At 67.6% G+C, this 57,671-nt stretch carries 43 protein-coding genes (2 of these 43 only partly in view); 4 read left to right on the top strand and 39 right to left on the bottom strand.

Going from position 1 to position 57,671, the window contains the following annotated elements; all coding sequences use genetic code 11:
• The 26 genes from MRBLWH12_RS16615 to MRBLWH12_RS16490 form a co-directional block, all read right to left on the bottom strand.
• Positions 1-855, bottom strand: the 5' portion of a protein-coding gene (locus MRBLWH12_RS16615; RefSeq protein ID WP_363550817.1) for a hypothetical protein. The gene continues 708 nt to the left of window position 1, outside the view; 855 of the gene's 1,563 nt are visible here — the first part of the coding sequence; the start codon lies at positions 853-855; its stop codon lies beyond the left edge, outside the window.
• Between the two features lie 3 nt (positions 856-858).
• Complete coding sequence (locus MRBLWH12_RS16610; protein ID WP_341976140.1) at positions 859-1,140, bottom strand: hypothetical protein; 282 nt, start codon at positions 1,138-1,140, stop codon at positions 859-861.
• Positions 1,137-1,325: a hypothetical protein gene (locus MRBLWH12_RS16605; RefSeq protein ID WP_341976141.1), complete on the bottom strand. Its 189-nt coding sequence runs from the start codon at positions 1,323-1,325 to the stop codon at positions 1,137-1,139. Before MRBLWH12_RS16605 ends, MRBLWH12_RS16610 begins: the two co-directional genes overlap by 4 nt.
• A gap of 147 nt (positions 1,326-1,472) precedes the next feature.
• Complete coding sequence (locus MRBLWH12_RS16600; RefSeq protein WP_363550816.1) at positions 1,473-1,892, bottom strand: hypothetical protein; 420 nt, start codon at positions 1,890-1,892, stop codon at positions 1,473-1,475.
• Positions 1,893-1,975: 83 nt separating this feature from the next.
• A complete protein-coding gene (locus MRBLWH12_RS16595) occupies positions 1,976-2,566 on the bottom strand; it encodes a hypothetical protein (RefSeq protein WP_363550815.1) in 591 nt (196 codons plus the stop codon).
• A gap of 214 nt (positions 2,567-2,780) precedes the next feature.
• Positions 2,781-3,068, bottom strand: a complete 288-nt coding sequence (locus MRBLWH12_RS16590; RefSeq protein WP_341976144.1) for a WXG100 family type VII secretion target — start codon at positions 3,066-3,068, stop codon at positions 2,781-2,783.
• Between the two features lie 183 nt (positions 3,069-3,251).
• Complete coding sequence (locus MRBLWH12_RS16585; protein ID WP_341976144.1) at positions 3,252-3,539, bottom strand: WXG100 family type VII secretion target; 288 nt, start codon at positions 3,537-3,539, stop codon at positions 3,252-3,254.
• Between the two features lie 117 nt (positions 3,540-3,656).
• The gene (locus tag MRBLWH12_RS16580; RefSeq protein ID WP_363550814.1) at positions 3,657-4,718 is read right to left on the bottom strand and encodes a hypothetical protein; all 1,062 of its coding nucleotides are present in this window, start codon (positions 4,716-4,718) and stop codon (positions 3,657-3,659) included.
• Positions 4,706-5,323, bottom strand: a complete 618-nt coding sequence (locus tag MRBLWH12_RS16575) for a hypothetical protein (protein WP_363550812.1) — start codon at positions 5,321-5,323, stop codon at positions 4,706-4,708. Before MRBLWH12_RS16575 ends, MRBLWH12_RS16580 begins: the two co-directional genes overlap by 13 nt.
• Complete coding sequence (locus MRBLWH12_RS16570; protein ID WP_341976147.1) at positions 5,323-5,940, bottom strand: hypothetical protein; 618 nt, start codon at positions 5,938-5,940, stop codon at positions 5,323-5,325. Before MRBLWH12_RS16570 ends, MRBLWH12_RS16575 begins: the two co-directional genes overlap by 1 nt.
• Positions 5,941-6,004: 64 nt before the next feature.
• Positions 6,005-7,171: a hypothetical protein gene (locus MRBLWH12_RS16565; protein ID WP_341976149.1), complete on the bottom strand. Its 1,167-nt coding sequence runs from the start codon at positions 7,169-7,171 to the stop codon at positions 6,005-6,007.
• Between the two features lie 11 nt (positions 7,172-7,182).
• Positions 7,183-7,491, bottom strand: coding sequence for a hypothetical protein (locus MRBLWH12_RS16560; protein WP_341976150.1), 309 nt, complete (start codon positions 7,489-7,491; stop codon positions 7,183-7,185).
• 77 nt (positions 7,492-7,568) lie between these two features.
• Positions 7,569-7,856: a WXG100 family type VII secretion target gene (locus MRBLWH12_RS16555; protein WP_341976144.1), complete on the bottom strand. Its 288-nt coding sequence runs from the start codon at positions 7,854-7,856 to the stop codon at positions 7,569-7,571.
• 106 nt (positions 7,857-7,962) lie between these two features.
• On the bottom strand, positions 7,963-12,474 hold the full coding sequence (locus MRBLWH12_RS16550; protein WP_363550810.1) for an FtsK/SpoIIIE domain-containing protein: 4,512 nt from the start codon (positions 12,472-12,474) through the stop codon (positions 7,963-7,965).
• A gap of 43 nt (positions 12,475-12,517) precedes the next feature.
• A complete protein-coding gene (locus MRBLWH12_RS16545; RefSeq protein ID WP_363550809.1) occupies positions 12,518-13,912 on the bottom strand; it encodes an RDD family protein in 1,395 nt (464 codons plus the stop codon).
• Positions 13,909-14,640, bottom strand: a complete 732-nt coding sequence (locus MRBLWH12_RS16540; protein ID WP_341976153.1) for a hypothetical protein — start codon at positions 14,638-14,640, stop codon at positions 13,909-13,911. The genes MRBLWH12_RS16545 and MRBLWH12_RS16540 overlap by 4 nt, the downstream gene beginning before the upstream one ends.
• Entirely contained in the window at positions 14,637-16,283 is a 1,647-nt protein-coding gene (locus tag MRBLWH12_RS16535; RefSeq protein WP_363550807.1) for a serine/threonine-protein kinase, read from the bottom strand. The genes MRBLWH12_RS16540 and MRBLWH12_RS16535 overlap by 4 nt, the downstream gene beginning before the upstream one ends.
• A complete protein-coding gene (locus MRBLWH12_RS16530; RefSeq protein WP_363550805.1) occupies positions 16,280-17,782 on the bottom strand; it encodes an FHA domain-containing protein in 1,503 nt (500 codons plus the stop codon). The genes MRBLWH12_RS16535 and MRBLWH12_RS16530 overlap by 4 nt, the downstream gene beginning before the upstream one ends.
• Positions 17,782-18,591: a PP2C family protein-serine/threonine phosphatase gene (locus MRBLWH12_RS16525; protein WP_341976156.1), complete on the bottom strand. Its 810-nt coding sequence runs from the start codon at positions 18,589-18,591 to the stop codon at positions 17,782-17,784. Before MRBLWH12_RS16525 ends, MRBLWH12_RS16530 begins: the two co-directional genes overlap by 1 nt.
• Positions 18,588-19,874 carry an RDD family protein gene (locus MRBLWH12_RS16520; RefSeq protein ID WP_363550804.1) on the bottom strand — a complete coding sequence of 429 codons (1,287 nt, stop codon included), beginning with the start codon at positions 19,872-19,874 and terminating at the stop codon, positions 18,588-18,590. Before MRBLWH12_RS16520 ends, MRBLWH12_RS16525 begins: the two co-directional genes overlap by 4 nt.
• Positions 19,871-22,258: a transglutaminaseTgpA domain-containing protein gene (locus MRBLWH12_RS16515; protein ID WP_363550803.1), complete on the bottom strand. Its 2,388-nt coding sequence runs from the start codon at positions 22,256-22,258 to the stop codon at positions 19,871-19,873. The genes MRBLWH12_RS16520 and MRBLWH12_RS16515 overlap by 4 nt, the downstream gene beginning before the upstream one ends.
• A complete protein-coding gene (locus tag MRBLWH12_RS16510) occupies positions 22,255-23,517 on the bottom strand; it encodes a DUF58 domain-containing protein (protein ID WP_363550802.1) in 1,263 nt (420 codons plus the stop codon). Before MRBLWH12_RS16510 ends, MRBLWH12_RS16515 begins: the two co-directional genes overlap by 4 nt.
• The gene (locus tag MRBLWH12_RS16505) at positions 23,517-24,488 is read right to left on the bottom strand and encodes an AAA family ATPase (RefSeq protein WP_341976160.1); all 972 of its coding nucleotides are present in this window, start codon (positions 24,486-24,488) and stop codon (positions 23,517-23,519) included. Before MRBLWH12_RS16505 ends, MRBLWH12_RS16510 begins: the two co-directional genes overlap by 1 nt.
• 49 nt (positions 24,489-24,537) lie before the next feature.
• Positions 24,538-30,588 (bottom strand): Ig-like domain-containing protein, encoded by a 6,051-nt coding sequence (locus MRBLWH12_RS16500; RefSeq protein WP_363550800.1) that lies wholly within the window; start codon positions 30,586-30,588, stop codon positions 24,538-24,540.
• A gap of 200 nt (positions 30,589-30,788) precedes the next feature.
• Entirely contained in the window at positions 30,789-36,866 is a 6,078-nt protein-coding gene (locus tag MRBLWH12_RS16495; protein WP_363550798.1) for an Ig-like domain-containing protein, read from the bottom strand.
• Between the two features lie 130 nt (positions 36,867-36,996).
• A complete protein-coding gene (locus MRBLWH12_RS16490; RefSeq protein WP_363550797.1) occupies positions 36,997-37,563 on the bottom strand; it encodes a DNA-3-methyladenine glycosylase I in 567 nt (188 codons plus the stop codon).
• Between the two features lie 88 nt (positions 37,564-37,651).
• Between MRBLWH12_RS16490 and MRBLWH12_RS16485 the strand changes: the two genes are divergently transcribed.
• Positions 37,652-38,620 carry a hypothetical protein gene (locus tag MRBLWH12_RS16485; protein ID WP_363550795.1) on the top strand — a complete coding sequence of 323 codons (969 nt, stop codon included), beginning with the start codon at positions 37,652-37,654 and terminating at the stop codon, positions 38,618-38,620.
• Positions 38,621-38,654: 34 nt separating this feature from the next.
• Here the strand turns inward: MRBLWH12_RS16485 and MRBLWH12_RS16480 are convergent, their stop codons facing one another.
• The 5 genes from MRBLWH12_RS16480 to recQ all read right to left on the bottom strand — a co-directional run bounded on the left by MRBLWH12_RS16480 (position 38,655) and on the right by recQ (position 45,745).
• Complete coding sequence (locus MRBLWH12_RS16480; RefSeq protein ID WP_363550794.1) at positions 38,655-39,701, bottom strand: NAD(P)-dependent alcohol dehydrogenase; 1,047 nt, start codon at positions 39,699-39,701, stop codon at positions 38,655-38,657.
• A 119-nt stretch (positions 39,702-39,820) separates the two neighbouring features.
• A complete protein-coding gene (locus MRBLWH12_RS16475) occupies positions 39,821-40,360 on the bottom strand; it encodes an MOSC domain-containing protein (protein WP_363550792.1) in 540 nt (179 codons plus the stop codon).
• A 59-nt stretch (positions 40,361-40,419) separates the two neighbouring features.
• Entirely contained in the window at positions 40,420-42,486 is a 2,067-nt protein-coding gene (locus MRBLWH12_RS16470; RefSeq protein WP_363550790.1) for an acyl-CoA dehydrogenase, read from the bottom strand.
• Positions 42,487-42,653: 167 nt separating this feature from the next.
• A complete protein-coding gene (locus tag MRBLWH12_RS16465; protein ID WP_363550789.1) occupies positions 42,654-43,508 on the bottom strand; it encodes an SGNH/GDSL hydrolase family protein in 855 nt (284 codons plus the stop codon).
• Positions 43,509-43,741: 233 nt separating this feature from the next.
• Positions 43,742-45,745 carry a DNA helicase RecQ gene (gene recQ, locus MRBLWH12_RS16460; RefSeq protein WP_341976169.1) on the bottom strand — a complete coding sequence of 668 codons (2,004 nt, stop codon included), beginning with the start codon at positions 45,743-45,745 and terminating at the stop codon, positions 43,742-43,744.
• A 283-nt stretch (positions 45,746-46,028) separates the two neighbouring features.
• Between recQ and MRBLWH12_RS16455 the strand changes: the two genes are divergently transcribed.
• Positions 46,029-46,343, top strand: coding sequence for a GNAT family N-acetyltransferase (locus MRBLWH12_RS16455; RefSeq protein ID WP_341976170.1), 315 nt, complete (start codon positions 46,029-46,031; stop codon positions 46,341-46,343).
• Between the two features lie 11 nt (positions 46,344-46,354).
• On the opposite strand, the gene MRBLWH12_RS16450 is transcribed toward MRBLWH12_RS16455, so the two are convergent.
• On the bottom strand, positions 46,355-46,729 hold the full coding sequence (locus MRBLWH12_RS16450) for a hypothetical protein (protein WP_363550787.1): 375 nt from the start codon (positions 46,727-46,729) through the stop codon (positions 46,355-46,357).
• Between the two features lie 74 nt (positions 46,730-46,803).
• On the opposite strand from MRBLWH12_RS16450, the gene MRBLWH12_RS16445 reads away from it, so the two are divergent.
• Positions 46,804-47,781: a pirin family protein gene (locus MRBLWH12_RS16445; protein ID WP_363550785.1), complete on the top strand. Its 978-nt coding sequence runs from the start codon at positions 46,804-46,806 to the stop codon at positions 47,779-47,781.
• A 48-nt stretch (positions 47,782-47,829) separates the two neighbouring features.
• Here MRBLWH12_RS16445 and MRBLWH12_RS16440 read toward each other — a convergent pair whose 3' ends face one another.
• The 7 genes from MRBLWH12_RS16440 to MRBLWH12_RS16410 all read right to left on the bottom strand — a co-directional run bounded on the left by MRBLWH12_RS16440 (position 47,830) and on the right by MRBLWH12_RS16410 (position 57,367).
• Positions 47,830-49,287: a cation acetate symporter gene (locus MRBLWH12_RS16440; protein WP_363550783.1), complete on the bottom strand. Its 1,458-nt coding sequence runs from the start codon at positions 49,285-49,287 to the stop codon at positions 47,830-47,832.
• A complete protein-coding gene (locus tag MRBLWH12_RS16435; RefSeq protein ID WP_363550781.1) occupies positions 49,284-49,658 on the bottom strand; it encodes a heavy metal transporter in 375 nt (124 codons plus the stop codon). The genes MRBLWH12_RS16440 and MRBLWH12_RS16435 overlap by 4 nt, the downstream gene beginning before the upstream one ends.
• Positions 49,655-50,374, bottom strand: coding sequence for a LytR/AlgR family response regulator transcription factor (locus tag MRBLWH12_RS16430; RefSeq protein WP_363550779.1), 720 nt, complete (start codon positions 50,372-50,374; stop codon positions 49,655-49,657). Before MRBLWH12_RS16430 ends, MRBLWH12_RS16435 begins: the two co-directional genes overlap by 4 nt.
• Positions 50,375-50,381: 7 nt before the next feature.
• Entirely contained in the window at positions 50,382-51,563 is a 1,182-nt protein-coding gene (locus MRBLWH12_RS16425; protein ID WP_363550777.1) for a sensor histidine kinase, read from the bottom strand.
• A gap of 49 nt (positions 51,564-51,612) precedes the next feature.
• Positions 51,613-51,849, bottom strand: coding sequence for a YbdD/YjiX family protein (locus tag MRBLWH12_RS16420; RefSeq protein WP_363550776.1), 237 nt, complete (start codon positions 51,847-51,849; stop codon positions 51,613-51,615).
• 10 nt (positions 51,850-51,859) lie between these two features.
• Entirely contained in the window at positions 51,860-54,145 is a 2,286-nt protein-coding gene (locus tag MRBLWH12_RS16415; protein ID WP_363550774.1) for a carbon starvation CstA family protein, read from the bottom strand.
• A 171-nt stretch (positions 54,146-54,316) separates the two neighbouring features.
• Positions 54,317-57,367, bottom strand: coding sequence for a S8 family serine peptidase (locus tag MRBLWH12_RS16410; RefSeq protein ID WP_363550772.1), 3,051 nt, complete (start codon positions 57,365-57,367; stop codon positions 54,317-54,319).
• A 144-nt stretch (positions 57,368-57,511) separates the two neighbouring features.
• On the opposite strand from MRBLWH12_RS16410, the gene MRBLWH12_RS16405 reads away from it, so the two are divergent.
• On the top strand, positions 57,512-57,671 hold the 5' portion of the coding sequence (locus MRBLWH12_RS16405) for an ECF transporter S component (RefSeq protein WP_363550771.1). 383 nt of this gene lie beyond the right edge of the window; 160 of the gene's 543 nt are visible here — the first part of the coding sequence; its start codon is at positions 57,512-57,514; the stop codon falls past the right edge of the window.

The raw sequence follows: 57,671 nt of genomic DNA, 5'->3' as shown, positions 1-57,671 counted from the left end.
GTCCTCCGGCAGCGCATCGGCGTACGGGTCCGTCTCGCTCACCTTGGGCGTCTCCTTGAGCACGTCGGAGAGGATGCTGGCGATGAGGAACGCGGCGAGTACTCCTGCAATGATGGCCGCGATGATGAGCCCGATCGTGCCGAACAGCATCCCCACCGCGATGATGAGGAGCAGTATCACCAGCACGCCCAGGATCGCGACGATCGTGTTCGCGATCCTCTTCAGCAGATCGACGACGTCTTGCAGGAAGTCGCCGATCCACTCCCCGATGCCCTCGAGGAAGTCGCCGATGTCGGAGAAGAAGTCGCCGACCTTGTCCCAGAATCCTTCATTCGTCGAATCGATCGCCGCGTCGATCTTGCGGATCGCTGCCTCTGCGGCCTCATTCATGGCTTCACGCGCCGCGTCGATCCGCCCGCTGGCGGATCCGACGGCTGCCTGGGCGTCGTCAGCGGCCCGCTGCGCGCCAGGCACCTGCCCGGTCAGCGAGGGAGCTGCGTCGTCTGCGGCATCCACCCTGTCGTTGAGGTCTTCGAGCGCACTGTCGGCGCGGCTCTGCGCGAGAAGCGCATTGTCGAGGTCGTCCTGCGCTCGCTCGGCATCGGCGTGGGCCTCGGTGAGGGCGACGGCGTACTCGGTGATCGCGTCAGCGGTGCCTTTGTAGCGGGGCTGGATACGATCCAGATCCGAGGCGATCTGCTCGTTCTGCTCGTGAAGAGCCTGAACGGCCTTGCCCTCGTCGTCGTCGACGATGCCACGCAGTTCGCGGATCACATCGAGGATCACTTCTGCCGAGGAGGCGAGGTCTGCGGCGCGCGATGTCAGTTCAGCGGGCCGCCCGGGAAGAACGCTCATGGACTATTTCTCCCCATCCTGTGCCATCTTGTCGTCGAGGTCACGGAACGTGTCGACGATCGCCTGCATGAAATCGGCCTGCGACCGCAGGTTGTCGCGCAGCTTCTCGCGCGCGATGTCCCATTTGCCGCCGAAGTCGTCGATCTTGCCGCTGAGCCCGCCGTGGCCGGTGAGTCCGCCGAGATCGTCTGCGAGAGCTTCGGCCTCATCGAAGGTCGTGGCGAGCCCCTTGGCCGTGTGTGCGGTGGACTGCAGCCGCGCGAGGTCCATCTTGACGTCGCTCATCGCTCTCCCCCGTCGTCGTGCCGGTCGCGCTGCGCGAGGCGCTCGGTCGTCGCCGTGCGCAACCACGCGCCCAGAGCGGCGTCGGCTGCTCGCACTTCAGCGCGCAGGTCCGCGGCATCCGCGGCGGATACGGGCACGCGAACCCGCAACCCCTGCAGTGCCGCCGCCAGAGACTCATCCGACATCGTGCGCCCCCCTGTTGCGTGAATACGCCTACCGTGCGAACCCCTCCGGCCCGATATCCACACCCTACGGAACCGCGGACGACGCTGTCGATGGGCACAACTGCCCATCACACTCGAACACGGATCCGACGCGTCGTCGAATCCACGTCAGAAGGCGCCGCCCGGGTACACGCTCTCCGGCAAGGTGAAGCACGCCGAACCCGAATCAATTCGGATCGTGTTTGAAACGCCCTGACCGAAGATGTAGTTCTCCGCTGTTTCCGGCGACATAAGCTGCACTTCATACTTGTCAGAGATGTTCAGGCGTGTCCTGATTTCGAAGCGATCATCATCTAGAAAATGTGCTTCCATCGCCTTCACGATCGACTCAATCTCCGTCCCCGGCGCCAGAGTGACTGTCGTCGCTCCGTTCCAGCTGTGCTGCGTCTCATTGCACGCGAACAGCGACCCCGTCGGGTTCTGCTCGACGCTAACGATGACCTCCGGCGGGATCAGCTCAGCCACCTCAAGCTCCACCTCTTGCGAAGTCCGCTTGGCCTCCTCCCAGGTAAAACCGCTGTCATCCACTGGCTCCTCCTTCGAGGGCATACAGCCAGTCAGCGACGTCGCGAGCACCGCGACAAGCACTACCTTGGCCACGTGCGCCCGCCTCATTGATTGACCATTTCAAGCATGTCCCTCAAAGCCCGTTTGTTGTCGTCGCTGTTGCTTGCGATGAGGTTGTGGTTCTCCACAAGCACACTCCCGTAGTCCGGCGGCACGTAGATCGACGGATACTCACCGACCATCCCGACCGACACCTGGTCGAGCACGTCATCGTCAGGTCCTCGATAGTAGTCGCCGTGATCGAATGCGGGATGTTCGCGGGGATTGTTCCCGCCCCACACCAGGTCCATCGACTGCGCCTCCTGGAGAGCATCCCGGTACGACAGATCCACATACAGCGTGTCCGGGTCCGCTTCCCACTCCGGCAGCATCCCGGCACCCGACAGCGAGATCACCTTGTCATAGTCCACGCCCGCGACCTCAGCGCTTGTCACGTTGGCCAGGCCCCAACTGTGCCCGAACGCATCATGCTCCGCGCCAGCGAACTGCGGGTCCGTTCGCATCCCGAGCTCGAACCGCGCGAGCTGCTCCCCCGAACCTCGCGCGGTGTCCGGATCGTTCGCTTCGGTGATGCGAATGAAGTTGACGCCGCCCTTCTCGCTGTCCTCACCCGGAAAGGGGCCGTCCTTGTACACGAACGCGACGGTCCCCGGAACGTTGTCGAACATGAACTGTCCGATCTCCTGCGCCTCGGCCCTGTAGAAGTCGTTGAGGTTCGTGAACGTCCCCGGCACGCCGAGCTGTCAAGGGCGATGGGGACTACTCCCCATCGCCCTCCGACTCCCCGTGCCACGACACGACAGAGGGGGCCGACCGTCATGGTCGACCCCCTCCAGAAGATGCCGTGGTTCAGCCGCCGGCGAGCTGCGTGTCCAGGTCCTGGATCGCACGCATCATCCCGAGCAGCGACTCGGACATGTCGTTGATGCCATCCACCGCGGTCTTCAGACCCGTGGTCAGCTCGCCATAACCCTCACCGAACTTGCCGGAAGCGTGCTGCGTCTTGAAGTCCTCACCCAGCAGGGTGTCGACCTGACCCTTCAGGGTGTCCAGCTGCCCCTGAATGTCATCACGAGCCTGCGACAGCGACGACGCCACCTGCTCCATCTCCGAATAAGATGCACCGAAATCAGCCATCGTCAACTCCCTCAACTCGCAAGAACTCGAACCCCTCCGGCCCGATACCTACACCCTACGGAACATGAGACGAACACGTCGATGGGGACAACTCCCCATCCGACCCGTCTGCCTCTGGCGATGCGACGACACGACAGAGGGGGCCGACCGTCATGGTCGACCCCCTCCAGAAGATGCCGTGGTTCAGCCGCCGGCGAGCTGCGTGTCCAGGTCCTGGATCGCACGCATCATGCCGAGCAGCGACTCGGACATGTCGTTGATGCCGTCCACCGCGGTCTTCAGACCCGTGGTCAGCTCGCCATAGCCCTCACCGAACTTGCCGGAAGCGTGCTGCGTCTTGAAGTCCTCACCCAGCAGGGTGTCGACCTGACCCTTCAGGGTGTCCAGCTGCCCCTGAATGTCATCACGAGCCTGCGACAGCGACGACGCCACCTGCTCCATCTCCGAATAAGATGCACCGAAATCAGCCATCGTCAACTCCCTCAACTCGCAAGAACTCGAACCCCTCCGGCCCGATACCTACACCCTACGGAACATGAGACGAACACGTCGATGGGGACAACTCCCCATCCTCCGAACCCGACGAGGTCAGGCCAGCTGCGCTGTCAGCGCCGCGGCGACGATGCCGAACACCGCGGGGATCAGGCATCCGATCACGAAGGCCCTGCCGGACGGGGGTGCCGCGAACAGCGCCGTGCGCTCCTTGCTGCGTTCCACCCAGCCCGTCCGCGACGCATCGTCGACGGACGCCGAGCGCACCAGCACTGATCCGACGAGCACGGCGAGATCTTCGACCCAGCGCCAGAATGCAGTGTCAGTGAGCGCGAGCTCGCGGCGGGCGATGATGTACACGCGTCCACCGATCACCTCGATGTCGCAGCTCGACGCGAGCTGCAGCAGGGCGTCCCTGACGGGCGCCGTGAGCGCCTCGCGCACCGCGGACTCGTGCTGCGGTTCGCAGTACACCGTGACGTGCTTGTCGAACTCGACGTCGATCCCCTGCTCGCGCTGAGTCGGCGGCGGGACCGCAGGCTGACCCCACACGTCACCGAGACGGGTGATCAGCGTCATGGGCGGCAGGCCCGAAGGAGCATCGAACGCGACGAAGCAGGCGGTGTGCTGCATCCGCGTGCGCGCCGACATCCTCTCGTACCCGTAGTTCGCGACCTGGAACCCTCCGACGGCGCCGGATGCGAGGCCGTCGCGGATGGCCCGGGCCCCTCCCCGGCGGAACAGCGAAGCCGGCAGTTCGGGATTCTCGCGGAATGCCTCGTACGAAAGGGAGTTCGACGCGGCGAAGCGGGCGAGCCGGTACCAGCGCTCCTCCTCGTCTCGTCTGGTTCTGAGTTCCGTCCTGATCTGCGAGACGGCCAGCGGGATCACCATCACCGCGGCGATGAGCCAGGTGTAGACGTTGGCCCCTGAGCCGCCGAAGATCATCTGCACGACGAGGGCGAAGAGAGAAGCCAGGAGGCCGAACCCGACCACCAGGACGATGAAGCGGACGACGATCCGGGCGACAAGAGCGGACCTGCCGTTCTCGCCGGCGATCTCGCGTACGCGCTTCTCCGCCTCGGAGTGCGCCGCAGCCGCATCGAGCGGTTCTCGGAGCGCCGTCGTGTCGAACGCGAGGGGCATCACGCCTGCCACTCGTCACCCTTCTTCACGACAGCGGACACCAGCTCGGCGACGCGCTCCTCGCTGAGCAGCGGGGTGAAGCCATCCACCCTCATGCCGTTGAGGACACCCTCGGCCAGAGGCTCGACCACTGCCAGCAGATACGGCAGCACCGGACCGAGCACGGCCCCGATGGTCATGCCGCTGCCGAAGAACAGCCACCGCCTGGTGCCGAAGTCCTCGCCGTTCTCGCGCTGCGCGAGGGTCGCGGAGAACCCCACCCCGAGGTGCTCGGTCTCGACGCGCAACGGTGCAGGCGGAAGGATCGCAGTCGGCGACCACAGGAACTCCGCCTGCTCCTGGCGGGAGAACTCGCTCTGCGCGACGACGATCGTCAGTGTGGCGAGTGCGGCGGCATCCGGGCCCACGAGCAGGAAGAGTCGAGCGTCCGGAGTGGCCCGCGTCGCAAGCGTCTCGAGAGCACGCTCGAGCCGCGCGTGCAGCTCTTCCGGGACCTCGACTGCCGCGGTGTACTCGGACCGCGCGCCGGCCGCCCATTCGGCGGGGCTCTGCGGCCCGTTCTCGCCGATCGAGATCGGGATGGCGTCGGCGCGCTCGTAATCGAAGAAGATGTCCATCATTCCTGCCAGGTGAACGTCGACACGTGAGCGTCGAACAGGGATATCCACAGCGCGATCACCGGGTCGTCCTCCGGGAGATCCGCCTCATGAGGAACGGTGACCGTCCACTGGACGGCTTCCGTGAGCTTGGAGCCGGGGATCGGGATGAGGTAGTTGATCATGAAGGACACGGCGCTCACGTCGTCCATCGAGACCGGCCGCCGCTCTGTCCAGCGGACGATCCGGTGCCCCTCGCCGACGGCGACACCACCGTGATTGGTGATCATGCTCTCGACGACGCGACTCAGCGGCGCTTCCGGTGTGGCTGCCCGCTTGATGCCGATCATGCTCGCTGTGCCGAGCGCCCAGGTCGGCGAACTCTCGCCGGCGAACGCGTACGCGAAGCCGTTCTGCCCTCGCACAGAGGCGAGCGCGTCATGCACCTGCCGGGAGAGCTTGAGCGTGAGCGCCTCGCTCGCCTGCGCCGCCCTGAGCCGAGCGGTCGCGCGATCCGTCAGCTGCTTCTCGGTCTGCTCGCTCAGGTCGTACGCCTCCCACCCCGGAGGCAGCAGCATCCGATACGGGGGGACGACGGCGCCGCGGCGCCCGAGCAGCTCAGCACGAAGATCGCTCATGGAATCAGTCTGTCATCTCTCTCAACGCGCACACGGGCTCAGCCGACTCCCGAGGGCGCAGGGCTCAGCTGAACGGGTTCTGATCCGCGTCGAACGTGCCGGACCATGCGCCGCCCGCCGAGTCCTTGATCGCGCCGGCGATGGCGAACTGCGACGACCAGATGTTGCCGACCATCTCCAGGGTCTGCACCCCGGTCGCCGTGCCATCCGTCAACCGTCCGAAGTCATCGATGGAGTGGCCGCCGAACAGGCGCGCACTGAAGTCCGCGAATCCCGTCACCGGGTTGGTCTTCGTCGCCCACGCGCTCCACCCGGCGCTCGGCGTCATACGTCCGAAGAAGCCGAGCGCATTGTCTGCAGCGGCGAACGACTTGAGGCCGCGGGCGGCGGGGCCGATGAAGGGGATCACGCCGATCACGCCGAAGGCGACGTCGACCCAGCTGCCCTCACCCCGTATCGCTCTCGTGAGAGCGACCGCAAGGGTCAGAACCGCGACGATCCCGGCGAGGATCGCGATGAGGGGTCCGCCGACGATGATGGCGAGGACCGCGAGGATGATGCCCGCGACCGCGAGCACGTCGGACATGAACTGCAGGAAACCGCCGAAGTCATCGTTCCACGAGTCTTCGATCTTGCCCGCCATGTCGTCGCGGATGCCCTTGGCGGCGTTCGAGAACGCCGTGTGCCAGGAGTCCCACTCCGTGTCGTAGTCCTTGGCCCTGTCGTCCCAGGCGCCCTTGGCGTTGGTCGCGAGCGTGTTCGCGGATCCTGCCGCGGTGTCTCTGGCCTTCTCGGCCTCCTCGCGGAGGGTCTCGTCATCGGCGTCTTCACCGGTCGGGTAGTCGGGGCGCTCGTTGCGTGCCGCGTCTGCGGCTTCCAGCTTGCGGTTGTACTCGTCCCAGAGATCGAAGAGGTCCTCGATGATCGTCGTCATCGTCTTCTGGGAGTCCTCGAGCTCCTGCCCGTAGGTCTTGATGTAGGGCGCCACCGCGCTGTACAGGTCGCCGCCCTTTTTGAGGTCTCCGTGGACCTTCTCCGACAGCTCCTTGAGCTTGTCGATGGCGTCGCCGCGCATGTCGGCGCCGTTCTCCACGAGCCGCTGCAGCAGGAGGGCGGAGTTCTTCATGTCGGTCGCGAGATCACTGATCTGCGTGCCGCGTTCCTTGATCTCGGCCGGGTCGCCGGTGACCACCTGGATGTGGTGGCCGCCCGGTGACGTCTGAGGCATCATCACGTGCATGGTCAGTTGCCTCCGCTGTTGTCGGACTTCTTCGCGGCCTCGACATCGAAGTCCTTGAAGCCCTTGATGACGCCTTCGAGATGCTCTGCGACCTTCTTGCAGTTATCCATCAGCGTCTTGCGCTTGTCGTCCCAGCGACCTTCGAAGTCGTCGGCGGCGTCCTGCAGGTCGTCCTCGCCGTACGGCCGTCCCACGGCCCGGGACAGGTCCTTGCGGCGGCTTCCCGCCGCCTCGAACTCGTCGATGATGTTCTTCAGCTCGGTCTGCAGTTCATCCAGATCGTCGTACTTGAGCTTGACCCCGTCGCCCACGCTCTTCTCCTCCGGTAGAAGTCAAGTGAAGGGGGCCGGTCTCGCAACCGACCCCCGGATAATTCTTGTGCCGTGGCTCAGCCGCCGGCGAGCTGCGTGTCCAGGTCCTGGATCGCACGCATCATGCCCAGCAGCGACTCGGACATGTCGTTGATGCCATCCACCGCAGTCTTCAGACCCGTGGTCAGCTCGCCATAGCCCTCACCGAACTTGCCCGACGCGTGCTGCGTCTTGAAGTCCTCACCCAGCAGGGTGTCGACCTGACCCTTCAGGGTGTCCAACTGCCCCTGAATGTCATCACGAGCCTGCGACAGCGACGACGCCACCTGCTCCATCTCCGAATAAGATGCACCGAAATCAGCCATCGTCAACTCCCTCAACTCGCAAGAACTCGAACCCCTCCGGCCCGATACCTACACCCTACGAAACCTCGCACGACACTGTCGATGGGGACAACTCCCCATCCGGCGATCACCCGAGCCGATCCCCGTCCACCAGGGGCAACTGCACCGTGACCTGCCGGCCGGCCTGCACGAAGATGCCTCGGCCGTCCGGGAAGTCGGTGCGCTTGACCTTCGGGAACGGCACCTTGAACACGGCGTCGCCGTCGAACGCATCCGGCTTGATGATAATGCCCTTGCGACCGGCCTTGAAGTCGCCGATGAAGCCGAACCCGCTCGTGACCTGGGTCACATCCGCGTCGCCGATCAGCAGGTGGTCGCTGCGGTTGACCGCCTGGAACAGAGCCTTCATCTCGCGCTCCGCCGGTCCATCGGCGAACTGCGGCACATCCTCGACGACGATGAGCATCCGCACCGGCAGCGTCTCGTCGGCGGCAATCTCGGCGATCTCCTTGGCGAGCTCCTTCGCATCCTCCGGCGTGACCGCACTGCGGGTCCAGTCGGCGTAGCCTTTGAGCTGCGCGCGACGGCCACCGAAGTGGAAGAGCTTGATCTCGGGGTCGAAACGGCGCATCGATCCGATGATCGCCTTGAGCGCGTTCGTCTTGCCCGACAGCGGAGGCCCGGCGACCACGAAGGTGCCGACGGGGTCGAACTCCCGGGGCGCGAGCGTGTCCTCGGCGACACCGAGAACCGGGAACTCGCCGATCCGATCCGGCAGGTCCCGCGCGGACAGCCGCGTCGGCAGCGCGCCGATCTCGGCCACCTCGCGGGCGCCGGCCGCGCGCAGGTCGGCGGCCAGCTTGTCCAGCAGCTTCGTCTGCTCAGCGACGTTCGGTGTACCACCGAGCGTGGCGATCTGCGTCTCCAGACCGTCGACGATCGCGCGGCCAGGGGCGGAGCGCTCGTCGAGGACGTCCTTCGGTGCGTTCAGCATCGCGTAGCTGGATTCGTCGGCCAGACGCAGCACCACGCGTCGTGAGACGTTGGCGCTCACCGCGGTCGGCACCGAGCCGGAGCGGTCGGCGCTCGCGACGACGTGCACTCCGAGCGGGCGCCCCTCGCCGAGGATCCGCATGAACGTCTGATAGAACGGCATCCGCGCCGTCGTCGACTCCCACTCGCTGCGGAACTGCGGGAAGCCGTCGATGAGCAGCAGGATGCGCGACTCGGCCTTGCCGGTGATCTCGCGATACTCCGTGAGGCTGGCCGCGTTCGCCGCGCTGAACCGCTTCCCGCGGTCATCGAGCACACGGGCGAGGGAGCGCAGGATGCGCTGGACGCGCTCGGCGTCATCACCGGCGATGATCGATCCGACGTGCGGCAGCACCTCGAGGCTCCGCAGCGACCCGGATCCGAAGTCGATTCCGTACACCTCGGCATTGGACGTTCCGGCGTGGAAGCCGGAGGCGATCGCCAGCGTGCGCAGCACGGTCGATTTTCCCGACCCGCTGGTGCCGTAGACGAGCAGCGAGCCGTCCTTGTCGGGGTGGAAGTAGGCGGGCTCCTGCAACTGACGCTGCGGAACGTCCATCTTGCCGAGAAGGATCTGGCTGTCACCGAGCACCGGCAGGTCGCGGATGTCGACCGCGCGCTCGAGGTCGTCGAGCCACGGCCGGCGAGGCGCCGGGATGCCGGCTGCCGCTGCAGCCTTCACCAGGCTGGCGACGATGCGCTTCTGGTCGTTCGGCCCGAGGTCCTCGTCGTGCGAGTCGGACTCCGGCGCCTGGTCGGCCTCCCAGGTCTGGATCGACCCGAAGCGGAGTTCGGCCACCTTGACCTCTGCCGCCTGCACCTCGTCGGTCGTCCATCCACCGGCATAAGCCGACTGGAACGACACGAGACGGCCGGGGCCGGTCTTGGCGATACCTCGGCCGGGGATCGAGGGCGGGAAGCTGGCGGCCACCGGATCGTCGACGACGTCCTTCGAGTCGGACTCGTCGGCCATGCGCAGCGCGACGCGCAGGTTGGTGTTCGCTCGCAGGTTGTCCTTGATGACGCCGGCAGGGCGCTGAGTCGCCATGATCAGGTGGATGCCGAGCGATCGGCCTCGCTGCGCGACGTCGACGACGCCGTCGACGAATTCGGGGACTTCGCCGGCGAGCGCGGCGAACTCGTCGATGACGAGAACGAGGGCCGGAGGCGTCTCCGGGTCGCGGCGCTTCTCGAGCTCGAGGAGGTCCTTGGCCTTCTTGCGGTTGAACAGGTGCTCACGATGGTGCAGCTCGGCTCGCAGGCTGGTCAGCGCTCGACGCACCAGGTGCGGGCTGAGGTCGGTGACGAGACCGACCGTGTGCGGCAGGTCGACGCAGTCGGCGAACGCCGAGCCGCCCTTGTAGTCGACGAAGAGGAAGGTGACCCGATCGGGGCTGTGCGCAGCGGCCATGCCGAGCACCCAGGCCTGCAGGAACTCGCTCTTTCCGGCACCGGTGGTACCGCCGACGAGGGCGTGCGGGCCCTGCGTCCGCAGGTCGAGGGTCATCGCGTCGGTCTGGGACTGTCCGATGATCGCACGCAGGTTTCCGGCCTTCTTCAGACGGGACTGCGGGGCACCTGAGCGATCGAGGATCGTGTTGTTCTGCCGCCACCGGTCGATCACGGCATTCGGGTCCGCCGCGATGTCGGCGCCGACGAGGGAGAGGAACATGACCGAGTTGGGGATGTCCGAGGCATCCTCGATGACCGTGCTGGAATCCACCACGGGTGCGAGCCGCTTGGCGAACATGGTCATGTACGCGTGCGAGACGCCCTCGACCTGCGCGTCGCGATATGCGACGCCGCTGCGGACCGTTCCGACGGTGGCGTGGTTCAAGCCGCCGCTCACGTCGATGAAGGTGCGGCAGGCGGCGGGCAGCGCCTCGACGACGGGCGCCACGAAGAGCCCGTAGACGCCGACATCGGCACCCCGCTCGAGGATCTGCGTGAGCCGGGCACGGTCGACGGGCGCATCGTTCGTGACGATGACGATGATCGCCGCCTGGCCGGGGAACGTCGCGTCCTCTGCAGCGCGCTTGACGTCGGTGCCGTAGACCATCGGATCCCAGTCGTCGCCGTAGGGCGGGCGCTGCGACTTCGCCTCGCGGGCACGGCGCAGCACGATCTCCTCCAGCCCGCTGAGCAGGGCGGCGCCCGTGGATGCCGAATCGGCCAGCGCCACATCCTTGAACGGGTTCCGCTCGCTGGAGGTGTGCGGCAGCCACTTGAGCCAGTCGAGCTCGTTCGCCCAGCCCGGCTCGGTGAGGGCGACCGTGACGAGCTCATTGGGCGAGTGCATGCCGAAGAGCTGCACGGCGACGCCTCGCAGCGCGTCGCTCGCGAGAGACGTGGGTCCGGCGACACCGATCGATCCGACGCTCTGCAGCGACTCGAGGATCGGCACATCGGCGATCATCTTGTAGCGCTCTTCGAGGCGGTTCACGCGTTCGACGTACTCGGCGAGCGCCTCAGGGGTCTCCGTGCGCTTGATCTTGGTGCGCGATTCGCTCTCGCATACGCCCAGCCGCACGGCGAGGAAGTTCCAATGCTCCGGTCGGCGCGTCCACAGCAGCGGCCCCAGGCGCATGGCCTCGTCGAAGACGACCGCGACGGCAGGCACCTCGTTCTGGCGGACCTCGCGTTCGCGGGGATGCGCGTGGTAGAGCTTCTCCTCGAGCCGCTCGATCTGCTCCTCGAAGGTCTCGACCTCCTTGCCCAGACGCTGACCGACGTTGGTCTTCTGGGAGATGAAGTTTCCGAACATCATCATCGGCGACGCCGCCGCCATGAGCAGCGAGAGCATGCGGCCGGTGACCGCCCACATCGTCACGGCGAGCAGGATCGGCGCAACGAGCATCGGCCACGGGAACAGTCGCGACGGCGCCTCGCGCGGGTATCGCGGCTCGTCGAGGTCCTCGCCCTTGAATCGCTCCTCGACCCGCGGGCTGCGGTTGAACATGAGGGCGCCGCCGCGCTCCAGCACTGGGTCGCCGTCGGCCGAGCCGTCGAAATCGCTGACCATGTGCACGACGAACTCGCCGTCTCCGAGCACGAACTTCTGGCCGGGAATGACTCGCAGACGCTGCACGAGGCCGCCGTCGACGAGGATGCCGTTCGCAGAGTTCAGGTCGACGAGTTCGACGAAGGTCGCTGCGACTTCGATTCGCGCGTGCCGCTTGGACACCAGCGGATCGGCGATGGTGACGTTGTTGGAGGCATCCCGTCCGATCAGGAAGTGGCCGATGGGAAGCGGGAACTCCTGCCCTGCTGCGGGGCCGGAGACGACCGAGAGCAGCGCGGCCGGGCGCGCTCCGACGCTCCCCACCGCCGCCCGGTTCGGACCGACGTTGACGACCTCGGCGAGGAAGCCCGATCCGATCGGCGCATCGCCGATGAGGAGGTCAGGTGTGAGCATCACCGGGCTGTCGCTGGTCGGCGGCGACACCGACAGCGTCAGCACGTCGGCGGGGTCCGCCGCGATGCTGCGCAGCGGGTCCGTGGCGGCGATCTGACGCGCGACGTCGGCGACGGTCGCCGTGGAGTCGGCCATCACGACGATGTCCGTCAGGGGAGCCGCAGGGCGCCGCAGTGTCAGCTTGACTCTCATCGGTTGGCCTCCTGGCGCCGAGCGCCCATCTTACGAATCCTGCTCATACCCATTCCACCTGCAGCGTCCGGTCACCGAATCGCACGGTGTCGCCACGCTGCACCTCTGCGGGGTGCCCGGCGACGAGAGCCGTCTCCGACCCGTTCCGCACGACGGCGCTTCCGTTCGTCGATGCGCGGTCGACGACGAACACACCGCGTCGCGCGGGGATCACGGCGATGTGGGTCTTCGACACGGAACGCGTGTCATCGTGGACCCGCACCAGGTGCGCTTCACCCTCTCCGGCGGCGGCGCTGGGCGACCGGCCGAAGATCGTCGTGCCGCGCACCTCTATGCGATCGCCGTTGTCCAGCACGAGCACCGCCCGGACGCCGGCAGCTACCGGTTCGACATCGGATGCCGGAAATTCGGGCGCTGCGGGCGGAGACACGGCGACGACAGGTGCGGGCTGAGGCGCTGGGGCGACCGGAGCGGCCAGAGGTGCCGCGGCGACCGGAGCGGGTTGCGGCACCGGCGCCGGAACAGGCGCCTGCGGTGCAGGCGCCGCCGGAGCAGGCGCCGCCGGAGCAGGAGCCGCCGCCGGCGGCGCGTACTGCGACGGCCCGGGCGCGCCCGTCGCAAGCGACGGAGGAACCGCGGACACCATCGAGTCCGCTGCCGGCGCGTCGGTCTGCGCCGCCGTCGACGTGCTCCGGTGCGCTCCGATCACGCCGCCGGACAGGCGCGCGCTCGGGACGTATTCCGCCACGGCATCCCGTGCCATCGGAGTGGCCAACGAGGGAAGCGGGGCCTTCTCCTCGTGCTCCGGCGTGTTCACGCGCTTGCGCGCGATGCGCATCCGCTTCTGGTCGTAGGGGTTCAGCCCCTTGCGTACATCGACGAACCAGGTCGCGGCGGCGAGATCCAGCCACCCCCGGTTGCGACGCTCGATGTCGAACAGCGGTGAGAGAACGACGACGAGCAGCGGACCGATGAGCGGGATGACCAGCGACACGTACGCGACCAGATAGCGCACGACAGCGCCCCGCCAGAATCGGGGGCGCTCAAGGGTTCTGACGTTCACCGAGCGGATCCCGCAGATCCCCTTACCGAGGGTGACGCCCTTGCGTCCGTGCAACACGAGCTGCACGATGATGTACACCGTCATCAGCCCCTGCGAGACTGCCAGGGCGACGATGATCCAGACGAGGTCGCCGCGAGCGAAGAACTTCTCCCCGTCGAATCCGCCGGCAGCCACCTGCGCCAGCAACGGCACCAGGACGATGATCGCCGGGATCATGATCAGCCCGGCCACGAACCACTCCAGCAGCGCCGCCAGAACGCGGCGACCACGAGGAGCGGGCACCAGTCCGAGCGATGCCGCGTATGCGGGATCGGGCCGTCCGTGCGCGTCGAGTCCCTCGATCACGGGTGCGCGATCGTCGATCTCCCAGATCACTCCGACTCCCCTTCGCCTTCGGCGTCGGCGGGAAGGGGAACGTCGAGCAGCGCGAGGTCTTCTCGGCTGACCAGACGCGACGCGATCACGTGCTCGACGAGACGGGCACGGCGGTTCGTGGCGAAGGTGCGCTGACCGCCGCGCATGCCGGGCACACCGATGCGATCGAACTTGTCGCAGACGTTGTCGAGCTTTCGGTTGAAACGGGTGACCGTCCAGCCGAGCCGTTCGGCCGCCTTCGCAGATGTGGGGATCTCGCTCATTCCGGTGCCGTCCCTGCGCAGCTGGGGTTCGGCGAGGGCGAGGATCAGCAGCCTCTGACTAAGGGTCAGCGGAACCGCACCGATCGTGGATGCTCCGCCGTCATCGTGCTCGCGCTTCGTCGTCCGGAAGGTCGGCTCTGCGGCATGCAGGGTGAGTTCGTACGTCGTCGGGCCCGCGCTGAACACGACGGTCGTCGTCTCGAACACGAGAGGCAGTCGTGCACCTGGCGCCAGCCAAGCCTGTACACCGCCCACCGAGTCGGTCACCGTCGCGGTGAGTCGCGTCCCGACGTTCGCCAGCCACCAGAGACCGTCGTCGTCGCTGATCTCCAGGAAATGCCGGTGCAGGAACAGATTCTCGTCGAGTTCGAGGTCTCCCTCTCGCCCGACGATGAATCGACCGCCGGCCTCGATCGGGAAGTACTCGCCGGCGAATTCCACCGTCACGCCTGCTGTGCCGCTCATTCCACGCACCCCCGAACCGCTTCCGACGCCCGGCCGTCATCACGACGCAGCAGCACATCGATGCACACCTTGCCCGCGGCCGGCGGCACGAACTGCGCCTTCGGTTCGGGTGCCTGCTGCGGATCCACCACACCGGTTACGTCGACGACCGACCAGATGAAGCTGTCGCCCTCGCGCGGATCCGGATTCGTCCAGGTGAATGTCACCTGTTCCCCGTCGCGCGCGCCGGTGAGTTCGGCCACCTTCGGCACCGCATCCGACGTCACGTCCTGCGGGACGACGTCGTCGTCGGTGGCGATCGGTTCCGGCGTCAATCCGGACACGAGGAAATTCAGTCCGATGATCGCACCGACGATGATCGCCACGCCGGCGATGCCGAGGGTGACCCACAGCCCGGTGCGGCTGCGGGCTGGAGCGTGCGCGGCAGCGCCCACCGGCCGGTCCGCCACCGGTGCCGGCGTCATCGTCGGCGCCGGAGCTGTCGCGGCGCCCTCAGGCGCCACGACCATCGGCGCCCTCAGGATCGTGCGCTCGTCGGCGCTGGCCGCCGTCACAGGAACAGGTGCCACCGGCATCCGGAGCTGGGTCTCGTCGATCGCCGAATCCGCCGGCGCTGGCGAGTCGAAGCGCGGCATGTCGGGCTGGACCACCGACGGGTTCTTCCGCTGCGTCGTGGCCGACGGGCGGGTGAACGCGGCGACGTCAGGGTCGATGCTGACGATCTCGCGTACCCGCGTGAGCCCGTCGCCGTCATCCTCGAGATCTTCCGGGGACGGATGATCGTCGACGATATCGATCGGCGTCACCGAGTGCGAGAGCTCGATCTGCACCTTCTGCAGGGCGCGGCCGAACGCGACCGCACTGGGGAACCTGTCGTCCGGGTTCTTCGCCATCGAACGTTCCAGGAGCCGCTGCAGGCTCGCCGGCGAGTCCGGGCGGCCCAGCTGCGGCAGGGCGCCGCGCTCGATCCGCTCGATGAGATCGGCGCTCGAGTTGCGCTCGCCCGGACGCTCGAAGGGCGAACGGCCGGCCAGCAGCGTGTAGAGCGTCGCCCCGAGAGCCCAGACGTCGGTACGCGGTCCGCTCTGCGGCGGCTCGGCGAACGACTCGGGCGGCGACCACGGGATGGACATTCCGGATGCTTCACCGGTCGCACCGGTCGTCGAGGCGATACCGAAGTCGGTCAGCGCCGGCCGGTTGTACTCGGTGACGAGGATGTTCGCCGGCTTGATGTCGCGGTGCAGGACGCCCGCCCGGTGAGCGGTCTCGACGGCCCCGGACACCTGGATGCCGACGCGCAGCGCTTCGGCCACCGAGAACGGCTCCTTGCGGGCACGGAGCTGGAGGTTCGGACGCGGGCAGTACTCCATCACCAGATACGGACGACCGTCTCCGGCGACGTCGGACTGGTAGATCGTGACGATCGCGGGGTGCGTGGACAGCATCGCCATCACGTTCGCCTCATCGGCGAACTCGCGTGCGGCACCGCTGGAGATCCGGTCGGCCAGCAGCACCTTCACGGCCACGCGCCTGCGCGGCATCTGCTGCTCGTACAGGAACACATCTGCGAAGCCACCGGTGCCGAGCGGCTCCAGATAGGTGAAGCCGGGCAGCTCAGGCGGCGGCGAAGGACGACGACTCATGGGAGATCCTCGAATGCGACGGTGACGCCGTCGCCAAGATCCACCACATCTCCGGAGAGGACGAGCGTCTGCTCGCCGGGGTGCAGACGCAGTGGATCGGCGCCGGGCCGGAGCAACGTGGATCCGTTCGTCGTGTGCAGATCGATCACGACGACCGTGTCGCCCTCTGGCCGGATCTCCAGATGGCTGCGGGAGATGTCCTGCTGCGGGCTCTCGACAGCGACGAGGTGCGGCATGTTCGCGCCGCTCGCACGCGTGGATCGAGGGCGCCGTCCGATGATCACGGTGCGGTCGAGCCCGATGACCTGGCCGGTGGACATCCGGATGCGACCGCCCTGCGCCGCCGCGACCGGAATCACGGCTGTCGCCACCTCGTCGGCCACGGCCGGCGGCTGCTGACGGAGCGCCCGCAACTCAGCAGCAGAGATCGTGGCACCGTCGTGGTCTCCCGTCGCATCGACGGGAGACGCCTTCGTACCGGGCTGATCGGAGACTGCGGACACGGAGTGCACCGTCTCGCCCCAGAGCTGGTCGAAGTCGTCGTCGGTGGACGGCGCGAGCGTCACCTCGGTCGGGAACAGCGTCACGCCGTCGATCACGGGCACGACGGACTCGTCATCCGCGGAGGTCTCGACCGACTCGACGTCACCCGACTCTCCGTCATCCTCCGAGATCGACGCAACGGGCAGCGCTTCGGTCGGCACCGCGTCGATCAGAGCCTCCGCGCCGGCGGGAACGTCCGAGGGTGCCGACTCGGCGACGGAGCCGACACTCGCCAAGACGGAGGCGACGGGCTCCGGTGACTCGGCGGCATCGTCCACGGCCGCGACGAGCGGCTCCGCAGCCGACTCGACGGGCTCGGACGAGCCGGCTTCGACGACCAGCCCGACGGAAGCGTCGTGCTCCGTCGATTCCGACGCAGAGCCCGAGCCACCCGGAACGGGGAAGGCAGCGAGAAGCGGGGCCGGCGCACCGGCCAGGGCAGCCGCGGAGACGCCCATCGAGGCGGAGACCACGACCGGAGTCGGCCCCAATGCACTCGTGAGCTGCTCGGCGTCGTCCGGTTCGAGATCGGCGCTCACCGCAGCCGCGAGCACGAGACCGCTGTTCACCGTGAGGACGGAACCGGAACCGGTCTCCTCCACGGTGATCTCCACCCTGGTCGCACCGGCAACGAAACGCTCGCTCCAGGTCGTGACCTCGGCACCCGAGAATTCCACGGCATCGGTCGCAGAGCTGACCCGTGCGACGACGCGTCCGCGCAGCGCGATCCTCAGGTCGGCACCTTCAGCCACCGCTGCCACGAACGGCGGAAGCGCCGTGAACGAACCACCGGCGTGCGATGTCAGCACGTCAACGACCGTCGCGAGTGTCTTCGTGCCCGGCAGCCGCTCCCACAGTCCCGCGAGGATCTCCCCGGGCACGTCGGGCGGCAGTGCGACGAGTGCACCCGGAATCACCATCAGGTACCACTGTCCCGGTCGGTAGATCGTCTGCATCAGCGTGTCCCTCCTGCAGCTGTACGCGGCCGTGTGTCCATGTCGAAGTCATCGGCTTCAATCGGCGTCCCCGGCCGGGTCACCACCGAGACGGCATCCAGGATCACCACGGTGATGTTGTCCCGTCCGCCCGCCTGCACTGCCTCTTCGACCAGTACGTCGGCCGCTGTCTGCGGATCCGGGGTCGTCAGCAGGATGTCACGGATCCGCGCATCCGTCACCTCCGAGGTGAGTCCGTCGGAGCAGACCATGATCCGGTCCCCGAGTTCCGCCGGGAACAGCCAGTAGTCGGCATCCCCGGTGCTGCTCGCACCGATCGCCCTCGTGATGATGTTGCGGCGCCGATCCGTGGCGGCATCCTCGATGGTGAGCTCACCGGCCTCGATGAGTTCCTGCACCACGGAATGATCGACCGTGATCTGCTCCAGGTCGCCGTCGGCCAGTCGATACGTGCGGGAGTCGCCGATGTTCATCGCCAGCCAGTAACCGACGCCGTCGACCGAGGCGATCACGACGCCGCTGAGCGTCGTGCCCGCGCGGCCGTTGCCCGACGTCGAGAGTTCTTCCACCGCATCCCTGGCTCGCGCCAACGCGCCGCGGACGTCGTCCAGCGCGAGGGCGGACCGGCCGACGAAGAGCGAGAATTCGGCGATCACCGCGGCACTGGCGCGTTCGCCGGCCTCGTGTCCGCCCATGCCGTCGGCGACGAGGAAGACCGGGGCGCTGGCCAGGAGCGCGTCCTCGTTGAGCGCGCGCCGGAGACCGGGGTGCGTCGCGAACCCCGTCGACACGCTGACTGCGGAACTCACGCGTAACCACCGATCGTCACGATGCGGTCACCGATCTCGATGGCATCGCCGAGGCGTACCGGGACGCGTTGCCCTGCCGGGCACGCGATCCGCTGACCGTCGCGCACGATGGTCATGCCGTTGGTCGAGTGACGGTCGAGGACCCAGCCGCCCGACGTCTCCGCTGCGGCCTCGAAATGCGTCTTCGAGAGGGAAAGGGTCTCATCGCGCACCGAGACCAGAGTTGCGCCGTCTTCCGGTGCGGGATTGCGTCCGAAAACGGTGCGGCGCGAGACCGAGACGCGCGTGCCGTCGTCCCACGTGAAGATCAGCCGATGCCCGGGAACGCTGATCCGCGTGTCTTCGAGTTCGGCATCGTCCGCGGATTCCGCGGCAGGCGGGGCCGCCGGTGCGACCGGGGCCGCGGGAGCGGATGCGGGCGCGGGGGGCGTGTAGGTCGGCGCCGGGGGTGCGTATGTCGGTGCGGGCTGGATATCGACCGCAGGTTCCGGGGCCGCAGCGGGGGCGACGCGCGGCGGCTGTGCATCCTGCGTCACACCGGGGACGAAAGCGATGAGCGCACCCGGTTCGGCCACCGGCGCGGCCGGGACGACCGGTCGGCGTGCGGAAGCCGGCAGGACTGGAGCGGCCGGCGCGACGGGCGAAGCGACCGGAGCGCCCGGCCCGGCGGGAGCAGCCGCCGAGGCGAGACCGGCAGGGAAGGCGGGAGGTCCGGATGCTGCGGCGGGCGCCGGGAAGCCAGGCAGCGCGGCGGAGGGCGCAGGGTCCGACGCGCGCGTCGGCCGCTGCGGAACCACGGCAGGCCCCGTCATCCACACGCTCGGCGAACCCGTGGCCCGCGCGTCCAGCATGAGCGAGTTCGCGACCTTGTCATGCCAGCCCTGATAGCGGCCGGAGCCGTCGAACAGCGGTGTGAAGTAGCCGACGACGATCGAGGCAGCGAGCCCGAAGATGACGTTTCGCAGCAATGCACGACCGAACCCGAGCGGGGCGCCATCGACGGCACTGGCCAGCCGGAGTCCCTGCGCGCGCATGCCGATCGACCCGTTCTTCGACTGCATCAGGGTGTACACGATGAACCAGCCGAGCAGGATCAGGCTGACGATGGGCCCGCCGATCAGGAGCGTCGTGAGAGTTCCTTCGATAGAACCCGTGAGGGAGGCGGCGATCATCAGACCGCCGCCGAGCACGATGGTGAGGCCGGTGGCGATCGCTGCGTCGATGACGTAGGCCACCGCGCGCCGAGAGATCGGGGCGACCTGTCCGAACGCAAGCTGGGTCATGGGGTCTCACTCTCGGGTGACGGTGAAGTAGTGGTCTTGATCGTGCCAGGTTCACGCCGGACGCGCGCAGCCGCGGCATCCTTCAGGCTCTGCAGCTGCTGCGAGACAGCCGAGTCGCCCATCAGCGAGCGAAGGTTGAGTCGCGCCTTGGTGCGCTTCCAGAAGCCGGCCTCACTGTGGAGACCGCCGACGATCTCATCGACCTCGTTCCAGAAGGCATCCACGTCCTCCGGGGTGGGCTCGGCCGGACCGAAGACCTCGGCATCCGCGCGCTCGGCGAGGGCGGTGACCGTGGGAACGGGGAGGGAACTGGCCACCGCGGTGGCCTCCTCGATGCGGGTTCCACCGGGAGCGAGACGTGCTCCGTAGTCGACGGCGCGGTCGGTGAGCTCGTCCCAGCCACCGCTGATCCGGTCGGCGGTGCGGGCCGCCGAACGGCGAGTGCGACGCTTGGCCGCCTTCCACGCGCCGATCACGATGAACGGCGACATCAGCAGCGCGATGATCCCGAGCGAGATCCCGCCGATGACGAGGATCGCCGCGAGGATGCCGGCGAGGTTGAGGTTCTCGTCCTCGGACTCACGGTCATCGGGAAGCGTCGGCGGCAGGTCGACCGGCTCCTGGGGCGGGGGCGGCGGCTGCAGGACCTGCGGCTTCGGATCGACCCGCGGCTTCGTGTTCTGGTCGTTGGGGACCTTGTCCTCCGGCGGGGTCGGGTTGAACGTGAGCCAGCCGAGCCCGTCGAAGTTGATCTCCACCCAGGCGTGCACGTTGTCACCGGTGGCCTCGAACAGCGGCGCGCCGTCCTGCTCCTCCTCGGGGTAGAACCCCATCACGACACGAGCGGGGATGCCGGCCTCGCGTGCGAGCAACGCCATCGCCACCGAGTACTGTTCGTCGTCGCCGATCATCTGATCGCCGCCGATGAGCGTCGAGATGCGCTCGGCGGTGTGGCCGGCGCGTGAGAGCACTTCGCCCTCGAGGCCGTGGCTGAAGAATCCGCCCTCGGCGAGGAAGGTCTCCAGCGCCCTGACCTGCTCGATCGGCGACTCGGCGCCGGCGACGGTGTCGGATGCGAGCGAGGTGAGTTCCTCGGGAACGTTGCTCTGCTTGGGCATCGGCACCGTGCCGAATTCGACATCGGCCAGCTGCTCGTCATCGAACTCGGCGGGGATGACGGTGTCGACCGTGTACGAGTCGCCCGCCTTCAGCTTCGGTGTGGCGACAGCGGTTCCGGTCGAGCCGTTGTAGTACGTGCCGCGCTGGAGTTCCTCGGCGCGGTCGCCCGCGAACTCGATCGCGGAGACCTCGCCGGTCTCTGGTACCCATACGCCGCGATACTCGTCGATCTCGACCTGCAGGGTGACCGGCACGCCTTCGGCATCCGGAGACATGTTGGAACGCAGCGGCGCGAAGGCACTGGAGGACTCCGGCCCGCCGTTGGTGACGTTGTAGACCATTCCGTCGTACTGGTCCATGGTCGCGATCCGGATGCGGGAGCCCTTGGGCAGCCCGCGCACCGTGAAGAGCGTGTCGTTCAGGTCGTCGCGCACGATCTTGCGGAAGGACTGCAATGCGCTCGGATAGTCGCGGATGTTGAACGGGGGGATGATCACGTCGCGGAAGATGTGGCGCGGCGCGACCGGAGCGGCGACCGCGCTGGTGGCGATTCCCGCACCACCGGCGATGGCGAGCACAGCGACGCCGGCGAGGAGTCTGCGCATCCGCATGTGAGCGGCCCGCGACGGGTCCACCTCGCTGACCGAGATGGCCGCGTTCTGCGGAGCCCAGAGCTGGCGCAGCGCGAGCCAGGCGACAGTGAGCGCGGCGAACACGAAACCCTGCACGACGGGGAAAGCCGGTTCCGGTGTTCCCAGCGCGATCACGAGGATGAGCATGAACCCAGCGGGGAGCAGTGCCCAGGCCACCTGGCGTAGACGCAGCGCGAGGGATGCCGTGAGCACGGTGATCACCAGGGTGAGCAGGAACGGCACGAGGAGGTGTCCGTCGACGGCGGCGACCGGAGCCACCGTCGTCAGCAACTGCTTCCACGAGGTGACGGCGCCGAGCGCCAGTTGCCGCAACGTCTCCAGCGTCGGAACGAACCCGAAGATCGTCGTATGCGGCAGCGCGAGCGCCCCGCCGAACACGAAGTAGACGGCGATCGTGAGACCGCTGACGATGAGGATGCCCCAGTGGCGCCACGTCGCGAGCGCCGCGACGCCGAGACCCAGCAGAAGAGCGCCGATGGCGGCGAGCAGGTAGGACGGACCGGCGAAGGTCGGCCAGAAGCCGACGATCGAGACGCCGACGACGAGCGCCGTCGCAACCAGATCGAGAATCCAGCGGCGCGGCGGAAGCGCCGAGGACGCGGGCGAGGTCATGCGAGCACCTTCCGCAGAGCGAGGGGAACCTGTTCGAGGGCACCGATGGTCATCACGTCGGCATCGCCGATCCGCTGCAGGGCCGGCGATGACACCGTGCCGTCTGCGACGATGGCGAGCACTCTGGCGCCGAACGGCAGCCGGGCGCATGCCAGGCGGAGGCTGTCGGTCGATACCTTGGACCCGCACACCAGAACCACGACGCTGGCGAGGGGCATGTGCGCGGCGACGACGCCGGCGAGTTCAGCGATGCCGCCGTCGCGCGGCTTGCTGTGCTCCACCGCTGACAGGGAGTCGAGCAGCTGCTTGCCGGTGCCGGCGGGAAGGTCCCTGCCCTGCACGCGCACGTCGACGCGCTGCGAGTCCCTGATCGCGCGCAGGCCGATGGACCCGGCAGCCGAGATCGCCAGCTCGAAGTCCTCGTTCGTAGCGTAATCACCGGACGAGCGGGAGAGGCCGATCACGAAGTGCGACCGGCGGGTCTCCTCGTACTGACGCACCATCATCACCCCGGTGCGTGCCGTGGACTTCCAGTGCACGTGCCGGAGGTCGTCGCCCGGCTGATACTCGTTCAGCGCATGGAAGGACACGTCATCACGCGAGAGGTCAGCGGCAGGCAGACCCTCGAGGTCGCGCAGGTATCCGAGCGATTGACCGTCGAACAGCACGGTTCGCGGGTGCACGTACAGGTCGACAGGGTCGTCGCGACGGTGTGCCCGTTCGAACAGGCCGAGCGGGTCGCCGCGGACGACACTCACCGGTCCGACCTTGACCACACCGCGCTTCTGCGTGGGAATCGCGAACAGCTCCTCCGCCTCCTCCCCCGGAGCAAGGCGCTGGATGCCGAACTCGCCGCGACCGGAGCCGACCGGGAGCACGACGCGCGAGGGCAGGATCGCCCTCGTGCCGCGGTTCGCCAGAGTCAGAGCGCCGACGGCGCGTTCGCCGACCACGACGCGGGTGCGCGCGAGATCGAGCGAGACGTCATACGCGGTGCGGCCGATCAAGAACAGCGCGCACAGCGCGACCGTGATGGCGACGACGACCGCGGCAACGGTGAACTCGGACCAGCCGGCCACCTGGCCGAGAACCCAGAAGCCGACAGTGGTCGCCATCAGCACCCAGGCCAGCGGACGGATGGATGCGGTGATCTTCCGGAGACGAGCCAGGATGCGCGCGCCGATGACCGCCGCGATGTCTTGCCAGCCGGCGTCGCGGTCGGTCGGCACCGGCGGCGCCTGAAGCGTCTCCGCGGTCATCAGGCCGCCGTTCGTGCCTGCGGCGCTGCCACCGCATCCAGGACGCGGGAGATGACCACGTCGCTGCTCGTGCCCGCGAACTCCGCTTCGGCGTCGAGCAGCAGACGGTGCTGCCACACCGGACGGGCGAGCGTCTTGATGTCGTCGGGGAGCACGAAGTGGCGGCCGTGCGCTGCCGCCCATACCTTGGCCATGCGGATCATCGAGATCGCGCCGCGCACCGAGACGCCCAGACGGATCGCCGAGTCGTTGCGGGTCGCTTCGACGAGTTCGGCGACATAACGCAGCACCGCCGGCTCGACGTGCACGGATGCACCGAGGTCGGCCATGTCGGCGACTGCGCTCGTCGTGATGATCGCACTGAGGCCAGCCGAGGGGTTGCGGTCGGAGGCTCCGGCGAGGATGCTCTCGGTGATTGCGAGGTCGGGGTAGCCGATCGAGGTCTTGATCAGGAAGCGGTCCAGCTGCGCCTCGGGGAGCTTGTAGGTACCGGCCTGCTCGATCGGGTTCTGCGTCGCGATGACGAGGAAGGGGCGCCCCGCTTCGTGCGTGACGCCGTCGATGGTGACCCGCGACTCCTCCATCACCTCGAGCAGTGCGGACTGCGTCTTCGGGGAGGCGCGGTTGATCTCGTCCGCGAGCACGATCGACGCGAAGATCGGTCCCTTGTGGAACTCGAACTTGTGCGACTGCTGGTCGTAGATCGTGACACCGGTGACGTCGGACGGCAGCAGGTCGGGCGTGAACTGGATGCGGGAGCTGGTGCCCTGCACCGTCGCCGCGAGCGCCTTCGCGAGGCTGGTCTTGCCGGTGCCCGGGGCGTCCTCCAGGAGGACATGTCCCTCCGCGAGCATCGCGGAGAGCACGAGGCTGACGACCTCGCGCTTGCCCTGCACGGCCTTGTCGATGTTGTCGACGAGGCGGTGGAACGTGCCCTGGAACCAGGCGGCCTGTTCGGGTGTCATTGTCATGAGGATTCCATTCGTTCTTGGTTCTTCGAAGTTGTCGTCGCGCCGGCCGTCACCAGGTGACGGATCCGGATTCCTTGTTGTACCCGGGTCCTTCGATCCACACGGAGACGCGCTCACCCGGATACCCGAAGTAGCAACTGGTCCGAGTGGCTCCGTTGGCCGGGAGCGACATGGTCCGCGGGCTCGTTCCGCCGATACGGCTTCCGTTCTCGAGACACGTCACGGTGAAATTGCCCGCCGTGAAGTTCTCGGTGTTCACCACGATCCAGCGGCACGGGTCGGTACTGCAGCCGGGTTCGCCCTTCGCGGAAACGCCCTTGCTCGCCCACGCCTTCGGTGCCGGCGGATCGCTGGTCACGGCGGATGCCGAGGCAACCGGTGTCCACTGACCCGCGGAGTCTCGTGCTTTGACCTCGATGGTGTAGCGCTGCTGGTACCCGTTGCCCGGCGTCCGTGATCCCGTCTGGGGCACGTCCTGCCAGGCGCCGTTGTTCACGCTGATCTGGGTGAGCTCGATCGGCCGGCCGTTGGCGGACCCTCTCGAGTCCCAAGTGAGCTCGACGCTGGTGCCGAGGTTCCTGGCGTTGGCCTCCGGGGCCCGCGGTGCGCCGTACGGGATCTCGGCGATCGCATTCGACGGGCTGCCTACATAGGTGCTGCCGTCGACGGTCGCGACAGCGCGCACCTCGACCCGGTAGGAATCGCCGTTGCGCAGCCCCCCGATGGTCCCCAGGAGCGGCGGGTCGAAGCCCGCATCGCGGGTGATGTTGCCGAAGTCGGCCCATCCGCCGCCGTTCAACTGGTACTGGTACCTCAGCTCGTCGGAGCGGGCGCCGTTACGCGCCGGTTCCGAGAAGTGGGCAAAGAGTGCTCCGTCGCGAGGGGTCACGCTCCCGAGGCGCGGCGCGCCGGGTGCGATCACGCCGCGGCGTGGCGCCGACGCGGCGCTCGGCTCACCCCACCCGGCCTTGTTGTGCGCCAGGATCCGGTACGTGTACGCAGTCTCCGACGTCGGCACCACGACCGCGAAGCTCGTCGCACCCGCGCTCGGCTGGTGCGTGCGCACCAGACTCGACCCCTCGTAGACCTCCAGTGTGTAACTGTCGATCGCATCGCCGTTGCTGTTCGGCGCGACCCAGTTCACCTGCATCTGCGCCTGGCTGCCCACCGGCGCCAGCTCCGTCGTCGTCGGAGCCGCTGCCGCGAACGGTGGGCCGGCCGGAACCTCAGACGTCGACCAATTGCTCCAGCTCGACGGCTCCGGCGCCCGGTTGTGCGCCTGCACCTTCACCTGATAGTTGCCACCGTTCTCCAGACCCTCCCAGGTCATTGAGTTCCCGGTGACTTCCTTCTGCGTGATGCCAGACGGCGGCGCCGGCGAGATCTCAAGCGTGTAGCGCTCCACGGGGGAACCGGGGGTAGTCGGCGTCGTCCACGCCACCTGCAACGACTTGTCCCCGAACTTCAGCGTCGGCGGATTCGGAGTGTCAGGACGCGCATCCGGACGCGCGATCTGCGATGCTCCGGACGGCTCCGACTCCCCCACGCGGTTCGTCGCCGTCACCTGGAAGGTGTACTCGACGTTGTTCGTCAGGCCGTCGAGGGTGCACGTCGTCGACTGGCACTCCTTCGAATACGCGCTGCCCTGCACCGACTTGACGGTGTACTTCGTGATCTCCGCGCCGTTGTTCGACGGCGCACCATACGACACCACCACGGTGCGGTCCTGCACGCTCGTGACCGTCGGGGCGCCCGGTGCCGCCGGAACGCCCTGCACCGTCACGACGACCTGTCCCGAGGCTTCCCGGTCGGGGTCTTCCGTCGCATCCTGGATGCGATAGCGCACCACGAGCGTGCCGACGAACTCTTTGGACGGTGTGACGACGAGTTTGTCCCCGTCTTTCTCCACCGAACCGCTGCCCGTCTCGACGACGAATGAGGTCAGCTTCAGCGGGGTTTCGGGGAAGGGGTTGAAGTCGTTGGCGAGCACCGGCACCGTGATCGGCTTACCCTGATCCGCCTCGGAGATCGTGTCGGTGTTCGCCGCCGGCATCGCCCGGTTCGATGCGGTGACCTGCACCAGCACCGTGCCCTCGACGGGTTCGGTCTCGCCGTCGTCCACGCGCAGGGTCAGCGTCGCGACGGCGCCCTTCTTGGCATTCGACGAGGCCTCGACGGAGAGCTTCCCGCCGCGAACCTGAGCCGTGATGCCCTTGCCCTCGCCACCGGTGAGCGTGTACTTGTGCTTGCCCGCGTCTTCCGGGTCCGGATCGACCGTCAGCGGTACCAGGTCGAGCACTTCGGCCTTCTCGCCCGGGGAGACGTTGATCTCTCCGCGGATGAACGTGGGCTGCTGATTCTCCGGTGGGAGCACATTGATCGGGATGCTGAGCGTCGCCTTGCGGCCCTCCGGGTCGTCCGGGCCCGTGCCATCGGTCACCTCGAACGTGAGGGAGTCCTGGCCGAAATAGCCGGGTGCCGACGTGTAGACCAGGGTCCGCTCGTCCTTGACCAGGTTCGAACCGTCAGACTTCGCTGCGCTCACCTTCGCGTGCTCGGTGATCACGACATCGCCGCCGCCGGCTACGGTGACGTACTTCGAGAGCGGGAGCTCTTTCGTCTCACCGCTGATGACTTCCAGCGGCTTCGTCGACGTGAGGGTCGGGCGCAGCCCATCCACCGACGGCACGAAGATGAACGCCGACGCCGCCAGGCCATCCTGATCGGTGAGCGTGTAACGGATCAGCTGCAGCTCGTCGGTGACGGTGACTCTGATCTTGCCGTTCTCCAGCGGCGTACCACCGTCGCCGACCTCCAGGTCAAGACGTTCGACGGTTCCATCGGGATCCTCGTCGTTCTCGAGGATGTCGAGGTCTGCGGTCAGACTTCCCTTCTCAAGGTCGACCGGACGCAGCCGATCGTCACGAGCGACCGGCGCCACGAGCGGCACTTCCTCGTCGACGGTGATCTGCAGCACGGCCGATGCGGTCGCACCGCGTGTGTCGCTGATGGAGTACTGCAGCGAGGTCTCCAACGACTTGTCGGGAGCCTGGACCAGGACGCGGTCGCCGGACACTCGTGCCGACAATCCACCGATGTCGGGCACTTCGAGGCCGTCCTTGACGAGCGCCACCTTCTCGCCCTCAGGGTCGGAATCGTTCACCAGCACGGGGACCGCGATCTCGCGCCCCGGACGCACCACCACGGCATCCTTCACCGCATACGGGGCCTGGTTCACCTGCTCCGCCGGAGCGATACCGACGCGGATGGTCGCCGTGCCCTCTTTACCGAGGCGATCACGCACCCGGTACTTGAACGTGTCCACGCCGGTGGAGTCGTCGAACGCCTCGTAGGTGAAGTAGTTCTGCGCGACCTCGATGATGCGGCCCTTGGTCGGGGACGAGGCGATGTCGAGGAGTTCGACGGAGTCGCCGTCGCCATCGATGCCGTCGAGCGGCACGGCGATGTTCACCTCGGTGCCGCTGAGCGCGCGCGCGACGAGATCCCGTGGGCGGGGCGCGGCGTTCGTCTCTTCGTCGATCGGAAGGATCTGCACGGTGACGTAGCCGGCGGATTTCTGCTGCCGAGAATCCACCGCTTCATACGTGAAGTAGACCGTCTTCGCCTCGGCACCGGCCTTGAACCGGACTGCGTCCTGGGAGACGAACGCCTCACCATCCTCCGGATCGACGAACGGCTCGATGAGTTCGGGGGCGACGTGCAGTGCATCGTCGCTGGGGTGGGTGTCGTTGTCGAGGACCGGGATGGTGACGACGTCACCGGCCCGCACATAGACGGTGTCCGGGTTCGCGATCGGCTGCAGGATCTTCTCGGGCGCCGGGATCGGCACCACCACGACCTCACCGTCGGCGGACTTCGATCCGTTCGAGATGCGATAGCTGATCCGGACGGTCTCCTCCAGCGTTCCCTGGTCGGTGATGCGCAGGGTCTCGTGATTGAGCACCGACACGGAGATGCCGGTACTTGGCTCCATCGTCACGGACTGCACGACGAGGATGCCGCCGGACGGATCGGTGTCGTTGTTGAGCACACCGATGAGCGCATCGCCGCCGGTGGGCAGCAGCGCCACGTCGCGGACGGCGACCGGAGGCAGGTCGACCTCGGCCCCCTCGGTCACGTCGATGCGCACGAGCCCTTCGCCGTTCTCAGGGCCCGCGGTCGCGAGGTACTGCACGTAATAGACACCGGCGGTCGGCGCCGAGAACGTGAACGTCTTGTTCGTGAAGTCAGGCAGGATCGTCGCACCCGGCGACTCGTCGACACGGCCCAGTCGCAGCGGCTCGCGGCCGGAGCTGGTGTCGTTCGCGAGGGGCGCGACGGTGATCTGCTCACCGACGCGGGTGACCACGTGATCGGCGTTCGTCTTCGGCTTCGTGGTGCCCTGCGGGCGCACATCGAGGGTGATCGTCGCCGTCGAGGTCTCGCCGGAGCCGTCGGCGACCGTGACCTGCACGTCTTTACGACCCTGCTGGCTCGCCGTCGCCTTGTATGTCAGTTGACCATCGGTGCTGAAATCGACTTCATCGCCCGGAGCCGCCACGACTGCCTTGAGGTAGATGTCATCGCCGTCGGGATCGATCCAGTCCGGGAGAATGTTGTAAGAGACCGTGCCACCGGCCTCGACCGTCAGCGACGTCTTGCGCTTGGGTGATGGCGCCGCGTTGACGTCCCACCCGTGCACCGACAGCGACACCGTCGCGGTGTCCTTGCCGCCTCGGCCGTCGTCGACCTCGTACGTGAACGATCCCGAGCCGGATGCGTCCTCCGGCACGGCAATCTGCAGAGACGCCCCGTTGTAGATCGGCTGCACGGTGCCGATGGCGGGCTGCTGCTCGGCGATCGCCGCAACCAGCACATCACCATCCGGGTCGTTGTCGTTGTCGATCACCGGGAGCAGAGCCGATGCCCCAGGACGCACGCCGAAGGAATCATCCTCCGCGATCGGCGGGGTGTTCACCTCGCTGCGCTCCGGCAGGGTCGTCTCCACCGTCTCCTCGGTGGAGTCCTCCTGGTTCTCCGTCTCGCCCTCCGGCGGCGTGAGATCGTTCCAGTTGTCGACGCGCTGCAGACTCTCGTTCGCCATCCAGGCTGCGCCGCCGACGGCGTCGTTGAGGATGATCACATCGCGGTTCACGCGGAACGTGAGGGTCTTCGAATCCTTCGCATCCTTGATCGACGCCGCCACGTCATCGCTGTCGCCGGGGCACTCGCGAACGAACCTCGCGGCACCCGCCCACGCGCCGTACGTACAGCCCTTCAAGAACACCGGCGCCGCCGGAGCACCCTCGCCACCGGCATCCGTCACAACAGGCTCGCTGCCATCCAGAGGCACCTGCACCAACGCCGACTTGGTCGCGACGGCAACCGCGTTCGTCTCCGCCGACGCCTGCTGCAGCACCGCGCCATCCGCATTCGGGATCTCAGTACGGAACCCGCCCGGGGTCAGTACGACACCAGACACCGCATCCAGCACCACCGGGGTGCGGCCCACGACGGTGATCGTTGCCTCTGCCGGATCGATCTCGCCGAGCGAGGCCGTCGAGGACTCCAGCGGCTCTCCCTCGTTGTCGACCGAGACCGTGACGACCTCGCCGCGCGTGCTGGACAGGCCGAAGACTGTGCCGTCCTGCGCGACAGCGACATCGGCGTCCTTGCCGAGCTCTGCCGCCGGCTCCTTGGACTCGATCTCGAAGGAGGCGATCCCCTTCACCGGCACGACCCACAGGTCGCCCGACTTCTGGTCGAGGATCGCCGCCGTCTGATTCCCGAGCGCCACCTTGGCGGATCCGGGGATGCCGGTGGAATCGCCCAGCGACACCCTGGCCGGGTCCACCGAGCTGACGGTCGACGACCCTTCGTCAACGACGAGCACACTGGTGGCGTCCTGCAGAATGTCGTAGTTCTCGCCCGTGGTCCGCAGACCCCCGTCGAGCACCGTGGATTCGTGGTTGAAATGCCCGACGAGCAGACTCGACGTCTTCGTGATCCAGACGCCGCCGTCGTTCAGATCGACCTTCGTCGTCGGAAAACCTTCATACGTCAGGGCCATCGTGGTGAGTGCGACGACGCCGGCGGTCACGCCTGCTGCCGAGGCCAGAACCTTCGGCCGCGCGCGAATCCACGACAACGCCTTCATACTCATTTCCCCCTGGTGGCACGATTCGGCTCTGAGTCGGTCGCTCGAAAGCGCCGCAGATACCCGGTAATCCTAACCGGCTCCGTCGACGCACCTGATGGGGAGTATTCCCCATCAGGTGCGCCCAGGGCCGTGATGGCGGCTTAGAAGTAGCCTTCCCTCGCTTGGGCCGGATTGCCACCGATGATGTTCAAGCCCTTCGTGGTTTCGTAGCCGTTCCAGCAGTTGATGATGATCGATCCGTTCGCGGGGATGCTGACCGAGTATCCGTCGTTGTTCGCGAACACCACGCCGCCAGCCGTGCACTCGATCTTGTACGACCCGGCGGCGAAGTTCGAGGTGTTCAGCCGGAGGTTGTAGCAAGGACCGCCGTTCACGCTCGTGCAGCCGTTGGTCTTCGCATCGCCTCGCGTCACCCAGGCATCGGGTTGCGGACGATCGCCCGACTGCTGGGATGCCGCGGCTTCCGCGGTCCACTGGTTCGCTTCGTCTTGGGCCCTGACCCGAATGCTGTGCGGCTCGCTGTAGCCGTTGCCGACGACGACCGAGCCCGATATCCCGACGTTCTGCCAGCCACCGCCGTCGATGCTGACCTGCACGACCTTGATGTTGCGACCGTTGGGTGAGCCGCTGGCGTTCCATGACAATTCGACCTGGGTCGGCAACTGTCGCGCCGATGCCAAGGGCGTGTGCGGGGGCCCGAACGGTCTCGCCGTCGACGCGTTCGATGTCGCACCGGCATACGTCGTTCCGTCCACGTTCGCGACGGCACGCAGCTCGACCGTGTAGTCCGTGCCGTTCGAGAGCCCGCCGATGGTGTTGTTTCCGGGGAGACCGGCCCAACCACCGCCGTTGAGGCGGTACTGGTACGAGATTTCGCCGGAACGGGCGCCGTTACGCGACCCCTCCGAATACGCGACCGTGATCGCCTGGTCCGCCGGTGACGCGACGACTCCGGTCGGCGCGCCGGGCGCGATCACGCCGCGGCGTGGTGCGGACGCGGCGCTCGGCTCGCCCCAGCCGGCCTTGTTATGCGCCAGGATCCGATACGTGTACGCGGTCTCCGACGTCGGCACCACGACCGCGAAGCTCGTCGCACCGGCACTGGGCGTGTGCGTGCGCACCAGGCTCGAGCCCTCGTAGACCTCGAGCCGGTAGCTGTCGATCGCGTCTCCGTTGCTGTTCGGAGCGACCCAGTTCACCTGCATCTGCGCCTGGTCGCCGACCGGCGTCAACTCCGTCGTCGTCGGAGCCCCCGCCGCGAACGGCGGACCAGCCGGAACCTCAGACGTCGACCAGTTGCTCCAGCTCGACGGCTCCGGGGCCCGGTTATGCGCCTGCACCTTCACCTGGTAGTTGCCACCGTTCTCCAGCCCCTCCCAGGTCATCGAGTTCCCCGTGACTTCCTTCTGCGTGATGCCAGACGGCGGCGCCGGCGAGATCTCGAGCGTGTACCGCTCGACCGGCGAGCCCGGGGTCGTCGGCGTCGTCCACGCCACCTGCAACGACTTGTCACCGAACTTCAACGTCGGCGGGTTCGGGGTATCCGGACGGGCATCCGGGCGCGCCACGGCCGACGTGCCCGAAGGCTCGGACTCGCCCACCCGGTTCGTCGCCGTCACCTGGAACGCATACTCGACGTTGTTGGTCAGCCCGGTCAGCGTGCAGGTCGTCGACTCGCAATCCTTCGAATAGGCACTGCCACTCACGGACTTGACGGTGTACTTCGTGATCTCCGCGCCGTTGTTCGACGGCGCGCCATACGACACGACCACGGTGCGATCCTGCACACTCGTCACCGTCGGCGTTCCGGGCGCCGCCGGCACCCCCTGTACCGTCACCACGACCTGACCGGTCACCTCTCGGTCCACGTCTTCTGTCGCATCCTGGATCCGATAAGCGACGACCAGCGTGCCGACGAACTCTTTGGACGGTGTGACGACGAGTTTGTCCCCGTCTTTCTCCACCGAACCGCTGCCCGTCTCGACGACCCATGAGGTCAGCTTCAAGGGGGTTTCGGGGAAGGGGTTGAAGTCGTTGGCGAGCACCGGCACCGTGATCGGCTTGCCCTGATCCGCCTGTGCGATCGTGTCGGTGTTCGCCGCCGGCATCGCCCGATTGGATGCGGTGACCAGCACCTGTACGGTGCCCTCGACGGGTTCGGTCACACCGTCATCGATGCGCAGAGTCAGCGTCAACGCCGTCCCCTTCTTCGCGTTCGACGACGCTTCCACCAGCAACCGGTCCTTATCGACCTTCGCCGTGATGCCCTTGCCCTCACCGCCGACGAGCGTGTACTTGTGCTTACCCGCGTCTTCCGGATCCGCATCCGTCGTCAACGCCGCAAGGTCCAATGCCTGCGCGGTCTCCCCCGGCGCGACGTTCACCTCACCACGGATGAACTTCGGCTGCTGATTCTCCGGCGGGAGCACATTGATCGAGATGCTCAGCGTCGCCTTGCGGCCCTCAGGATCATCCGGGCCCGTGCCATCCGTCACCTCGAACGTGAGGGAGTCCTGACCGAAATAGCCCGGCGCCGACGTGTAGACCAAAGTCCGCTCATCCTTGACCAGGTTCGAACCGTCACCCTTCGCCGCACTCACCTTCGCATGCTCGGTGATCACGACATCACCACCGCCGGCGACCGTGACGTACTCCGACAGCGGGAGCTCCTTCGTCTCACCACTGATGACCTCCAGCGGCTTCGTCGACGTCAACGTCGGGCGCAGACCATCCACCGACGGCACGAAGATGAACGCCGAAGCCGCCAGACCGTCCTGATCCGTGAGCGTGTAACGGATCAGCTGCAGCTCGTCAGTGACGGTGACCCGAATCTTGCCGTTCTCCAGCGGCGTACCACCCGCACCGACCTCCAGGTCAAGACGATCAACCGTTCCGTCGGGGTCCTCGTCATTGCTGAGGATGTCGATGTCGGCCGTCAGAGTCCCGTCCTTGAGGTCGACCGGGCGCAGGCGGTCATCGCGCGCGACCGGCGCCTGCAGCGGCACTTCCTCGTCGACCGTGACTTGCAGCACTGCGGATGCCGTGGCTCCGCGCGCGTCACTGACCGTGTACTGCAACGACGTCTCCACCGAACGGTCGGGCGCCTGGACGAGGACGCGGTCGCCGGATACTCGTGCGGATAGACCATCGATGTCCGGCAGTTCGAGGCCGTCCTTGACGAGGGCGAGCTTGTCACCCTCCGGATCGGAGTCGTTGCCCAGCACCGGCACTGCGATCTCGCGCCCAGGACGCACCACCACGGCATCCTTCACCGCGTAGGGCGCCTGGTTCACCTGCTCCGCCGGAGCGATACCGACGCGGATGGTCGCCGTGCCCTCTTTACCGAGGCGATCACGCACCCGGTACTTGAACGTGTCCACCCCGGTCGAACCGTCGAACGCCTCATAGGAGAAATAGTTCTGCGCGACCTCAGTGATACGCCCCTTCGTAGGAGACGAGGCGATGTCGAGGAGCTCGACGGAGTCGCCGTCGCCGTCGATGCCGTCCAGAGGCACCGCGATGTTCACCTCGGTGCCGCTGAGCGCGCGCGCGATGAGGTCGCGGGGGCGCGGGGCCGCATTCGTCTCTTCATCGATCGGCAGGATCTGGACCGTGACGTATCCGGCCGCCTTCTGCTGCCGGGAATCCACCGCCTCATAGGTGATGTAGACCGTCTTGGCCTCGGCGCCGGCCTTGAACCGCACGACATCCTGGGAGACGAACGCCTCACCATCCTCCGGATCGACCAGCGGCTCGACCAGCTCCGGCGACAGATGCAGCGCATCGTCACTGGGATGCGTGTCATTGTCCAGCACCGGAATCGTCACGACATCTCCGGCACGGACGTAGACGGTGTCCGGATTCGCAACAGGCTGCAGGATCTTCTCCGGAGCCGGAATCGGCACCACCACGACCTCACCGTCGGCGGATTGCTCGCCGTTCGAGATGCGGTACGAGATCCGGACCTGCTTGTCCAGCGCACCCTGATCGGTGATGCGCAGGGTTTCATGGTTGAGCACCGAAACGGACACTCCGGTACTCGGCTCCATCGTCACGGACTGCACGACGAGGATGCCGCCGGACGGATCGGTGTCGTTGTTGAGCACACCGATGAGCACATCGCCGCCGGTGGGCAATAGCGCGACGTCGCGGACGGCGACCGGAGGCAGATCGACCTCAGTCCCCTCGGTCACGTCGATGCGCACGAGGCCTTCACCGTTCTCTGGCCCTGCCGTCGCGAGGTACTGCACGTAATAGACACCGGCAGTCGGCGCCGAGAACGTGAACGTCTTGTTCGTGAAGTCAGGCAGGATCGTCGCGCCGGGCGACTCGTCGACACGGCCGAGTCGCAGCGGCTCACGGCCCGAGCTCGTGTCGTTCGCAAGCGGAGCGACCGTGATCTGCTCACCGACGCGGGTGACGACGTGATCGGCGTTCGTCTTCGGCTTCGTGGTTCCCTGCGGGCGCACATCGAGGGAGATCGTCGCCGTCGACGTCTCGCCGGAACCGTCCGCGACCGTGACTTGCACGTCTTTACGACCCTGCTGGCTCGCCGTCGCCTTGTACGTGAGCTGACCATCGGTGCTGAAATCGACCTCGTCACCGGGGGCGGCGATGACGTCCTTGAGATAGATGTCATCACCGTCCGGATCGATCCAGTCGGGAAGGATGTTGTAGGAGACCGTGCCGCCGGCCTCGACCGTGAGCGACGTCTTGCGTTTCGGAGCCGGAGCTCCGTTGACGCCCCAATCGTGGACGGAGAGAGTGACCGTCGCGGTGTCTTTGCCGCCGCGTCCGTCATCGACCTCGTACAGGAAGGAGGTCGAACCCGACGCCTTCTTATCGACGGCGATCTGCAACGAAGCACCGTTGTAGATCGGCTGCACGGTGCCGATAGAAGGCTGCTGCTCGGCGATCGCCGCGACCAGCACATCACCATCCGGATCGTTGTCGTTGTCGATCACCGGCAGCAGGGCGGATGCCCCTGGGCGCACACCGAAGGAATCATCCTCCGCGATCGGCGGGGTGTTCACCTCGCTGCGCTCCGGCAGAGTGGTCTCCACCGTTTCCTCGGTGGAATCCTCCTGGTTCTCCGTCTCCCCCTCCGGCGGAGTCAGATCGTTCCAGTTGTCGACGCGTTGCAGGCTCTCGTTCGCCATCCACGCCGCACCGCCGACAGCGTCGTTGAGGATGATCACATCGCGGTTCACCCGGAACGTGAGGCTCTTCGAATCCGCCGCATCCTTGATCGACGCCGCCACGTCATTGCTGTCGCCAGGACACTCCCGAACGAACCGCGCAGCACCCGCCCAGGCACCGTACGTACAGCCCTTCAAGAACACCGGCGCCGCCGGAGCGCCGTCTCCTCCGGCATCCGTCACGATCGGCTCGCTGCCATCCAGAGGAATCTGCACCAATGCCGACTTAGTCGCGACGGCAACCGCGTTCGTCTCCGCCGACGCGTGCTGCAGCACCGCCCCATCGGCGTTCGGCAATTCGGTACGGAAGCCACCCGGGGTCATCACCACGCCCGCTGCAGGATCCAGCACCACCGGCGTCCGGCCGACCGCCGCGATCGTCGGCGTCGCTTCGGATGCATCGATCTCACCGACGGAGGCCGACGACGACTCCAGCGCCTGCCCCTCGTTGTCGACCGAGACCGTGACGACCTCGCCGCGCACACTCGACAGGCCGAAGACCGTTCCATCGTCGGCGACGGCGACATCGGCGTCCTCGCCGAGCTCTGCGACCGGATCGGCGGACTCGATCTCGAACGACGCGATCCCCTTCACCGGCACGACCCACAGGTCGCCCGATTTCTGGTCGAGGATCGCCGCCGTCTGATTTCCCAGCGCCACCTTCGAGGCGCTCGGGATGCTGGCAGAATCCCCCAGCGACACGCGCGCCGGGTCGACCGAGCTGACCGTGGAGGCACCCTCGTCGACGACGAGCACGTTCGTGGCATCCTGCAGGATGTCGAAATCTTCACCTGTGGTGCGCACGCCGCCGTCGAGCACCGTGGACTCGTGGTTGAAATGCCCGACGAGCAGACTCGACGTCTTCGTGATCCAGACGCCGCCGTCGTTCAGATCGACCTTCGTCGTCGGAAAGCCCTCATAGGTCAGTGCCATTGTCGTGAGCGCGACGACGCCGGCGGTCACACCCGCGGCTGACGCCAGCGTTTTGGGCCGCGCGCGGATCCACGACAACACCTTCATACCCGGTCCCCCCAGGAAACTCACCCGCGGCATCTGATGGCCCGCAGTGTAACCATTTCATCCTAGTTGCGTCATCTGAATGCGATGGCGGGGAGAAATACCCATCGACCAGCGTGCCTCGAAGGGGGCGTCAGGCCCGCCAGCACCCCGCAACATGGTCATCCACCATGCCGGCCGACTGCATGAGCGCGTACATCGTGGTGGGACCGACGAAACGGAATCCGCGCCGACGCAGCTCTTTGCTCATCGCGGTGGACTCCACCGTGACCGCCGGCACATCGGCCATCGACGCCGGTCGGGACGCGGATGCCGCGGGCGCGAACGACCACATCAGGGCATCCAGTTCGCCCTCGGCCATCGTCTGCACCAGCTGCGCGTTGCCGATCGTCGCCTCGATCTTCGCCCGATTGCGGATGATGCCGGCATCGGCCATCAGCTTCTCGATCTCAGCCTCGCCGAATGCGGCGACCACCGCCGGTTCGAATCCCTCGAACACCTCACGGAAGCGCGGTCGCTTGCGCAGGATCGTGATCCAGCTCAGCCCCGCCTGGAACCCCTCCAGCGCCATCTTCTCGAAGAGAGCGCGGTCACCGCGCAGCGGGGTGCCCCATTCTTCATCGTGATAGCGGCGGTATTCCGCGTCGTCACCGACCCAGGCACAGCGGTGGCGTTCATCGGGGCCGAGCACGGTGTCCATTTCCTCAGGCTATCGACCGGCCCGGACACGCTGTGCCCTCGGAAGGGATAGAGGTAGCGTGATGGGCACGACTCTGGAGGGAAGTCCCATGCGCAGCTCTTCCACACTCGCCCGCGTGCTCACGGTCGTGATCGCCGTCCTCGTCACGCCGATCGCCACGGGAGTCCTCTCCGCCGGCGGGTACCCCTGGCTGATCGAATTCTCGAGCTACGGCGTTCCCGGCATCAGTCGGCTCATTCTGCCTGCCCTGCTCCAGTTGCTCGCGATCGCCCTCCTGGTCGGGGTCGTGCTCACCGGGTTGTGGAGTTCGGCGGGTCTGATCGCGGTCGGCGCACTCTCCGTCGTTCCTCTTGTCTACGCGCTCTTCCCCGCGCTGCTGCTCGAGACGTACCGACTGCTCGCGCGGGTGCTGCCCCGAGAGTGGATCGACGGTCTGAGCTTCGGCATCCCGCTCGCCATCTTCCCCGTGCTGGGCATGATGGGCGTCGTTCTCGCGATCGTCCGGCGACGCCCGGAGTCGACCGGAGCGGGATGGTCCGTCGCCGGGCTGATCGGCGCGCCGGCGCTGCTCGCCGTGGGCGCCATCCTGCTGAGCTGGGGCATCGGCCGGGGCCAGCTGATCGCGCTGCAGCAGTTCCGGTTCGATTTCGCCCCCGATGCAGCGGCTGCCGTGATCGGTGGCCTCGTGTTCGTACTCGCCGGAATCGGCGCCACCCGATGGTCCTCATTCGCTCTGGTGCTGCCGGCACTGGCGCTGCTGCTGGTGAGCCTGCTGTTCGTCGTACCGGCGACCTCTCATGTGCTCTTCTCTGCGCTGCCGATCGAGATGAGCCGCGCGGCCTCGACTCTGCTGCTGATCGGAGCGGGCACGGCCGTCGCATTCCTCTATCTCGCGTTCACCGCCGTGCTGCTGCGGGTACGAGCACAGTCCCGCCGGTGGTCGCCGGCGACTCAGCCCGATGCGTCAGCGGCTCAGCCGTACCCGCCGGCGCCGCATGTCACGCCGTACCCGCCGGCCGCGCCGCCGTATCCGCCCGCGGCGCCGCCGGCGAGCTAGCGCGCTGCGCCTTCCTCAGCGCCTTCTCCTGGGGTCAGGCGGCGAAGGTCGATGCGTCGATCACGAACCGGTAGCGGACATCGGAGGCGAGCACGCGCTCGTAGGCGTCGTTGATCGCGGATGCCGGAATGACCTCGATGCCGGGGAGGATGCCGTGCTCCGCACAGAAGTCGAGCATCTCCTGCGTCTCGCGGATGCCGCCGATGTTGGAGCCGGCGAGCGTCTTGTTGCCGCCGATCAGCGACATCACACCGAGCGACAGCGGCTCTCCGGGGGCGCCGACGCAGACCATCGCGCCTCCCACGTCGAGCAGGCCGAGATACGCCCGCAGATCGACGACGGCGCTGACGGTGTTGAGGATCACATCGAAAGACCCGCGCAGCTCCTTGAACGTCGCGGGATCGCCGGTCGCACGGTAGTGGTCGGCTCCGAGCCGAAGACCGTCGTCCTTCTTGTTCAAGGTCTGCGACAGCACGGTCACTTCCGCGCCGAGGGCGTGCGCGAACTGCACTCCCATGTGGCCGAGCCCGCCGAGCCCGACGACGGCGACGCGGGTGCCAGGTCCGACCTTCCATCGGCGCAGCGGCGAGTATGTGGTGATTCCGGCGCAGAGCAGCGGTGCCGCTGCGTCAAGCGGGATCGCATCGGGGATGCGGACGACGAACGACTCCGTCACCACGACCTTCTCGGAGTATCCGCCCTGGGTGACGGTGCCGTCGCGGTCGGTACTGCCGTAGGTGAACACGGCGCCGTCTGCGCAGAACTGCTCCTCGCCTCGAACGCAGCTCGGGCATTCGCCGCAGGAGTTCACCATGCAGCCGACGCCGACCCGGTCGCCGACGCCGTGCTTCGTCACCTCGGCGCCGACGGCCGCGACGACTCCTGCGATCTCATGCCCTGGCGCGAGCGGGTACTGCTGCGGCCCCCAGTCGCCCCGGACGGTGTGGATGTCGGAGTGGCAGATACCCGCGAAGGCGATATCGATCAGCACATCGTGCAGGCCGAGGTCACGGCGCTCGATGACGGTACGCGCGAGGGGCGCTGCTTCACTCGGGGCTGCATAGGCGTGGATGCTGGGCATGGTTGCTCCTTCGTTCTGCGCGGTGCAGTCCGACGATAGCCGACCCGATCGTGCAGACCCCTGGGGCATGCTGCTCATCCCCGTGCGACGCGCCTGCAGGGTGAAGCTCTGGGCCGCGATCAAACGCGCGTGAGTGGAAAGTGCGGTGTCGGCGGTAGCTCGACATCGATCGTGTCTCCGGCGGCCACAGGTCCGCCGCGGGAGACAATACCCATGACCCCGGCGAGTCGGACGACGTGGCCCTCATCATCGGTCTTGATCACTTGCTTGAGCAGGCCGGATTGAAAATCGTTGATCTGCTGGCACGGGTTGCGGAGGCCTGTGATCGTCACCACCGCGTCACCGAAGTGCAGGCGAGCGCCAACGGGAAGTGCCAGCAGGTCGACATCCCGAGTGGTGATGTTCTCGCCGAGTTCACCGGGTACGACGCCATGACCGCTCGCGCGCAGTTCGTCGAACAGCTCTCCATGGATCAGGTGCACCTGTCGCAGGTTCGGCTGTGAGGGGTCTGCGGCTACCCGTGAGCGGTGCTGCACGGTCGCGCCACAGTGCGCATCCCCTTCCACCCCGAGCCCCTCGAGGAGCGTGATCGACTCACGCGTCAGCTTGCTGAAGGTGTGCGAGGCGTGGGAATGAACAGCGACAACCCGAGGAGCCATGCCTCGATCGTTCCACGAAACATCGGGACTCTCGACCGGCCCGCCTTCAGCAAGACGCCCTAGCGCTTCGCCTTCTTCAGCGCCTTCTCCTGCACCGGGGCGTTCCCCGAGGCGGCGAGATCGGCGTAATAGGCGCGTGCTTCGTCCTGACGCTCGGCCTCGGCCCCCGAAGCGATCGGCGCCCGCACGTGCTCGGGCTCGTAACCGAAGGCGTTCACGAGGTCGAGCGCGTAAGGCCGCAGCCGTGCACACAGGCGATCGATGTAGCTCGACACGGCGGCGGCACGCTGCGTCGACAGTCGTCCGTTGATGAGGTGCCAGGCGAGGTGCTTCTCGACGAGCTGCAGGCCGAAGAGGTCGCGCAGCCAGGTGAGCACCTTCTTCGTCTCGGCATCCTCGATGCTGTGCACGGCGTCGGTGAACGCCTCCCACTGCAAGAGCTCGCCGTGCGCACGAGCCGCCTCGATGAGCTCGGCCTGGTTCTCATTGAAGAGGCGGGCACCGAGCGCCTTGTCCTTGGCGCCGGGGCGCAGGCGTCCGGCGATGTCGGCCACCATCTGCTGCACGCGGTCGGCGAGCAGCTCGTGCTGCTGCTCCTCGCGGAGACCCTTCTCGACCGAGCGCGCGGTCGAGCCGAGGTCGGCGACGGCCTGCCCGAACTGACGGAGGCCCGCGCCGTGGAACACCTTGCCGGCGGTCTGCTCGACCGCGAACTTCGCCAGGGCGGCGGCATCCTTGCCCTGGAACTGCTTCGCGTAGTCGGTGAGCAGGCGCTTGCCGACGAGCTGCAGGAGAATGTTGTTGTCTCCCTCGAAGGTCACATAGATGTCGAGGTCCTGACGCAGCCCGACCAGGCGGTTCTCGAACATGAAGCCGGAGCCGCCGCAGGCTTCGCGCGCTTCCTGCAAGGTATCGAGCGCATGCCAGGTCGACAGCGGCTTGAGAGCGGCAGCGAGCGTCTCGAGGTCCTCACGGTCATCCGGGGTGTCGGTGCGGCCGGAGAACACGCCGTCGAACTTCTGCAGGAACTCGTCGTGCGCGAAGATCTGCGCGTAGGTGGTCGCCAGACGCGGCAGCAGCCGGCGCTGGTGCTTGCCGTAGTCGAGCAGGACGACCTCCTGCCCGTCGACGCCATCGAACTGACGGCGCTGCGACGCGTAGGTGATCGCGATGTGCAGGCCGAGGGCGGATGCCCAGCAGGCCGCACCGTCGAGGGAGACCCGCCCCTGCACCAGCGTGCCGAGCATCGTGAAGAATCGGCGGCCGGGGCTGTCGATCGCGCTCGAGTAGGTGCCATCGGCGGTGACATCGCCGTAGCGGTTCAGCAGGTTCGTGCGCGGGATGCGAACGTGGTCGAAGGTCAGACGGCCGTTGTCGATGCCGTTCAATCCTCCCTTGAGCCCGTCGTCCTCACGGGTGATCCCGGGAAGGTCGTTCCCGTCCTCCCCGCGGAGCGGCACGTAGAAGCAGTGCACGCCGTGGCTCACGCCGTTCGTGATCAGCTGCGCGAACACGGTCGCGGCGATGCCGTGCAGAGCGGCGTTGCCGAGGTACTCCTTCGTCGCGCCGCGGAACGGCGTGTGGATGACGAATTCCTCGGTCGCCGGGTCGTAGGTCGCGGTGGTGCCGGCCGACGCCACGTCGGAGCCGTGCCCGATCTCGGTCATGGCGAAGGCGCCAGGGATCGAGAGATCCATCACACCGGGAAGCCACTTCTCGTGGTGCTCCTTCGTGCCGAGCTGCAGGATGGCCGAGCCGAACAGGCCCCACTGCACGCCGGACTTGATCTGAAGGCTCGGATCGGCGACGACGAGCTCTTCGAAGCCGGCGATGTTCGCGCCGTTGTTCTCCTCGCCGCCCAGCGACTTCGGGAACGCGCGGTGCACGGTCCTGTTCTCGACGAGCAGGTGCAGCTGGCTGAGCACACGCTCGCGGTGCTCGTCCATGCCGAGCTCGTCCTTGCGCCAGAACGCCGGGTCCTTGATCATCTCGCGCGCCTGCCGACGAGTGTCGGCCCAGGTGCCCAGCAGGAGTTCGTTGACGGCATCGACGTCGATCTGCGGAGTGTTCTCCGCGTCGTTCGTCAGGCTGGGGGTCGTCGTAGGACGGACGGCGGCGTCGACCATGAGCATTCCTCTCAAGGAGAAGTAGGGATGCTCATATCGTAGGTCTGCGACAACATCAGGGGAACTCCGCTGTGAGCATCCTCCAACGCGATGCCGGGGCTGCTCCGGTTCCGGTTGTCGGCTCGCGACAGCAACGCGCGCTCGGGCCGATCAGGACGAGCGGATGCTCACGGCGCGAGCGCTGCCGCCACGATCGCTGCGTAGGCCTGCTGCCCTGCCGCGTTCGGATGGAAACCGCGGTCCACCGTCGGCTTGCCGGAGACGAGGCCGCTGATCCAGCGATCCCCCGTGTCGCACAGCGCGTGTCCGGTGAAGCCCTGAGTGACATCGACATACCGGACCCCTGGATCGCCGGTCTGGCCGACGTATCCGGCGACGCCCGTCTGCACTGCGGTGTTCACACCCATCAGCCCCGCGTTGACCCCCGCTGCCTGCGCCGCGGTGAACTTCACCGAGACACCCTGGTAGTTCCCCACGCTGCAGGAGTCGGCGAACGCACCGAAGAGCATCGGGTAACCGGCGACCACGATCAGGGCGTTCGGAGCGAGCGTGCGCACAGCGACCAGCACTTGTGCGATGCCCAGCGGCACACCCTGCAGAGCGACGCCCGCGGCGCTCATCGCCGCCCCGCACGCCGCAGCAGTGCCGGCACTGCTGCACGCAGTGAGCACCCCCTGCCAGTCGAGATCGTTGACTCCGGCGGTGAGGGTCACGAGTTGTGTTGCCGGGCCGAGGTCTCCGAGCTGCTGCGCCACGACGTCCTGGGTGCTGGCGCCGGCACAGGCGCTCGATGCCACCGGTACCCCCGCCATGCCGGCCAGGAGCATCGGGTAGGACTTCTTCGAACGCAGGCACTCCTGGTCGACGTACGGAAGGTTGCCGGTGCCCGCGGCCTCGGAGTCGCCGATGGCGACGTACGTCACCCCGCCCGGATCATCCGCCAGGGCCGGAGATGCTCCTCCGATGAGGGCTGCTCCGCCCAGAGTCAGTGCTGCGAGCATGGCGATGAGGCGTCGCTTCATGGTGGTCCCCTTGATCTCGCCGGTTCCCCAGAACCGGTTCGTCGACACCGTCGTCGGCGAGATGGGGCCAACACTAGACCTGTCGTATTGCGCGCACCAGGGCATCTTCCATCGCTGTGAAGAGGCGCCGGCGATCGAGACGCGGTGCGAGGTCAGGAATGCATCTCCCACGGCAACGGCGGGTGCTTTTCGACCCCGCACCGCGACGGATCGGGCAGAGCAGTGCGGCCCGCTCAGGACGCGGCGGCGATCACCGCGATGACCGCCTCACCATAGGCCTCGCGCTTCTTCTCACCGATCCCGGTGATGCCGTCGAGGCCGGAGAGCGAGTTCGGGCGGTGTTCGGCCAGTGCCCGCAGCGTCGCGTCGCCGAAGACGATGTACGCGGGCATGCCCTGCTCCTTCGCGGTCTCCGCTCGCCAGGCGCGCAGCGCCTCGAAGAGTGGCCGGTCACCGGCATCCAGCGCATCGGCCGCCGACGCCTTGCGTGCGCGTGTCGTGGTGACGCGCCCGATGGTGTCTTTGCGCAACGGCACCGGCAGCTCGCCGCGTAGCACGCCAGCCCCCTGCTCACCCGGTGCGAGGGTGCCGTAGTCGCCCTGGGCGACGAGGATGCCGCGGGCGAGGAGCTGGCGGACGACGCTGCGCCAGTCCTGATCTGAGAGATCCGCGCCGATGCCGAAGGTCGAAAGGCGCTCGTGCCCCTGCTGCCGCATCCGCTCAGTGGATGCGCCGCGGAGGATGTCGATGAGGTGCCCGGCGCCGAAGGACTGACCGCGCTCGCGCTGCAGGCGAACGATCGTCGACAGCAGCTTCTGCGCGGGGATGAGTCCGTCGAACGTCTCCGGCGACTCCAGGCAGGTGTCGCAGTTGCCGCACGGCTGGGAGTCCTGCCCGAAGTAGCCGAGCAGGTTCTGCCTGCGGCATTCGACCGTCTCGCACAGCGCGAGCATCGCGTCGAGATGCTGCCCGAGCCGCATCTTGAAGGTGCGATCGCCGGGGCTCTGATCGATGAGCCGGCGCTGCTGCACGACGTCGCCGAGTCCGTACGCCATCCAGGCCACGGCGGGCTCGCCGTCGCGGCCGGCTCGACCGGTCTCCTGGTAGTAGCCCTCGACCGACTTCGGCAGGTCGATGTGCGCGACGAATCGGACATCCGGCTTGTCGATGCCCATGCCGAACGCGATGGTCGCGACCATCACGACGCCGTCGTCACGGAGGAAGCGCGATTGGTTGGCTGCACGCACCTCGGCCGGAAGGCCCGCGTGGTACGGCAACGCGTCGAGACCCTGGGCTGCGAGATAGGTCGCCGTCTGCTCGACCGACTTGCGGCTGAGCGCGTAGACGATACCCGCAGCGCCCTCGGTCTGGGACTTGATGAACGCCACCAGCTGCTTGCGCGGATCGATCTTGGGAACGATCCGGTACTGGATGTTCGGCCGGTCGAAGCTCGCGACGAAGTGCTTCGCGGTCGGCAGCTGCAGCCGCTCGGTGAGCTCCTTGTGCGTCTCGCGCGTTGCCGTCGCGGTGAGCGCCATCCGCGGCACACCGGGGAACCGTTCGGCCAGGTCGCCGAGGGCGAGATAGTCCGGGCGGAAATCATGACCCCACTGCGACACGCAGTGGGCCTCGTCGATCGCGATGACGCTGAGAGTGCCGCGCTGCAGCAGAGCGGTCGTCTGCGCGCTCGACAGCCGCTCCGGCGCGACGTAGATGAGGTCGAGCTCGCCGGCGAGGTACTCGCGCTCGACCCTGGCGCGCTCCTGAGGGGCTTGCGTCGAGTTGAGGTACGCCGCCCGCACACCGTTGGCGCGGAGCGCGTCGACCTGATCGTGCATGAGCGCGATCAGCGGGCTGATCACCAGACCGGTGCCCTCGCGCACCAGCGCCGGCACCTGATAGGTGACGCTCTTGCCGCCACCGGTCGGCATCAGCACGACGGCGTCGCCGCCGGCGATGACGTGCTCGACGATCGCCGCCTGATCGCCTCGGAACGCGTCGTAGCCGAAGACCGCGTGCAGCGCTTCGCCCGGGGTCGCGTACTGGCTCGGCGTGGCCTTGCGAGCGGTCGGGGCGGATGCCGCCGCCACCGGCGTCACAGGACCCGGCCCCCAGTCGAGGGGAGGTTCGTAGTCCGCCCCCTGCGGCACCCAGTCCATCTCCTCGGGCGGGGTGTCGTCCCACGGCTCGTCCGCGTACGGCAGATCCTCGTACGGGTCACGGGGAGTCTGCGGCATCCGTCCAGCCTAACGACCGGCACCGACGTCGGCTGGCGTCATCCACAGGCCGACCGATCTCGGACGCCCTTCCCTTGAGCGACTCCACCCGGCACACTTGTCGGCCGAGAATCACAGATGTCTGCCCAAATCGGCCGATCCGGCCGACATCTGTACCTTTCGGCCGACAGGTGTACCGCAGGCCGCCGGGTTGCGAGTCGACGGCGACGGCGACGGCGACGGCGACGGCCCTCACCCGATCTGACGGCCTTAGGTTGGAGACACACGTCCGAAGGAGCATTCGATGACCGACACGACCGCCACCTCCGTCGTCACCCGCAACGACGAGCTCTCCCGCTATGAGATCCGCACCGACGGCACCCTCGCCGGATTCGCGGAGTTCGATCGACGACCGGGAGAGATCCGTTTCACCCACACCGAGGTCGATCCCGCCTTCCAGGGCCAAGGGCTCGCCGGGCGGCTCGCGGCGGACGCACTGGCGGATGCCGCGGCATCCGGTGACGTCATCGTGCCGTTCTGCCCCTACATCGCCAAGTACCTGCAGACGCACGAGATCGAGGGCGCGAAGATCCGCTGGCCCGAGCGTCGAGGAGCCTGACCGGGCGGGGGCTACTGGAGGCAGGTCCCCTTGTAGTACCCGTCGAGGGCGCTACCCGCCGCGGCCACCTCGCGGTCGTACGCGGCGAGCAGCGCGGCGGGATCGACGTCGATGGTCTCGGCCGCGCGGTTCAGATATCCGATCCATACCTCCAGGTCGTCGGCCAGCTCCGACGTCGGTTCGAGCTTCTCGACGAGGGAGAGACGCGTCTGCGCTGTCTCTGCGTCGTCCGCACCGGGGATCAACGGGGTGAACGCCACGGCTGCGGTCTCGTTGGCGTCATGCAACGGACCGCAGAAACCCGCATCGCCGCCGGAGGCGCAGCCGGCTGCAGCGAGAGTTGCGGCGAGCGCAAGTGACATCAGGATCGGGCGTCGAGCGAGCATGCGGCCGAGTCTACGCAGCCCTCCGGTAGGGCTGACGGCATTAGTTTGGACGTACCCACGTGAAGGAGCAACCGATGAGCGACCTCGCAGACGGCGCACGCGTCGACGGGCCCGGCACGCCGGGAGACGGTCGAACGATCGGACAGCGCCGGATCATTCTGGAGCCGCGCGAGGTGCCGCTCGGCGGCGTGCGCGGGATGAACGTGCTGCGCGCTCTCCCGCACCGCAACCTGCCGACGATCGGAGCCTGGTGCTTCCTCGACCGGTTCGGTCCGGCCGAGACCCGGATGCGGGTGGAGCCGCACCCGCACATCGGGCTGCAGACGGTGACCTGGCCTCTCGTCGGCGAGATCCGCCACCGCGACTCTCTCGGCAGCGATGCGGACCTGCGCCGCGGCCAGCTGAATCTGATGACGGCCGGGAACGGCATCTCGCACTCGGAGTATTCGATCGGCGACGACCCGGTTCCACTGGACGCGCTGCAGCTCTGGGTGGTCCTGCCGGAGTCCGCCCGGCACGGCGACGGCGGGTTCGAGCGGCACACGTCGTTGCCCACGCTCGATCTGCCGTCGATCGCAGGGACGGATGCCACTGCCACCGTTGTACTCGGCGAGTTCGCCGGGACCCGATCGCCGGCGACGGTGCATACCCCGACCGTCGGCGCGGAGATCAGAGTGCCTGCCGGGACCCGGCTGACGCTGCCACTGCGCGCGGATTGGGAGCACGCCGTGATGCTCGTGGACGGCGCGGTGTCGGTCGCATCGCACTCGATGGCACTCAACGACCTGCTGTACCTCGGCGATTCACGGGACGGTGTGGAGGTGTCGTCCGCCGAGGGCGCGCTGCTGTTCCTCGTCGGCGGCGAACCGTTCGAGGAGGACCTCGTGATGTGGTGGAACTTCGCCGCCCGCACGCACGACGAGATCGCCTCCGCTCGGGAGGACTGGGAGGCGGCATCCGCACGCTTCGGGGTCGTCCCCGGCCACGATGAGCGCATTCCGGCTCCGCCGCTCCCGCCGGTGCGCCTGCTGCCACGGACCCGCACGATCTGAGGCCCGCTCACACGGGCCCCGACGCCACCAGCGGTCGGATGCCGCGACTCAGCCGCGCTCCGGCGTATGCACGCGCGCAAGGAACCGGTCGGTGCGAGGCGACGGTGCGCGCGGATCGAGCAGGGACACGACGACCGTGACGACCGCGGCGAGGGGAATCGTCCACGCGGCCGGCTGCGCGAGGTACGGTGCCGCCACTCCGACTCCCCCGATCGCCGCATGCACGAGCAGCGCGAGTCCGGCCGCGAGGCCCCCGGACAGCATCCCCGCCACCGCACCGCGGGCGGTGAGCCCGCGCCACCACACCCCCAACAGCACGACGGGTGACAGCGTCGACGCCGCCACGACGAAGACGACACCGACGCTGGACCCCAATCCGGCCGGCGCGGTGAGCAACGCAACCGCGAGCGGCACCAACGCGCACAGGACGGCGGACAGGCGGAACGAGCGCACCGACCCGGAGAACACGTCCTGGCTGATCACGCCGGCGAGCGACACCACGATCCCGGCTGACGTCGCGAGGAACGCGGCGAATGCTCCGGCCACGATGAGCGCCGTGAGCAGTTCGCCGAGCAGGCCGGGGAAGACGCGCGAGGGGAGCTGCAGCACGACGGTGTCGGCGAGACCGGGGACTGCGAGGTCGGGAGCGGCGATACGCGCCAGCAGGCCCATCGTGCTCGAAACCGCGTAGAACGCGCTCACCATGGCGATGACGATCACGGTCGTCCGTCGCGCCGACACTCCGTTCGGGCTCGTGTAGAACCGCACCAGAACGTGCGGCAGGCCCATGGTTCCGAGCAGCAGCGCGAGCAGGAGGGATGCCGTCTCATAGGCGTCGAAACCCGAGGGACCGGCCTCGGCGGGGAAGACCAGCGCAGGATCGAACTCATGCGGCCCGCCGCTCAGCGCGAAGGCGATGAAGACGACCGGCACGAGCAGCGCCGTGAGCTTGAGCCAGTACTGGAACGCCTGCACATAGGTGATCGCGCGCATGCCGCCGGCAGCCACCGCCGCCGCCACGAGCACGGCCACCGTGACCGCTCCGACCCACTCGGGTACCCCCGCCACGACGAGCAGCGTGATCCCGGCTCCGTGCAGCTGCGGCACGATGTACAGCCAGCCGATGATGAGCACCGCGATGCTCGTCACCCGTCGAGCCGCAGTCGACTCCAGTCGCGCCTCGATGAAATCGGGGATCGTGTAGGCGCCACTGCGTCGAAGCGGCGCGGCGACGAACGCGAGCACCAGCAGATACCCGGCTGCATAGCCGATGGGGAACCAGAACCCCCTGGCGCCGTCGAGCAGCACGAGCCCCGACAGGCCGAGGAACGTGCCGGCCGAGAGATACTCCCCGCTGATCGCCGACGCGTTCCAGACCGGCCGCACGGTGCGCGACGCCACGAAGAAGTCGCTCGTCGTTCGCGAGATGCGCAGTCCGTACACCCCGATGAGCAGCGTCGCCGCGACGACGAGCGCGACGCCCACCAGGTCCATGGCCGCGTTCATTCGCGAGCCAGCAGCGCACGATAGCGCCGCTCGTTGCGAGCCGCGGTGCGCAGGTAGAGCACCGCGAACACGAGGATGATCGGATAGAACGCATACGCCTGGAGCAGCCAGGACAGGGGAAGACCCCACACCAGGATCTGCCCGATCTCGGGAATCAAGGCGATCGTCAGCGTCAGCGCCACCACCACGAGCACGAAGCCGGCGATCGTGCCGAGCGCGAGGCGGAGCTGGCTGCGCATGAGCGCTCGTGCGTAGACGGCATCCGCCTCGTCCACCGGCGAACCGGGCAGCGCGATGCCGCGGGTCGATGCCGCCGCACGCCGAGCGGGGAGGTCGGCAGTCACCCGCACGCGCTTGGGCTTCTCCGTCATCCCGCACCCTCGCCGCGCACGAGGGCATCACGCACCGTCGCCACCAGACGACGACTGACCGGCAGCGAAAGGTCACCGATCGACACCACGGGCTCCGCCCCGGAAAGGCGCGCCTCGGTCACCGCCAGGGTGCGCACGAGCGAGGAGCGATGGATGCGGATGAACCCCGCATCCGCCCACCGGGACTCGAGCTCAGAGATCGGGACGCGCACGAGATGCCCGGCACCGTCTCCGGTGTGCAGACGCGAGTAGTCGCCCTGCGCCTGCACCCAGCGCACGTCGCTGCGCCGCACGAACCGCACGGCGGCGCCGACCGTGACAGGCACCATCTCATCGTCGCCGGCACTCGCCGCGTCGCCGATCTCGAGGACGCGATCGACGGCACCACGCAGGCGCTCCGCGCGGACCGGTTTGAGCAGGTAGTCCACGGCGCGCAACTCGAACGCCTCCACGGCTCGGGCCTCGTCAGCCGTCACGAACACCACGGCCGGTGGCCTGGCCAGCGCGAGCAGTGCACGCGCGAGCGCGGTACCGAGCAACCCGGGCATGTGGATGTCGAGGAAGGCGATCTGCACGGCCCGCTCGGAGAGCTGGCGAAGCGCGTCCGGACCGTTTGCGGCAGTGAGGATCTCGCCGATGCGGTCGTCCGTGCGCAGCAGGTGGACGAGTTCATCGAGTGCCGGCTTCTCGTCGTCGGCGACGAGGACGTCGATCATGCGCACCTCAGTCGTTGTCCGGGTCGTGCAGCGGTTGCGATTTCGGCACCCGCATGCGCACCAGGGTACCCGCGCCGGTGTTGGTCTCGACGATCAGTCCGCTCTCGGCCCCGTAGAGCTGACGGAGGCGCGTGTCGACGTTTCGGAGTCCGACGTGCAGACCGTCATCGGCGGCGGTGAGCGTGGCGCGCAGCCCCTCCGGGTCCATGCCGACGCCGTCGTCCTCCACCGAGATCTCGGTGTGCGTGCCGTCGTCACGAGACGCGATGCGGATCTCTCCTCCGCCCTCTCCCGGCTCCAGCCCGTGCCGGACGGCGTTCTCGACCAGCGGCTGCACGGAGAGGAAGGGGATCACCGTCGCGAGGGTCTCCGGGGCGATCTGCAGAGTGACCTTCAGCCGGTCGCCGAAGCGCGCGCTTTCGAGTTCGAGATAGGAGTGGATGCTGCCCAGTTCCTCGGCGAGGGTGGTGAACTCGCCCTGCCGCCGGAAGGAGTAGCGCGTGAAGTCGGCGAACTCGAGAACCAGTTCGCGAGCACGGGTGGGGTCGCTGAGGATGAATGATGCGATGGCCGTCAGCGCGTTGTAGATGAAATGCGGCGAGATCTGCGCCCGCAGTGATCGCAACTCCGCCTCGGCCAGCTGGGTGCGCGAAGCTTCCAGATCGCCGAGCTCGACCTGTGCTGCGCACCAGTCGGCGACCTCCTCGGCCGCCCGGACGAGCGCGGCCCGCACCGGTGCCGCGAACGCGACGACGGCCCCGACGGCCCGGCCTTCGACGAGGATCGGCGCACCGACGGCCTCGAGATCGTCGTCCGGCCCCGCTGAGGGGAACACCTGCCGCCGACCCGAAGCGGTGACCTGCCCGGCGATCCGGACGGCAGCCGACTCCAGCCCGTCGGAGGGCCCGTCGAATGACACGATGCCATCGGCGCTCACGATGGCCACCGCGGCGCTGCCGAGCAGCACGCGCAGGTGACGGGCGGCCTTGACGACGGCCGGCGCTGCGAGACCCGCGCGCAGGTGGGGAGCGGCGAGGCTCGCGTGGTGCAGCGCGTCGAGTGCGGCCTGCTCGGCTTCGCTGCCGAGATCGGCCGCACCGCGCGCCAGGCGACGGGCGAGCAGCAGCAGGACTGTCAGGACGATCCCGCCGAGCACGCCGAGCACCGCAGCGAGAACGACGTCGGTCATGCCCTCAGCCTAGGCACCGCGGCATCCTGCGCCGTCACGAGCCTCGCCGTCAGCAGCAGCGCGCACCGGGATTGCGATCCTGGTCATCCATCCGCTGCCGCCAGAACTGCCGCTCCGTCATCGGCTCCTCGTCAGGATGCTGGCGCCGATGATGGGCGACGTATGTCGCATAGGCCGTGTCGCCCATCAGCGTGGTCATGTACCAGCGGATGCCGCGGCCGACCCGCCCTGCAGCACGCGCGAGCGTGCGCAGAGGGGTGGTCGCGGCATCCGTGTGGTTCGTCATCGCGTACTCATCAGTGGGTCGTCGCCTTGCGTTCCTCGGCGAGCAGCGGTTCCCACTGCTTCTCGAGCTCGCGCTCGGCCGCGTTCGGCAGGAAGCCGGCCGGAGCGAAGCGTCGCGAGGCCACCGGGGTCTCCTCGGTGTTCTCGCCGCCGCCGTTGCGGATGGCCCTGATCGTCACGATGACGGCCGCCACCATCACGATGATCGCGAGCGTCACGAAGATGATCGACAGCGTGCCCTGCACTGCCGTGTTGCGGATGACCGCGTCGAGCACCTCGGGAGCGCCCAGCGACGTGTCGCCGCTGTCGCGGGCCTCGACGTACCGGAAGTGGTTCGCCCAGTATCCGATCGCCGGTACCGGGGAGGCGATCTTGTACAGCGACGCCGTGATGGTCACGACGGCGGTGAATGCGAGCGGCAGACCGATGATCCACAGCCACTTGACGTAGCTCCGGCCGCGCTTCGCGACGATCGCCAGCACCACGGCGAGCGCGATCGCTGCGAGCAGCTGGTTCGCGATGCCGAACAGCGGGAAGAACGTGTTGATGCCGCCGAGGGGGTCGGTCACGCCGAGGATGAGGATCGCTCCCCAGCCGGCCACCATGATCGCGGTGCAGATCCAGACGCCGGGGCGCCATGACACGTCGCGGAACTTCGGGAACCAGGCGCCGATCGAGTCCTGCAGCATGAAGCGGGCGACACGGGTGCCGGCATCCACGGCCGTGAGGATGAACAGGGCCTCGAACATGATCGCGAAGTGGTACCAGAACGCCATCAGCGCCTGCCCGCCGAGGGCCTGCTGCATGATGTGCGCGAGGCCGAGCGCGAGCGTCGGAGCCCCACCCGTGCGGGAGACGATCGATTCCTCGCCGACTGCCTCGGCGGTGCCCGTCAGCATCTCCGGCGTCAGGTTCACCCCGGTCAACCCGAGGGAGTTCACGAACGCGACCGCGCCTTCCACCGTGCCCTGCGTCACCGCCGCCGGCGCGTTCATGGCGAAGTAGATGCCCTGGTCGATCGAGATCGCGGCGACCAGCGCCATGATCGCGACGAACGACTCCATGAGCATGCCGCCGTAGCCGATGAAGCGCGACTGGCGCTCCTTCTCGATGAGCTTCGGCGTCGTACCCGAGGCGATCAGAGCGTGGAAGCCCGACAGCGCCCCGCACGCGATCGTCACGAACAGGAAGGGGAAGAGCGGGCCGGCGAACACCGGCCCCATGCCGTTCTCGCCGAAGATGCTGACGGCCGGGACGGTGATCTCCGGACGCACCAGGATGATGGCGCCGGCGAGCATCACGATCACGCCGATCTTCATGAAGGTCGACAGGTAGTCGCGAGGGGCGAGCAGCAGCCAGACCGGGAGCACTGCGGCGATGAAGCCGTAGATGATGATGCCCCACGCGATCGTGGTGCGGTCGAGGTGGAAGATCGCCTGACCCCAGTCGGTGCCGGCGACCCATCCGCCGCCGATGATGGCCGCCATCAGCAGCACGAACCCGATGATCGAGACCTCGGTGACTTTGCCGGGGCGCAGGTACCGCAGGTAGATGCCCATGAAGATCGCGATCGGAATGGTCATCGCCACCGAGAAGACACCCCAGGGGCTCTCTCCCAGTGCGTTGACGACGACGAGCGCGAGGATCGCGACGATGATCAGCATGATCAGGAGGGATGCCACGATCGCGGCCGTGCCGCCGATCCTGCCGAGCTCCTGCCTGGCCATCTGGCCGATCGTGCGACCACCGCGGCGCATGGAGAAGAACAGCACCGTGTAGTCCTGCACCGCACCGGCGAGCACGACGCCGACGATGATCCAGATCGTGCCGGGGAGGTAGCCCATCTGGGCGGCGAGCACCGGACCCACGAGCGGACCGGCGCCGGCGATGGCGGCGAAGTGGTGACCGTAGAGCACGCGGCGATCGGTGGGGACGTAGTCCTTTCCGTCCTGCTTGACCTCGGCCGGGGTGGCCCGGCGGTCGTCGGGTCGGGTGATGTACTTCTCGATCACCTTGGAGTAGAAGCGGTAGCCGATCAGGTACGTGCAGACGGCCGCGAAAACGAACCAGATCGCGTTGACCGTCTCGCCGCGGACGATCGCGAGCATCGTCCAGGCCACCGCACCCAGCAGCGCGATCGCCGACCAGATGAGGATCTTCGGCCAGGTCCAGCGATCGGCCTTCTCGTGATGCTCGTCGGTCAGGGCGACCGGGGGAAGATTCGGGTCGGTGGCGACAGGAGGTTCGTCATCGACGATCGCGGTGCCGTCGCGGCGGCCCGATGAAGGTGCAGTCATGGAGATCTCCTCGGTGTGCGCATCGTTGCGTCTCCCCACGCTAGAAAGCTCAGCCGCCACGGGTGAGCGCTCGAGCGGATGCTGCGACGAGCGGCGCCGATCGCGCGATGAACGGGCGCGCGCAGCACAGCGCCCCGCGGTCCGTGGACCGCGGGGCGCTGTGCGAGGGGGCTACTCGGCGGCGACCGTCACGACGGTGCGCACCTCGGAGTCGCCGTACCGCACGACGCCGAGGTAGTCGGTGCCGGCGGTGAGGCCGGTCCAACTCAGCTCGTAGCTCGTCTTCTCACCGCGGACGGCCTGAATCGGATTCGGCGTCGCGGTGAACGCGCCCTCTCCGCCCGGGACGACGTTGGCGTAGGACATATCCCACGTCATCGGCCCGGTCGTCGAGTACACGTTCGCGACCACCAGATACGTTCCCGCGGTCGGTGCGACGACGGTGACCTGCTCGTCCGCCGAGCCGGTCGCCGACGCCCAGCGCTGGTGGTAGCGCAGGTCATCCGGCGACACGACCCGGAAGACCGTGAGGTCGAGATCGCTGCCTTCGTCATCCGAGGAATCGAGGTCGAACCGCGACAGCGCGGTGCCCTCCGGCACCGTCACGATCCACGACACGTCCTTGTTCTCGTCGCCCGAGTTCTCGTTGCCCGAGTGCCCCTCGACGGGGTTGGCCTCGTCCACGAGCAGTTCGAACGGCGTCAGACCGGACAGGTTGAGCGGCAGGTCGCCGTCCACACCCGGCGTGATCTCGACCTCGGTCGAACCGTCGACGCCGGTGCCCGCGACCTCGGCCGGAGCATCCGCCGTCACCGGGAACACCGCGATCGGAGAACGCACCGTGTTCGAATCGCTCGACCAGGTGAGCGAGCCGGTCGCCCACTGCTCGACCGGGGCGCTCTTGTTGTCGAAGGTGACGCTGAACGTCGCCGTCTCGCCCGCGGCGCCGAACTCGAGCGTGGCCGGCTCGACGGTCACGTCGACACCGGGAACGTCGACGGATGCCGTGAACGTGCCCGCCTCGGTCGAGGTGACCGTGCGGGTCACCGTCTGCGCACTCGCCAGCGAACCGATCGAGATCGACGCGATGTTGAGGTCGCTGCCGTCGATCGGCTCGACGCCGTCGAACTCCGCGAGATCCTTGCCCTCGATGAACGCCGCCCAGTCGGCGATGCCGTTGAGGTACAGCAGCCCCGGCTCGAAGTAGCGCGTCGGGTCGACGTGACCTGCGCCCTGCTCGAAGGGGTTCGTGTTCGCCGAACCATCGGCCAGCACGGTGTCGTACGCGGTGGTCATCATCGCCGACTTCACCTCTGCAGGCGTCGCGTTCGGACGCTCGCCGAGGTACAGGGCGCCGAGGCCCGCGACGTGCGGCGACGACATCGAGGTTCCGGAGAGGATCTCGAACGTCGGATCCGCACCTGCGGCATTGTGCCCTGCCGCGAGGATCGCGACACCGGGGGCGGTGACGTCCGGCTTCATGATGTCGCTGCCGTCGGCGAGCATCGGACCTCGGCTGGAGAATCCGGCGATCTGCGGAACCGGAGTGGTCTCGCCGGTGGTGTTCTCGCCGACGAGCGTGATCGGACGGTCTGCTCCACCCTGCACGTACGCGAGCACGGCTTCGTGGTGCACCGAGGAGAGGTGCACCGTCGGCACGGCGTGGAAGTCGTTGTCGAGCGAATCCGCACCACCCGGCACGTTCACCAGCACGACACCGATGCCGCCGGCATCCTTCACGACCTGCGACTTCTCAGCGCGCGCGTTGCCACCGCGGTCGCAGACGACGATGTGGCCGGTGACCTTCGCCGGATCGAGCGTGCCGGGGAGGCACAGCTGTGCGTCGACGGCATCTGCCACCGCCGCGTCCCCCGCGTAGACCGAGGGGCCCTGCACGGTGCTGCCGAAGGGCACGCTCACCGAGGCGCCGGCCTCTTCGAAGCCCTCGAACTGGACGGTTCCTTCCCAGGTCGGGATCGTGGATGCCGCCACCGTGGTGTACCACGGCGATGCATGATCGGCGGTCGCCGAGTCCGGACCGTCGTTACCGGCGCTGACGGCGACGAACACGCCGGCAGCCGCCGCGTTCAGGAACGCGATGTCTTCGGGAGCGAGCACCGTCGAGGCTGCTCCGCCGCCGATCGAGTAGTTGATCACGTCGACGCCGTCGGCGACGGCCTTGTCGATCGCGCCGACGAGATCGCTCAGCGCGCAGATGTCATCAGTGGTGACCGTGGTGTCGGGGCCGACGTAGCACGCCTTGTATGCGGCCACCTTCGCGCCGGGGGCGACGCCGGAGACCTTGCCGAAATCGACACCGCCGACGGACGCGTTCACCTTGAAGTTGCCCGCTGCGGTGCTGGCGGTGTGCGAACCGTGGCCGTCGCCGTCGCGGGGCGACAGGTAGTCGTACTGGAAGTCGAAGCCCGCCGCCGCAGCTCCTGCGGAGAAGTACTGGGCGCCGATGAGCTTGGTCGAGTAGTCGCCCTTGTCCCAGTCCTGGGCCTCGAGCATCTCGGCCTGGAACTGGCCGCCGTCGGACTTGTCGAAGTAGACGTAGGTGCCGTCGGTGTAGGGCTGGTTGCCCTTGTGGCGGTTCTGCTGCTTCTTCTGCTTCTTCAGCTTCTTGCCGTCGAAGGAGGGATGCTCCGGCGCGATGCCGGTGTCGATGACGCCGACCACGACGCCCTCGCCTGCCTTGCCGACCCCGCCGGTGTCCTCCCAGACGCCGCCGCGGCCCTTCTTGTCATCGCCGAGTCCGAGGAAATCGGTCGACGTCTGGGCATCCGGGTGACGGATCTCGTCAGGGAAGACGCCGAACACGTCCTTCGAGGTGCGCAGCTTGTCGACCTGTTCGCCGGTGAGCTCGGCGCTGAAGCCGTTGAGCACGACCTGGTAGGTGGTGTCCGGGGTGACCCCGATCTCCTCGGCGAGGCTCTTCTGCTCACCCTTCAGGTGCTTCACGTAGCGCTGAGCGTCGTCGGACTGCGCCTCGAGCTGAGCGCCGGCATCCGGCTCGGTCGCCTTGAGTCCGTTCACGTCGCCCGTGTAGCTGGCCAACGGGTCGGACTTCATCACCACGATGTAGTGCCCCGGCGTGCCGGCGACCGGAACAGGATCTGTCACCTCCTCCACGCCTGCGTATCCTGCGGTTGCCGTCGAAGCGATGAACAGCGCAGCCAGGGTTGTGGCTGCTGCCATCCGGAGTGGGATTGAACCCATGTACTGCTCCCGGTGGTCATGATGCGGCCGGGTTGCCACATTGTCGATCAACCTAGTGCGACTCCCGGTCTCACACCAGGTGCGCCGCAGTGTCATAGACGAACGTCCAGCCCTCGCGACTTTCGTCGCCAGTAGGCTGAGAAAGTGACCCGCACCTCCACCCTGTCGACGCGAGCGCTGCTCGTCTGTGCGGCGATCGGAGTCGCGACCGGAATCCTCGGCGGGATCGCCGGTTGGCTGACGATCCCGGTCCTGCTGGGACCGTTCTTCCTCTACGGCCTGGTGCTCGGTTCCCACGTGCTGC

The organism is Microbacterium sp. LWH12-1.2 (genome assembly GCF_040675825.1).
Classification (GTDB): domain Bacteria; phylum Actinomycetota; class Actinomycetes; order Actinomycetales; family Microbacteriaceae; genus Microbacterium.
This window is presented reverse-complemented; position numbering and strand designations above follow the sequence as displayed.

Excerpts from the sequence above, each read along its gene's own strand:
- MRBLWH12_RS16520 (WP_363550804.1), bottom strand. The coding sequence starts at position 19,874 with ATGACCCAGCTTGCGTTCGGACAGGTCGCCCCGATCTCTCGGCGCGCG.
- MRBLWH12_RS16590 (WP_341976144.1), bottom strand. The coding sequence starts at position 3,068 with ATGGCTGATTTCGGTGCATCTTATTCGGAGATGGAGCAGGTGGCGTCG.
- MRBLWH12_RS16410 (WP_363550772.1), bottom strand. The coding sequence starts at position 57,367 with ATGGGTTCAATCCCACTCCGGATGGCAGCAGCCACAACCCTGGCTGCG.
- MRBLWH12_RS16515 (WP_363550803.1), bottom strand. The coding sequence starts at position 22,258 with ATGACCTCGCCCGCGTCCTCGGCGCTTCCGCCGCGCCGCTGGATTCTC.
- MRBLWH12_RS16490 (WP_363550797.1), bottom strand. The coding sequence starts at position 37,563 with ATGGACACCGTGCTCGGCCCCGATGAACGCCACCGCTGTGCCTGGGTC.
- MRBLWH12_RS16470 (WP_363550790.1), bottom strand. The coding sequence starts at position 42,486 with ATGGTCGACGCCGCCGTCCGTCCTACGACGACCCCCAGCCTGACGAAC.
- MRBLWH12_RS16565 (WP_341976149.1), bottom strand. The coding sequence starts at position 7,171 with ATGATGCCTCAGACGTCACCGGGCGGCCACCACATCCAGGTGGTCACC.
- MRBLWH12_RS16575 (WP_363550812.1), bottom strand. The coding sequence starts at position 5,323 with ATGGACATCTTCTTCGATTACGAGCGCGCCGACGCCATCCCGATCTCG.
- MRBLWH12_RS16475 (WP_363550792.1), bottom strand. The coding sequence starts at position 40,360 with ATGGCTCCTCGGGTTGTCGCTGTTCATTCCCACGCCTCGCACACCTTC.
- MRBLWH12_RS16605 (WP_341976141.1), bottom strand. The coding sequence starts at position 1,325 with ATGTCGGATGAGTCTCTGGCGGCGGCACTGCAGGGGTTGCGGGTTCGC.
- MRBLWH12_RS16485 (WP_363550795.1), top strand. The coding sequence starts at position 37,652 with ATGCGCAGCTCTTCCACACTCGCCCGCGTGCTCACGGTCGTGATCGCC.
- MRBLWH12_RS16430 (WP_363550779.1), bottom strand. The coding sequence starts at position 50,374 with ATGATCGACGTCCTCGTCGCCGACGACGAGAAGCCGGCACTCGATGAA.
- MRBLWH12_RS16540 (WP_341976153.1), bottom strand. The coding sequence starts at position 14,640 with ATGAGCGGCACAGCAGGCGTGACGGTGGAATTCGCCGGCGAGTACTTC.
- MRBLWH12_RS16505 (WP_341976160.1), bottom strand. The coding sequence starts at position 24,488 with ATGACAATGACACCCGAACAGGCCGCCTGGTTCCAGGGCACGTTCCAC.
- MRBLWH12_RS16550 (WP_363550810.1), bottom strand. The coding sequence starts at position 12,474 with ATGAGAGTCAAGCTGACACTGCGGCGCCCTGCGGCTCCCCTGACGGAC.
- MRBLWH12_RS16535 (WP_363550807.1), bottom strand. The coding sequence starts at position 16,283 with ATGAGTCGTCGTCCTTCGCCGCCGCCTGAGCTGCCCGGCTTCACCTAT.
- MRBLWH12_RS16555 (WP_341976144.1), bottom strand. The coding sequence starts at position 7,856 with ATGGCTGATTTCGGTGCATCTTATTCGGAGATGGAGCAGGTGGCGTCG.
- recQ (WP_341976169.1), bottom strand. The coding sequence starts at position 45,745 with ATGCCGCAGACTCCCCGTGACCCGTACGAGGATCTGCCGTACGCGGAC.
- MRBLWH12_RS16610 (WP_341976140.1), bottom strand. The coding sequence starts at position 1,140 with ATGAGCGACGTCAAGATGGACCTCGCGCGGCTGCAGTCCACCGCACAC.
- MRBLWH12_RS16420 (WP_363550776.1), bottom strand. The coding sequence starts at position 51,849 with ATGACGAACCACACGGATGCCGCGACCACCCCTCTGCGCACGCTCGCG.
- MRBLWH12_RS16530 (WP_363550805.1), bottom strand. The coding sequence starts at position 17,782 with ATGCAGACGATCTACCGACCGGGACAGTGGTACCTGATGGTGATTCCG.
- MRBLWH12_RS16440 (WP_363550783.1), bottom strand. The coding sequence starts at position 49,287 with ATGAACGCGGCCATGGACCTGGTGGGCGTCGCGCTCGTCGTCGCGGCG.
- MRBLWH12_RS16585 (WP_341976144.1), bottom strand. The coding sequence starts at position 3,539 with ATGGCTGATTTCGGTGCATCTTATTCGGAGATGGAGCAGGTGGCGTCG.
- MRBLWH12_RS16495 (WP_363550798.1), bottom strand. The coding sequence starts at position 36,866 with ATGAAGGTGTTGTCGTGGATCCGCGCGCGGCCCAAAACGCTGGCGTCA.
- MRBLWH12_RS16450 (WP_363550787.1), bottom strand. The coding sequence starts at position 46,729 with ATGCTCGCTCGACGCCCGATCCTGATGTCACTTGCGCTCGCCGCAACT.
- MRBLWH12_RS16465 (WP_363550789.1), bottom strand. The coding sequence starts at position 43,508 with ATGAAGCGACGCCTCATCGCCATGCTCGCAGCACTGACTCTGGGCGGA.
- MRBLWH12_RS16455 (WP_341976170.1), top strand. The coding sequence starts at position 46,029 with ATGACCGACACGACCGCCACCTCCGTCGTCACCCGCAACGACGAGCTC.
- MRBLWH12_RS16415 (WP_363550774.1), bottom strand. The coding sequence starts at position 54,145 with ATGACTGCACCTTCATCGGGCCGCCGCGACGGCACCGCGATCGTCGAT.
- MRBLWH12_RS16570 (WP_341976147.1), bottom strand. The coding sequence starts at position 5,940 with ATGAGCGATCTTCGTGCTGAGCTGCTCGGGCGCCGCGGCGCCGTCGTC.
- MRBLWH12_RS16425 (WP_363550777.1), bottom strand. The coding sequence starts at position 51,563 with ATGACCGACGTCGTTCTCGCTGCGGTGCTCGGCGTGCTCGGCGGGATC.
- MRBLWH12_RS16480 (WP_363550794.1), bottom strand. The coding sequence starts at position 39,701 with ATGCCCAGCATCCACGCCTATGCAGCCCCGAGTGAAGCAGCGCCCCTC.
- MRBLWH12_RS16510 (WP_363550802.1), bottom strand. The coding sequence starts at position 23,517 with ATGACCGCGGAGACGCTTCAGGCGCCGCCGGTGCCGACCGACCGCGAC.
- MRBLWH12_RS16435 (WP_363550781.1), bottom strand. The coding sequence starts at position 49,658 with ATGACGGAGAAGCCCAAGCGCGTGCGGGTGACTGCCGACCTCCCCGCT.
- MRBLWH12_RS16445 (WP_363550785.1), top strand. The coding sequence starts at position 46,804 with ATGAGCGACCTCGCAGACGGCGCACGCGTCGACGGGCCCGGCACGCCG.